Origin of the sequence: Propionispora vibrioides (genome assembly GCF_900110485.1) — a bacterium.
Lineage (GTDB): Bacteria > Bacillota > Negativicutes > Propionisporales > Propionisporaceae > Propionispora > Propionispora vibrioides.
In genome coordinates, this window is the sequence record NZ_FODY01000009.1 from 59,181 (window position 1) to 116,851 (window position 57,671).

The window sequence follows — 57,671 nt, forward strand, 5'->3', positions numbered from 1 at the left end:
GATTTGAGCAAGCTTTTCCGTTGATAGACTATCTATAAGGATTTGAAACGGCGCTAAACTGGTGGAGTTGACTGTGGATGGCAGCGTTGATAGACTACCTATAAGGATTTGAAACTCCCAAACCACTATACCTCTCCAGGCCATTTCTCGTTGATAGACTACCTATAAAGATTTGAAACAGGGTTTTGGTCAATGTTTTGTATTGAGTATTGTTGTTGATAGACTACCTATAAGGATTTGAAACATTGATCAGATAAGGAATAACCAGTTTTTGCTTGATCGTTGATAGACTATCTATAAGGATTTGAAACTTATTTCTTCGGCCGAGGCCCTATGTTTGGATACGATAGTTGATAGACTACCTATAAGGATTTGAAACCTCAAACCACTAAGGGGCGAGGAAGAAAAAGCCTCACGCGTTGATAGACTACCTATAAGGATTTGAAACCCGTCCAAAGGTCTTCCGCTTCAACATATTTGACGTTGATAGACTACCTATGAGGATTTGAAATGCCATATCAACAACAGTTTTGGCAGTCAACGGGGGTGATAGTTGATAATTTGGTCGGTCAATGGCAGCTATACAATGGTAAAGGAGAGAACCTGTTATGGAAAATCAGGAAACGGATAAAGAACTGTATGTATTATGGAAAAGCGGTGATAAAGAGACTGCGTTGAGCATGGTGTTTATGTATACGCTAAATTCCAAGATAAAGGGCTGGTGGGAAGAGGTCACTTTGATGGTTTGGGGTCCTTCGGCCAAGCTATTGGCGACCGATGAAGAACTGCAGGGCAGGGTCCGACAGATGATGGAGGCCGGTGTTCATGTGACGGCTTGTATTTCCTGTGCTCAGATGTTTGGTGTGGCAGAAGATTTGCGCAACCTGGGGATTGATGTGAAGCCGTTGGGGTTGCCGCTGTCTGAGTTGCTGCAGGCTAACAAAAAGGTACTATCTGTCTGATATGTGTACTCGCCGTTTGTTAAAAGGGCTGTTGCGGTCTATCAGAATAAAGTGTAGTGTTTAAAAAAGCAGAAAAGCCAATGTCTTTTCTGCTTTTTTGCATGCCGGAAAAGAAACGTTTTTGGAGCAGTGACGAGAATTTTAAAATATATTTGTAATAATTTTGTTTTATTCTTATAGCATATAGATAATGAAGAGAGGGATTATTGATGCGTAGAATTATGTCCGTTTTGCTGTTGCTGTTGTTTTTGCTGCTGTCCGTTTCCGGGCTGCAGATGGCTTTTTCCTTCAAGGATAAGTCGTTCTTTTCATCGCAACAACCGCCAATAAATCATGATAACACACAAGTAACCAGTATAAGGCCGAAGAACTTTTATCCCAAAGAAATGCATGAGTGGGCCGGATTCTTATTTATTGGGGCCGGGTTAGTGCATATTGGTCTAAATAGAAAATCAATATGGCTTTATTTGAAACATGGTAACAAATAATATGGGTTGAAACGCTGCACTCAGATGTCTGAGGTGGTGGAAAATGCCAATAAACAAGATTATCTTGTTTATTGGCATTTTTTAATTATTGACTTGGATAAAAATTCCTGATAAATTTAATAATAGAAATGATGATAAAAATAGTAATAATTAAATTAATCATAATAAGAGTAGGAGGAGTTATTTTGTCTGAGCGGACTAATGATTACTTAAGTTATATGAGACTTGTCCTGGGGTTATACATCCTGAAAATTCTTCGCCAGGGACCGGCCCACGGTAATAAAATAGCTGAAGAAATAAAACGGCGCACGAAAAATTATTATTCCCCAAATACCAACCTGCTTTATCCTTTACTAAGGATAATGGAGGAAAAGGACTATATAGTCGGGGTGTGGGATAACCCCGTTACTCGTGGCAGACGTATTTATACAATTACCCAAGTGGGTAGTGCTTACCTCCCGGAGCTTGAGGTGAAGCTGAAAGAGCGGCTTAAGGAGGCGGAAGCAAGAATAGAAATCTTAAAGTCAGATCTATTGGAGAGTTAGTTTTTTGGTATAAGTACATTGGTCAAACTAAAGCAAAAAGTGAGGAAAACTCCGGGGAAAATGCCAAGTCAAAGTAAATGACTTTTCCCACTATTAGTTTGTTACCTAGTAAAGAGGGTTATTATGGTTAAGAAATATTTCATTTTAGTTACCGTATGCCTTGGAACGGTACTTAGCGCTTATGTCAGCAGTTGTGTCAATATTGCTCTTCCCAATATTATGGCGGCGCTGAACTTTAATATGGACTCCATTGTCTGGGTGTCACTGGGGTATATGCTACCCTATGGTTCTACTCTTCCTATAACCGGCAAATTGGGGGATCAGCTTGGCGCAAAGCCCCTCTATATAACGGGTCTAATCGTGTTTACTGTGGCTTCCATGCTGTGTGGCATAGCCGCCAGTTCCACTACTATGGTATTCTTTCGTATCCTCCAGGGGATAGGAGGCGGCTTAATATTACCCAATGCGATGACTATTGTTGCGCAAACCTTTGAGGGCAATGAACGGGGACAGGCGCTTGGCATATGGAGCGCCATAGCTGCCGCCGGCAGTGCGATGGGGCCGATACTCGGCGGCTATTTAATTGAACATTTTGACTGGCGCACGATTTTCTTTTCGGTTGCCCCGGTTTGTATCATAAGCATTGTTTTGGCCATTGTGGTAATACCTGTGTCGAAGCGCAATCCGTCGGCGAAGATCGATTATCCCGGCGCTGCGCTCCTCATAGTCAGTGTCAGTTGCCTGCTTATCGCTCTCAATCAGGGACAAAAGGAAGGTTGGGATTCTCTTTATATTCTTTCCTTGTTTTACGCTGCGTTTGCGGCGTTTACGCTGTTTTTAGCCGTAGAGAAATGGGTAGAGCATCCAATGGTTGAATATCATTTGTTTCGAAGTATGGATTTTTCAGTAGCTAATGCCATTGGATTCGTATCTTTCCTAGTTTATTATGGCGGCAATTATTTACTCCCCTTTTTCCTCAAGTCGATTCTGGACTATAATTCCGCAACAGCAGGAATGGCCATGCTGCCTTTGACGGCCTGCATGGTGGTGGCCTCGCCGATCGGTGGACGATTGGCTGACCGTCTCGGTTCGCGGCTGCCGGCATTTGCAGGTATCATGATGATTGCCGGTTCTTTATACTGGTTCGAGACGATCAATACCGATTATTCGCTTCATAATTTTGCCGTCAGATTGGCTTTGCTGGGCGTAGGGCTTGGATTTACTATGTCGCCGCTCACCAACTGTGCCATTTCTTCACTGCCGAAGGATAAAGTCGGCGTTGGTTCGGGTATTTTTAATTTCGGGAAAAATCTTGGCGGTAGCATTGGCGTGGTATTTGCGGAGACATTGTTAACGCGCCGTGAAATCTATCATACGGCAGGACTAAAAGAATATCTGAATCCGTCGACCCATGCTCCGCAGGAAATATTTAACATGATACGCACCTTATGGGGAAATCAGGGGATGGACAGTTCGGCGCTGGCTGTAGCAACACATGGCTGGATGACGGGGCAAGGGTTATTACCACAGCAGTACGCTATGCTCAAAGCTTTCCTGGGAGCGATGATATCACGACAAGCTTCTGTCTTATCCTTTCAAGATGTTTTTCACACTCTTGCGGTGATTTGCTTTTTGGGAGGGCTGTTAGCGCTATTTATTAGTCCCAATAGCAAAAACTAGCGAAACAGAAGCAGAAGAACCATGGCGGGTTGCTGCTTCTTTTATTGCAAGGGGAATGTATAGAATTGTACCTTGACGGTGAGAGTAAGGTTTGTTACTTTGATAGTAGAAAGCTTTGGGAGGCGTCTTATGGTACTAAAGGATCGATTACAAAGAAACGCCGGCTGGTGTGCACGATGCGTTATTGTCTAACCCAACTGGCGAGGCTGGGTCTAACGCTGCAGGTACTTAAAACAGCTTTTGCGGCAGGGTTGGCCTGGCTGGTTGCCTTGCTGATTCCGGGCAGTTCTTATCCGGTTTTTGCGCCGCTGGCAGCTATTTTAACCATGCAGGTGACAATCGCCGATTCCATAGAAAAAGGAGTATACCGGGTTTTGGGCGTTATTGTGGGAGTCACGGTCGGCGGGGCGATTGGTTCTTACTTTGCCGTTAATACAGTAACTATTTTCTTTGCGATTTTACTGGGAATATCGGCTTCGACTGCTTTTCGTTTAAATCCGCAAATCACTTCCCAGGTAGGGGTCAGCACCTTGCTGGTACTGGTTTACGGTCAGACGAGCGGCTATATGCTGGGCCGGATTTGGGAAACAATGATTGGCTCTCTTGTGGCCGTATTACTGAATATAGCGATTAGCCCGCCGCAGGCCAGCGTTGTCGCCCGTCAGGCCGTGGTTGTCTCCATCCGGCAACTGATGCTGGTGCTGGAGCATATGCTTGATGCCCCGACAGATACAGAAGTTAGCTTGCTTGAGGCAAGACAGATGGTAACGCGGATTGAGAAAGAGCATATGCAGATTATCCAGACAGCGCATGGTTTTCGTTACACTCCTTTTCAACGACGGGAAAGAAAGGCTATGTTTGAACTGGTTTTATTGATAAACCGGGTAGAACATATCAGTATTCAGATTCGCGGGATAGCCCGCAGCTTAGTAGATCTACATTCTTTGCCAGGCCAGACGTACGACTTTTCCAGCGTATTGAAGGATGTACGCCTGTGTCTTTTGATCTTTGCCCGTGCGGTTGCGGCCAATGATGCTGAGGCGAAAGAAGCGGCAGTTATGGCGGTAAGGGAGATGCGGGCTAATTTCTCACAATACTATTATGCTTTGCAGCATGAGGCGGACACGGCGCCGGAAGTGGGTGCCATTTTTTCGGATCTGGGCCGCATTCTTGATGAAATTGAGGATAAGTTCCCTGCCTTAAATGCGCAAGCTGCCGGGAGCGGCCGGCTCTTTCCCGGCATTGACATTTCCGCCAATGAGTAAAGGCCACCTGTCATGCAGTTGTCATGCTGTTAGATTAGTGACCGATTCCTTGTGTGCATCTCCAGGTTTTGTTTATTGAATTTGAGGCAAGCATATGCTATATTGATGGTAATAAAACGATGGGAGTTGAAAAGATGATTATTCTTTCTTGCTAATTTTTAAAGCATAATCAAATCATGGGCGAAAAGGCCTCTTGTTTTGTTGTGCTTAGGCAAGAAAGATACAATTCTTTTCAACTCAGTCCTATATCTTTGTCATGCCCGGTGCCGGGCCTGGCTTTGCTGTGTGGTATGAGCTGCAGGAATGTTCTTTCTTGCAGCTCATACTTTTTTTGCAGGAGGATATAAGCTGATGTCATTAATTAATATTTCAAATCTAACTTTTGCTTATGAGGGAAGTTATGATCCTATTTTTGAAAATGTGAGCTTTCAGATGGACACGGACTGGAAGTTGGGTTTCATCGGCCGGAATGGCAGGGGAAAGACTACTTTTCTTAATCTGCTGCTGGGTCGCTACGAATATAGCGGGACCATTGCGGGCAGCGTGGACTTTGAGTATTTTCCCTTTGTGGTAACCCGTCCGGAAGAACTGGCGAGAGATGTGCTGGAGAGCATCTGCCCCGGCTGTCCGGATTGGCAAGTACTGCGGGAGCTTTCGCTGCTCCAGGTGGACGGCGAAGTGCTGTACCGCCCCTTTGCCACATTATCGCAGGGCGAGCAGACCAAACTGTTATTGGCAGCTTTGTTTTTGAAGGAAAATAGTTTTCTTCTGATTGACGAGCCGACCAATCATCTTGACCGGGAGGCGCGGGCCAGCGTCAGCCAATATCTTAATACGAAAAAGGGCTTTATTCTGGTGTCCCATGACCGTGCTTTTCTCGATAGTTGTATTGATCATGTGCTTTCCATCAATAAGACTAACATCGACATTCAGAAGGGTAATTTCTCGACCTGGTGGGAAAATAAGAGGCGGCAGGACCAGTTTGAACTTGCCGAGAATGAAAAACTGAAAAAGGACATTGCCCGCCTGTCCTCTGCCGCCAGGCGGACGGCTAACTGGTCGGACCAAGTGGAACAAACCAAGCTGGGCAGCAAGAACTCCGGCTTGCGGCCCGACCGGGGCTATATTGGCCATAAGTCGGCCAAGATGATGAAGCGGGCGAAGAGCATCGAGGCAAGGCAGCAAGCGGCTATTGAGGAAAAAGCCGGTCTGCTGAAAAATATCGAAAACGCCGGACGGCTGCAAATGACGCCGCTCGACTTTTATACCCAGCGGCTGGTGGAGGTGGGAAAACTCGATATCTTCTACGGAAACAGGGCCGTTTGCCGGCAGGCGGATTTTACGATTGAACAGGGTGACCGCATTGCGCTTAGCGGCAAAAACGGTTCGGGTAAATCCAGTCTGATCAAGTTGATTTGCGGCGAAGCCATTGCCTATACAGGTACGTTCCGGAAAGCCAGCCGGCTCGTTATATCCTATGTGTCGCAGGATACTTCAGGCCTTACGGGCAGTTTGCGCGATTATATCCGCGGCTATGGTATTGACGAAAGCATTTTTAAGGCGACCTTGAGAAAACTCGATTTTTCGCGGGTGCAGTTTGAAAAAGATATGGCCGATTTCAGCGGTGGCCAGAAGAAAAAGGTGCTGCTGGCCAGGAGCCTTTGTGAGAAAGCTCATTTGTATGTCTGGGACGAACCGCTTAATTTTATTGATGTAATTTCCCGGCTGCAGCTTGAAGAAGTGCTGCTGGAGTTTTCGCCGACTATTTTGTTTGTTGAGCATGACAGCCAGTTTTGCAAGAATATAGCCACCAAGGTAGTAATGCTTTAGCCTGCTTTATCTATAAGGAAAGAGCTTTAAATTAATACTGGCATACCCGCGCGACGACAAACGGGTATGCCTTTTGCTGTATGTGGGGGCAGGAATTATTTGTTTTTTGAGAAAGTATACATATATACACTAGGAGTCCGACATAAGGAGGCAGGATGTACGGGAGAATGGACTTTTTGTATACCTGGTAAAGCCGGAGCGGTTTTGCCGTAATCATATGGAGGAGGCTATCAACTATGAATCGAAACAAACTTGTTATTGTTGGCGTGGGGCATGTGGGATCGGCGGTCCTCAATTGTGCGCTTGCCTTTCAACTGGCTTCGGAGATCGTGCTGATTGATACGGACGGGGAAAAGGCGGCAGGAGAGGCGCTGGATACCAGTCATGGTACGCCGTTTGCCTATTACAGCCCGAATATTGATGTCCATGATGGCGATTACGAGGAATGCCGGGATGCCGACGTCATTATCATTGCGGCCGGGCCAAGTATTATGCCTGGTGAAAAACCAGACCGTCTGGTGCTGGCCGACCGGAATGTGAAGACCATTCGGGAGGTTATGTCATCCATTGTCCGCTATACGCAGGAAGCGGTTATCATCATCATTACCAATCCGTTGGATGTCATTTCCTACTGTGCGCAAAATTTCTTCGGCTATCCGAAGGAAAAGATCCTCGGTACCGGGACTACCCTGGAAACGGCCCGGCTCAGACGGATTCTGGCCAATCACTACAGTGTGGACCCGAAGGATGTACAGGGCTATATGCTGGGCGAGCATGGCAATTCGGCTTTTCCGGCCTGGAGTCTGGTCAGTGTGGCCGGTATCGCTTACGATAAGCTGGACGCTTATTTTCAACCGGCTAAGCCTCTGGATACGGCGGCGGTAGGACGTCAGGTCGTTCAGGTTGCTTACGATGTTTTGAGCTTCAAGGGTTGTACAAACTCGGGAATAGCGGTGGTGGCCTGCCGGATCGCCAGGGCTGTTTTATCCAATGAGGGCAGCATTTTCCCGGTTTCCACAACTCTTGAAGGCGAGTACGGTTTGAGCCGGGTGTCGCTCAGCCTGCCTTGCCAGATCGGGGCCGGCGGCGTTAAACGGCGGCTAGCGGTACCCCTGACGGCGGAGGAAACAGAAAAACTCAGGCAAAGTGCGGCCAGCATTTCCCAGGTGCTGAGAAATACCGGCTTGCTGAGTTAGGCTGCGAAAATGGAGTAAAAAATAAAGGCGCTTTACTTTTCCGGGACTGCGGGATTAGCCGTGTTTGCCGGTAAAGGTAAAGCGCCTTTTTTCAATTAGTCTACCTGATAACCCGAAAGAAAGAGAAATATTATCCGATAATTACGGATTGTTGCCACTTTTTTCTGACAATTGTTATTCTTGTTCGTCATATAGATCAATTATACAATACAAGTAGAAAAGGTCGAAGCAACCGCAGCTTCAATAAACCAGGCGGTGGCGACCTAATAAGGAGCTTTGAGTATGGTTCTTACCGCACGTCGTCAGGAACTGATAAAAATTTTAGAGGCTACCGACCACGACGCACCTCTGACGGTCAAACAGTTGGCCGGACGGTTTGGCGTCAGTGAACGGACCATTCGCTATGATTTGGATTTTGTGGAAGAAGCGCTGAGACACAAAGGCCTTGCTTTATGCAAGCAGACTAACCGGGGAGTTTGGATCGAAGCGACTGCCGGTCTGACCGAACTGCCCCGTATGGCTTTCCGGGATTATGTGCTTTCCCGGCGGGAACGTTGCCAGGCTATTGTGGTCTACCTGCTCGCCGCCGGTCAGGCGGCAGCGGCCGAAGAGCTGGCAGAGCACCTGCTGGTCAGCCGCAGCACCTTGCTGGCCGATCTGGAGAGCGTAAAGGAGTTGCTGGTTAAATACCAGGCGGAGCTTGCTTCCAAACGCGGCCTGGGTCTGTGGATCGAGGGAAAGGAAAAGAACCTGCGCAATCTGCTGGTTCAGATTTTCTGCACAGGAACCTATGATGTCAGCGCGCCGGAGCAGCAGGCGGGAGAGTATCCCTATGAAGCGGAACTCTTTCATGCCTATGCCGGAACATTGCCGGTAGCAGAGCTGGCCACCTTTATGATCCGGCTACTGCAAGAGCAGGGCCTATCCTATACGGACTTTTCCATTAATTATATGGTGATTTCCCTGACTGTTCAGCTAAAACGGCTGCAGCAGGGCCGGCGGCTGGAAGAAGCCGATAGCGGGGGATTAAGCGGTATGAGCGGCAGCTTCTTTAACGGTCTGGCCCGGCAGATGGCCGCCGAACTTTCCCGTTACGACCGCCGGATTGGTGAGGAAGGGGAAGTGAACTTTATCATCCGGCAACTGCTGGGCAGCCAGATTTCCTGCTTTTCGCGGCTGGATGAGGGCGAACGGCAAAAGGTGAATCTGCTGGCCCTCAACTTGGCTGAAAGCTTTATCAAAAGCTGTCAGCGGTGGCTGGGCGACATTTACGTCGATGATGAGGAACTGCTCTACGGGCTGGCCCTGCATTTGCAGCCGGCTATCGAACGGGCTCGCTGCAAGGTTACGCTGACCAATCCGATGCTGCCACAAATCCGGGAAAAATACGGTGAATTGTTTGCCATTGTACTCAAGGCTGTCCGGGAAATTGAACAGGAGCTAGGTGCCGGGCTTTCCGAGGATGAAATCGGCTACCTGACCATTCATTTCGGGGCGGCTATTGAACGGAAAAAAAGCCGGGCCCAAAAAAGTCTGAAGGTGGTACTGGTCTGTGGCAACGGGATCGGTACAGCCAAGCTGTTATCCATTACGCTGAAAAGCCGGATGCCCTATTTGGACATTGTCAAGGTATTGTCGCTGTACGAATGGAAGCAGCAGACGGTCAGCGGTGTTGATCTGGTGATCAGTACCGTGCCGCTAAAACGGCAGGACGCGGCAGTGCTCCATGTGTCACCCATTCTGTCGGCTCTGGAGATGCAGGTCATTGAGAACCAGATTCAGAGCGTGTATCATAAAAAATTCGCCGCCGTAGAGGCGCTTGCCTTATCCGGCTCCCTGCTGGGGCTGAAAGACGTACTGCTACCGTCCTCCATCGAACTGGATGTCCGGGCCGGTTGCTGGGAGGAGGCTATCCGGCAGGCAGGCCGGCTGCTGGTGGCCGGCGGGGCGGCCGAGGAACGGTATATTGACAGTATGATTGCCTGTGTAAAAAAAATCGGCCCCTATATTGTTATCGCACCAGGCATTGCTATGCCGCATTCGCGTCCCGAGGACGGGGTCAAACGGATTTGCCTCAGTATGGTCAGACTGGCGGAGCCGGTTTCTTTCAGCGACACCAGGTATGAACCGGTCGATTTGGTCTTTGCCTTTGGCGCCGTCGACCATGAATCCCATTTCCGGGTTCTTTCCGAGCTGTGGCAAATGCTGAAGGAACCGGCTACGGTACAGGGCTTGCGCCAGGCTGCGGATAAAGCGGCGGTGCTGGCGCTGATACCGGACTGCCAGCCGGAGTTTCAGTAATGAATTAAAAGCAGAAAGGATAACAAGCCATGTTGACGGACCTTCTTACAGCAGATGTCATCCGCTTACATGTCGGATGTGACAGTTGGCGAGAGGCGGTGAAAAGCGGCACCGACCTTTTGGTGAATAAAAACTGTGTTGAACCGCGCTACCAGCAGGCTATTGTGGCCAATCACGAAACGCTGGGACCGTATATGGTCATTGCGCCGGGCATTATGCTGGCTCATGCCCGGCCGGAAGACGGGGTGAAAACGCTGGCCATGAGTCTGATTACCCTGAAGGAGCCTGTTGCTTTTGGCAACAAAACCAACGATCCGGTTAAATTGCTGATTACGCTGGCCGCACCAAACCGGAATTCGCATCTGACGGCTTTATCGCAGCTTATGGAGCTGCTGATGAATGCCGAAGATATCAGAAGCATTATGGACGCAACGAAAAAGGAGGCGGTACTGGCAATCATCAGCCGCTATTCTTAAGAGACCGCCGGGGGCGGTCAGTGAACCGGAAAATAAGTGAAAAAAGGGGGGACCAGACGATGAAAATTCTGGTATGCTGCGGCAGCGGTCTGGGCAGCAGTTTCATGATTGAAATGAACATCAAAAAAATACTTAAAGAAAACAACGTGGCAGCTACGGTGGATCACAGTGATCTGTCCTCAGCGTCGGGGATTAAAGCCGACATCTACGTCGGTACCAGAGATATTGCCAGCCAGCTAACGGCGCTGGGTGGCAAGGTGGTGTCCTTAAACAGTATGATCGACATGAAGGAATTGAAGGAAAAATTACTGGCTGCCTTGGGGGACAGTGGAGCCATATAGTAAGAATGGAGGAGGGAAAGCATGTTAAAGTTTATTACCGATGTTCTTAGTGTTCCTGCTATTTTAGTCGGCATTATTTCGATGGTCGGTCTCTTGGTTCAAAAGAAAAGTGGTCCCGATATCTTGAAAGGGACAGTAAAAACCATTCTTGGATTTCTCATTCTTGGCGGCGGGGCCGGTATTGTTGTCGGCGCGTTGTCCAGCTTCGGTGTCATGTTCCAGCATGGCTTCGGCATCAACGGGGTGGTGCCGCACAATGAAGCGATTGTGGCTCTGGCGCTCAAGACTTATGGAACGCAGACGGCGCTGATCATGGCTTTCGGCATGGTGATGAATATCGTCATCGCCCGATTGACGCCGCTTAAGTACATCTTTCTTACCGGACATCATACCTTATATATGGCTTGTATGATTGCCGCCATCTTGACGGCCGGCGGCATGGGCGGCGCCTCATTGGTTATCGTGGGGTCGGTGGTATTAGGTTTTGTCATGGCCTTCTTTCCGGCGATTGCTCAGCCGACGATGCGTAAAATTACCGGCACCGATGATGTGGGCTTCGGTCATTTCAGCACCTTGGGCTATGTATTTTCGGCCTGGGTCGGTTCGCTGGTAGGCGACCGGGAAAAATCCACCGAGGATATTGATTTTCCTCAGGGTCTGAGCTTTTTGCGCGATTCTTCGCTGGCCGTATCGCTGGTCATGGCTGTGCTGTACTTTATCGTAGCGCTGGCTTCGGGACAGGGCTTTGTGGAAAAGGAACTGAGCGGCGGTCAGCATTTCCTGGTGTTCGCGCTTATTCAAGCCATCACTTTTGCCGGCGGCGTATACGTCATCCTGGCCGGGGTACGGCTGGTGCTGGCGGAAATTGTACCGGCTTTTACCGGTATTGCCACCCGGATTGTGCCTAACGCAAAACCGGCATTGGATTGTCCGGTCGTCTATCCCTATGCGCCTAATGCCGTGCTGATTGGCTTTTTATCCAGCTTTGCCGGCGGTGTAGTTGGCATGATGGTCTTACTGCTGCTGGATAAATCCATACCGGGTCTGCCGATCATTCTGCCTGGTGTAGTGCCCCATTTCTTCTGCGGTGCTACGGCCGGGGTATTCGGCAATGCCACAGGCGGTATCCGCGGCTCCATCTGCGGCGCTTTTGCCCAGGGGCTGTTGATTACCTTCCTGCCTGTGCTCTTGATGCCGGTATTGGGCAACCTGGGCTTTGCCAATACCACCTTCAGCGATGCTGATTTTGGTGCGGTCGGCATTATTCTGGGCAATGCTTTACGCTGGTTTGGTATGTAGAACACGGTAGAAAACACGTAGCACAGAAGGGGAAAAACAAAATAAAAATAAATATCCCTCGGTATATGTGGCGGGGGATATTTATTTTGTAAAAAAATCTAATCCGAGGTGGAAAAAGAGATGAATGAGCAAGAGCTGAAAAAATTAAAACTGTTATCAGCTAAAATCCGGGTTAATGTGATTAAGATGCTTAAAAATTTAGGACATGGACATATTGGTGGCTCATTAAGTATTGTGGAATTAATGAGTGTACTGTATGGAAAACAACTGAATTATGATCCGGAAAATCCACAAAAAGAAGATCGCGATATGGTGGTGCTAAGCAAAGGCCATGGCGGTCCCGGATGGTACAGTGCGTTGGCGGAAGCAGGCTTTTTTAACAGAAAGTTGTTATTTACCTTGAATCAAGGGGGAACAAGACTTCCCTCTCATCCTGATCGCAGGTATACACCGGGTGTTGATATGACAACCGGTTCATTAGGACAGGGAGCTTCGGTAGCAGCAGGAATGGCTACAGGCATGAAATTAAAAGATAGTGAACAATATGTTTACGTTATCATCGGCGATGGAGAATTGAATGAAGGGCAGTGCTGGGAAGCGTTCCAGTATATAGCCAATTATAAGTTGAACAATTGCATTGTCTTGATCGACGATAATAAGAAACAGCTTGACGGGACAACCCGAGAGATTATGAATCAGTTTGATATTGCTAAAAAGATGGAAGCCTTTGGATTTTATGTTCAAAAAATCAAAGGAAATGATGAAGCGGCTATAAATGAAGCGATAGAAAAAGCAAAAGAAGTTAAGGATAGTGCAGTTTGTGTCGTTTTGGACACAATTAAAGGGCAGGGGATTCCATTTTTTGAAACGTTGGCAGGAAATCATTCAGTTAAGTTCAACAATGATGAGATCAACCATGCCGCTGATGAAGCTATCAAACAACTTGAGGCATTTATTGGAGGAGGTCGGTTATGATGTTTAAGCTTACTGGTGACCGTTCGAAAAAAGGCCGTGAGTTAAGGCTGAGCATTGTGGAAACAATACAGGAATTGATGAAATATGATGATACTATTGTTGCCTTGGATGCAGACTTAGCCGAACCTAGCGGCTTTAATAAAATTAAAAAATCCAACCCTGATCGTTTCATCCAATGCGGGATTAGTGAAGCCAATATGGTCGGTGTATCGGCTGGCTTATCCGTCATGGGCTTTAAGCCTTTTCTTCATTCATTTGGGCCATTTGTAACAAGGCGTGTTTATGATCAACTTTACATATCTGGTGCCTATGCCCACACTACTTTACATATATATGGATCTGATCCCGGATTTACTGTTGCTCAAAACGGGGGAACTCATACAACCTGGGAAGATATGGCCTTAGTGCGCGCCATTCCTAATTCAGTCATCTGTGATGCAGCAGATGACATACAACTGTCGTGGATCATAAAGGAATTTGCTAAAATGGAAGGCATCCATTATGTCCGTGCTAACCGTAAGGCCGTTAGGAATGTTTATGAAGCCGGGTCAAGCTTTGAAATCGGCAAAGGAAATGTTATTAAAAAGGGTACGGATGTTTTAATTATAGTAGCCGGGCAATTAGTCAGTGATGCTTTGGATGCTGCCGATCTGTTAGATAAAAAAGGCATATCTGTTGAAGTCATTGACATGTTTACTGTCAAGCCTCTGGATCAAGAACTATTATTAAATGAAGCAGTTGGCAAACAAGCAATAGTGACTTTTGAAAACCATTCCATAACCGGAGGATTAGGAAGTGCAGTGGCGGAAACAATTGCTGAAGCCAATGTTGGTATCAAATTTAAGCGACATGGAGTTGACGAGCGGTTTGGACAGGTAGGTACTGCTGAGTTCCTGCAAAAGGAATACCGGCTTACAGCCGAAGATTTAGTTAAAACCGTGGAGGTACTTTATGAACGTTAATAAATTAATTGATCATACCTTATTGAAAGCAAATGCAACTAAAGATCAAATAACAAAATTATGTAATGAAGCAATCAAGTATGAGTTTGCCAGTGTTTGTGTTAATACTTGTTGGGTAGATTACTGCCATGGTTTACTGCAAGGCAGTGATGTTAAAGTGTGTTGTACGGTGGGCTTTCCGCTTGGTGCCAATGCCACCCCGGTGAAAGTTTTCGAAGCCGGTAATGCCATTAAAGATGGGGCACATGAAATTGATATGGTGATCAATATAGGCGAATTTTTATCAGGAAACTATGGGATGATCGAAAATGAAATTAAGGAAGTCGTAGCAGTGGCTGATGGTCATTGTGTGAAGGTAATTATAGAGACTTGCTTGTTAAACGATGAACAAATTATTAAGGCCTGTGAACTTGTCAGCAAGACGAAAGCGGCTTTTGTTAAGACCAGTACAGGCTTTAGTACTGGGGGAGCTAATCCAAGAATCGTGAAACTTATGAAGGATACTGTTGGTGATACCGTAAAAGTAAAAGCTGCAGGGGGCGTACGTAATAAAGAAGAGTTAAAATTAATGATTGAAGCCGGGGCTGACCGAATTGGTACAAGCAGCGGTGTTGCTTTAGTCAGTGATGAATAAATAATCGATAAGTACGTGCCAACTATGGACAAAAGGGCAATGGTTTTTAAACCATTGCCCTTTGTATTCTAATGGTGCTAGCGCCGGATTTTTAGTATAATCTAAGGAGGCTAACAAGGCTTGTCTATAAAAATATCCACCCCAAGGGCGATGGACAAAGAATGAACTGGATAATGCCATATGACTTTATTAGATATAAAATGATATAATATGATTTAAAATGGTTGAAACTTAAAATAATCGATTGTATAATGAAAGCAGGTGGAATTCATGTTGGCAAAAGAAAGATTGTTATTTGTGCTTAACAGACTGCACATCCAGCCATCGGTTTCGATCAAGGCTTTGTCGGAGGAATTGGGAGTTTCCATATCGACCATCCAGCGGGATTTGCGAATTCTGGAAGATCAGGGGAAGATTCAGCGGGAACGCGGCGGCGCCCTTAATAAGGAACTGACCGACACCCTATCCAACCTGACCGAGCGACCGGTGGGCGAAAAGGAATTAATTAACCTGCCGGCTAAGCAACTGGTTTGTGTCAAGGCAGCGGAGCTCATTAAGAATGGCGACTGTATTTTTATTGATTCGGGCACGACGCCGGCTCATCTGGTGCCGCTGCTGGCGAACAAGGAAATCAAAGTGGTCACCAACAGTGTGTATGCTCTCGATAAGCTGGTTAAGGAGTACCGGGGAGAAGTCTATGTGCTGGGCGGTCAGTTCAATGCCAAATACGATATGAATATGGGACCGATTACACTGGAGGAAATCAGTAAGTTCCGTTTCGATCACGCCTTCTTGGGAGTAAGCGGGATTGATCTGGACAGCGGTGAAATTTTTTCGGCCGACTTTGCCATCGGTGCTATAAAGCAGATGGTTATGAAGCGGTCGAATCATACTTACGTGCTTAGTGATGACTCGAAATACTCAATTAAAGCGCTGTGCACCTGGGCTAATTTGACCGAATTTGACCTGGTGTTTGTCAACAGTTTTCCCGCCAACAGAAAGAAACTGAAGAATATAGTGGTTTGTGAGACATAAGCGGGAGGCGAGTGAAAAATGGCAGTGGCAATAACGGAGATAAGGTTGGACGATAACGGGATATATCCCTTGCAACTGAGACCGGTGTATAAAGAGGTGATATGGGGTGGGCGGTCGTTGGAGCAGCTTTTTGCGAGAACGCTGCCCGGTCCTTGCATTGGTGAGAGCTGGGAGCTTTGCACCCATGAACATGGCACCAGTATAGTGGCAAACGGTTGCTGGGAGAACTTGAGTCTGACCGAGGTAATTGCCCGTCAGCCGGCTGCCATCCTGGGGAAAGCGTATCAGAACCAGAACCGGTTGCCTTTATTAATCAAATATATTGATGCCAATGACCACCTGTCCATTCAGGTGCATCCCGGCGAGGCCGAGGCCCTCACGGCGGAGGGGGAGGCCGGGAAGAGTGAAGCCTGGTATATCGTAAAGGCCGATGACGATGCGGAAATCGTGTTCGGTCTGGCCGAAGGAACCACACGGGAAACGTTTCAGCAGGCAACTCGGGCCGGTAGCGTGGAACGGCTCTTGCGGCGGGTAAAAGTGCGGACCGGTGATATGGTGTTTGTACCGGCCGGGACGGTTCATGCCCTGCTCAAAGGACTGGTGGTCTGTGAAATACAGCAAAATTCCGATACCACCTATCGCATTTATGATTACGACCGGGTCGACAGCCAGGGACAAAAACGGCCACTCCATTTGGAACGGGCGTTGTCGGTCATCAAGTTTGACCAACAGCCGGCCGTGGAATTTTCCCATTCCGCTCTTTACTGCCCCTACTTTTCCGTTGAAAAGTGGGACGTTAAGGGCGGCCGGGAAGACCGGCCGGGAGACCGGTTTGCCGCGTACTGTGTTTTGCAGGGGCAGGGTCGGGTCAGCGGCAATGGTGTGACCGTCGAACTCCGGGCCGGTGCTACGGTGCTCTTGCCGGCGGCCCTACCCGCTGTTCACCTGGAGGGAGACTTGACCCTGCTGCGGGTGCAGTAGGATCGGCTAAAAATGAGATAAACCGAGTGCCCCAGGACAATAAACGGCCGCTATAGAGGATTGCTTGAAGCAATTCGCCTATAGCGGCCGTGTTAGTTTTAGCTCTCACTATCCGTGTGAAATCAGTGGTTTTCCAGTGTGGCAAAAAAAGCCGATAAATCCTCCGCCGGCATGGGCGGACTGAATAAGTAGCCTTGCACGATGGGACAGGCGTATTTTTTCAGACAGTTGAATTGATCCAGTGTTTCCACGCCTTCGGCAACGGCACTAATCCGCAGGTGTCGGGCCAAATCCAGGATGGTCTGCAAAATGGCTTCGTTGTCGATATTGGTCGGGACATCCTGAATAAACGTTTTGTCAATTTTCAGTACGTCGATTGGGAAACTTCGTAAGTACATGAGCGAAGAATAGCCGATGCCGAAATCATCCAAGGCCAGGCGTACCCCCATGGCCCGCAGCGAGTTCATGATCGGCAGCACCAGATCGGCGTGAGTCAGGGCTACCGTTTCCGTGATCTCCAACTCCAGGCACTCCGGTGACAGGCCAGTCTCTTCCAATACATGGCGGACTTTGGCCAGGAACGAGGGGTGCTGCAACTGTTTAACCGATATATTGACGGAAATGCGGACCGGAATCTGGCCACCCCGCTGCCAGGTGGCGCACTGCCGGCAGGCGGCGTCCAGCACCCAGTCGCCAATGAGTACGATCAGGCCGGTTTCCTCGGCCAACGGAATGAAGGTGCCGGGATAGAGCAGGCCGCGGTTGGGATGCTGCCAGCGAACGAGTGCCTCGACCCCGATAATGTGGGCGTCACTGGTAATCTGGGGCTGATAGTGAAGCACGAATTCCTGCTGATTGATGGCCTGGTGCAGCTCGGCTTCCAGGATTAGTTTGTCCAGGCAGGCGGCATGCATTTCTTCATCAAAGAAATGGTATCTGTTTTTTCCCTTCTGCTTGGCCTCGTACATAGCCATATCGGCGGCCTTGATCAGGGAGTCGGCGTCCTGGCCGTCTTTGGGATACATGGCAATGCCTACGCTGGCTGAAACATGTAGGTCGTTGCCGTTGAAGTTCCAGGAACTGTTGATGGCTTCAATGGCTGCCTGGATGATGCCAGCGATATGATTATAGTCCTGAACCTGTGGGAGCAGCAGAATGAACTCATCACCGCCCAGCCGGTAGATCTGGCCGATGCCTTTCAGACAGCGCTGCAGCCGGAGAGAAACTTCTCTTAAAAATGCATCGCCCGTCGAGTGGCCCATGCCATCGTTGATGCGTTTGAAATCGTCAAGATCAAAAAAAGCGATGGCAAATTGTTCGCCCAGTTTGTCTTCCCGGTGTTTACGGGTATCGATATGATCAATCAACTGCAACCGGTTGGGCAGCTTGGTCAGTGTATCATGATAGGCGAGATGAAGCACGGCTTTTTCCGTTTCCTGCAGTTCATGGACCTTTTTTTCCAATATTTCGGTGCGTTCTTTGACAATCCGTTTTAGTTTGGAATTGAAGAGCATAAAGGCCAGCAAAGCGAGGGAGAGGAGGCCGATGATGACGAACAGCGGCAGGATAACAGTGCGGTATCCCGCAGAACCGCCGGTGTCATTGACATTGTATAGAAAGTTTTCTAAGGCAAAGCCCGGCTTCAACAGACCGAAGCGCTGATGAATTTCTACGATTTTGGCCCAGCGGCCGGGATTCATATGTCCCAGTTCCACGTAATCGGGCAGAATAATCTTATTCATCTCATTGGCCTCAAAACGAAGCCTTTCCGGTGAGAGGGAGGGATTGTACTTGGCCAGAATGAGGCCGATCAATTCCTCCTGGTGGTTCATGGCGTATTCCCAGCCTTTTAAACTGGCGCGGGTAAAGCGCTTTACCAGGTCCGGATCGGCCTGAATGGTATTGTCCGTAGTAAACAGACAATCGCCATAATAGTCGATTCCGTAATTGATCGGATTGATCACGTGAACAGGCAAGCCTTGCTGTTGCAAGGAAAATAACTCCGCCGTGCTGTAGCCGGTGATGGCGTCCACTTTTCCGCCGCTGAGAGCAGCCAGGTCCCAATTGTGCGAAAGTAAGGTTACCTGGTTGGAATCAATGCCTTCGTTATTAAGCATCGCCAAAATGTCGGTGCTTTGCTCAGGCACCAGCATAATCTGCTTATGTTTCAGATCATGAGGAGAAAGGATGCCTGCATCCTGGCGGCTGATTAAAACCTGGGGTGAGTGCTGAAAGATGGCGGCGATTACTTTTATCGGGGCGCCCCGATCGCGGGCAAGCAGGAGTGATGTATTATCAACGCCGAAAGCGGCGTGGCCGTCCACTACTTCCTGTACCGGATTGATGCCCGGATAGCCTTCTTTTAACAGGACCGTCAAGCCTTCTTCCCGGTAGAAGCCTTTTTCGATGGCGGCATAATATCCGGCGAATTGAAACTGATGGGTCCATTTTAATTGTAAAGTTACCGTTTCGGCATGGCTAGTGTAGGGAAGGAAGATAGTGATACATAATGTGATAAAAAATAATAGCGGCTTTAATAAGGCGGACACGGATAAAACCTCCAGGAAAGTAAAGTGGAAAAGAAAGGGATGTTGCAGAATCTTGGTTTTATTGCCAAATTGCGTCAATTGTGATATTCGCTATGATTCCTGGGCTACCCTTTTAAAAAAGCTAAAGTATTTACAGATTCTTTAGAAAAATTTATTCTCCCTATGCCTTGCGCCGGTACAGGAGCCTGATAGTATCCTTTAGGATAGTAACCTACCAATTGGTAAGTTCTTGTTAAGCGGCTTGCCAGCAGGTACTATTATAAATAGTAACCATATAAGGAGGAGCAACATGGAAACAGTAAAGCAATGGCATCAGGCGGCTGTCGGCCAACGGGTTGTGGCAGCGTTGCAGAAAAACGATTTTGACGCCCGGTATGTGTCTACCTTGGCGGAGGCGGCCGATTTCATCATGGAGCAGGTAAGTCCAGGTATGAAAGTGGGCTTTGGCGGTTCGATGACCATCAAGGACATGGGCATACAGGAAAAGGTCCAGGCTGCCGGTGGTACCGTTCTGGATCATGGGACGCCGGGACTGACACGGGAAGAAGCGGTGGCAGTGGCCAGAGAGGAATTGCTTAGCGATCTCTATCTGTGCAGCAGCAACGCGGTTACCTTAGACGGCAGGCTGGTGAATATCGACGGGATGGGAAACCGGGTGAGTGCGCTCAGCTTCGGTCCGAAAAAAGTGATTGTGGTGCTGGGCATCAATAAAGTGTGCCAGGATGAAGCGGCGGCTTTTGAACGGCTGGAAACGATTGCTTCTCCCATGAACAACAAACGGCTGGACATCCCTAATCCCTGCACCAAAACCGGGGTTTGCATGGACTGTCAGGGGCCCACTCGTATTTGCCGGGTTTATTCGGTCATCAGAAGAAAACCGGTGGCAACGGATATGACAGTGGTCATAGTGGGCGAAAACGGCGGTTATTAATTTAGGGAACACTGATTTATTCACACCGCGCAGCCAGGCGGATCTTTTTCCGCCTGGCTGCGTCAGCAAAACCTTGAAATAGGAACCGCTGTTCCTGCGCTTTTACTTCCTTGCCAGCCGAAAAAATCTCTCGCCAGGTCGGCAGGCTCATAAAAATCAGCGGTTCCCTCGGTAATAAAATCCCCTGTGAAAAACCAGCAATTTGGTTTTTCACAGGGGATTTTGCTTGCCGGATTATGACTCTGCCACCCAGGGCAAGGAAGAGGCCGGATCAAGGCATACCAATGAGGCTAACATCTTACCGGCTTGTGTGGTGTGCCGCGGGGATTACCATAATTTAAATGATAGACAGATTGGATGAATTTTGATAAAGTGTAATCAAGGACAAGTGTATTTATATGGTGAACAAGATGCAACACTTGTTCTTGAAAAAACAAGGTTGATAATAAAAATGTGGAACTAAAAGGAGGGTCAGCGTATGAATGGTTTTGATTTTGCCAGCATGATTCAAAAAGATCGCAGTGAGAGGAAGCATCAGCAGTTTAGCGGTACCTTGCTGGATTATCTGTCGATTGTCAAAGAAAACCCGAAAGTGACTATGCTGGCTCACCAGCGCATGTATGAACTGTTGTCCGGTCCTGGTGCCGAGGCCGTCAAAACGGAGGAAAACTCCAGACTGAAACGGATTCATGGCAGTACGGTTCTGAAACGGTACGCTTTCTTTGCCAATGATTTTTACGGGATTGACAAGAGTATCATGCAGTTGATGCGCTATTTCCACTCGGCGGCCCTGAAAGGGGAGGAAGCCCGCCAGGTGCTCTATCTGGTAGGTCCGGTCGGTGCAGGCAAATCGTCCTTGATGGAGGCTTTGAAAAAAGCGCTGGAAATGAGTCCGCCCATCTATGTATTGCAGGACTGCCCGATGCGGGAAGAACCGCTGCATTTAATACCCAAACACTTAAGGCCCCAGTTTGAAGAATTGCTGGGTATAAAAATAGAAGGTGATCTTTGTCCCGTTTGCCGTCACCGGTTAAAGCATGAATTTCACGGGGAATATGAGAAGTTTCCCGTGACCATGTCCGAATTCTCCATCCGTTCCCGCAAGGGCGTCGGGGTGGTGCCGCCGGTAGACCCCAACAACCAGGATACCTCAGTGCTATCCGGTTCGGTGGACATATCCAAGATGGACCTGTATGCTGAAGATGATCCGCGGGTTATGGCCCTGAACGGGGCTTTTAATGTGGGTAACCGGGGCATTGTGGAATTTATTGAAGTCTTTAAGAATGATGTGGAGTATCTGCACACCATGATCACCGCCACTCAGGAAAAATCCATTCCCTCCCCGGGCAAGGGTTCGATGATTTACTTTGACGGAATCATCCTGGCCCACTCCAATGAATCGGAATGGAACCGTTTCAAATCGGACCACACCAACGAGGCTATTCTGGACCGGATTGTCAAGGTGGAAGTACCCTATTGCCTGGAACTGGATGAAGAGGTCAAGATTTACCGCAAAATCCTGAAAAACAGTTCCTTTGCGGCCCATATCGCGCCGCATACCATCGAAGTGGCCTCCATGTTCGCCATTCTCAGCCGGCTGACGCCGTCAGCCAAAGTGGATGCCCTGACCAAGCTGAAAATTTACAATGGTGAGGAAATTGTGGAGAAAGGCTCCACCAAGAAGGTTGATGTGACTGAACTGCGGGATGAAGCTCGGCGGGAAGGCATGAGCGGTATATCCACCCGGTTTATTATGAAAGCGCTGGGGGCCGCGCTGGCCGAAGCGGAAAACGACTGCATCAATCCGATTGCCGTGCTGGATACGCTGGTCAAAGCGGTGAAGGATATGGCGGTGGCTGACGATGAAAGGAAGCGGTACCTGAGCTTCTTGCAGGATGTGCTAAAAAAAGAATACAACAAGATTCTGGAAAAAGAAGTGACCAAGGCGTTTATTCACGGCTACCAGGAGCAGGCCGAAAGTCTGTTCAACAACTACCTGGACCATGCCGAGGCGTTTGTTAATGCCACTAAGATCAAGGACCGCAACACCGGCGAGGAATTGGAACCGGATGTGAAGTTTTTGCAATCCATTGAGGAGCAGATCGGCATTGGCGGTACGGCGGCCCTTGGGTTCCGGCAGGATGTGACGGCTTATATGTTTTCCCTGCTGAGGAACGGTGCCAAGATCGACTATCGCAGTTACGAGCCGCTTAAGGAAGCTATAGAGAAGAAGCTGACCGTTTCGGTGAAAGAACTGTCGCGCGTGGTAACCAAAGCCAGAGTGCGCGACGGCGAACAGGACGGGAAGTATAACGCTATGGTGGAGGAAATGAAACGAAACGGCTATTGCGATCATTGCTGCAATGTCATTCTAAAATACGCCGCCAATAATCTTTGGAAGGATTAACGCCGGAATTGGGCTGCTGTCCGGAGAAAGGAGGAAGCAAGCATGGCTCTTTTCAAAGAAGGAAGCCTCACCTCATCTGACCGTTCGCAATGGGACCGGAAGCGGCACAGACAATTGGTGGAGGAAGCCATTAAGAAAAACATGGGCGGCATTATTGCCGAGGAAAGCATCATCGGCCAGGACGGGAATAAAAAGATCAAGATTCCGGTCAAGGGAATCAAGGAATACCAGTTTATTTACGGTAAAAATACGCCGGGAACAGGTTCGGGCAGCGGCGGCGAACAGCGGGGGCAGGTTGTCGGCAAGGACGGGGAACAGCAAGGGCCGGGACAAGGTGCTCAGGCGGGCAACGAGGCCGGTGAGGATATTTTTGAAACGGAAATTACCCTGGATGAACTGGTGCAATATCTGTTCGAGGATTTGCAATTGCCTGATATGGAACGCAAAAAATTCTCGGTGGTGGAAACCGAGCGGAAGGTTAAGCTGTCCGGCTATCAGAAGAAAGGCATTCCGCCGCGGCTGGCTAAAAAGCGGACGCTGACGGAAAAAATCAAGCGGGTCAAATCAGGCTTGCGGGCAGCAGAAGGTATATGCGAGAGTGAAGAGCGGCAGGGCTTTATCGAAGACGATCTCCGCTATCGCCGGGTGAAAAACGAAATCCACCGCAACTCCAACGGAGTGGTTATCTGCATTATGGATACGTCGGGCTCGATGGACCAGACCCGCAAATATCTGGCCCGGAGCTTTTACTTCTTGTTATATCAGTTTGTCCGGTACCGCTACGAGCAGGTCGAGGTGGTTTTCATCGCCCATACGACAGAAGCGAAAGAAGTGGACGAGCAGGAATTTTTCCACAAAGGGGAATCGGGCGGCACCTTTATCAGCAGCGGCTATGCCAAGGCACTGGAGATCATTGAGGAGCGCTACAATCCGGCAGTCTGGAATATTTACGCTTTTCACTGCTCTGACGGCGATAACTGGGAGCAGGACGACGCCAAGGCCGTTGAACTGGCTGGGAAACTATGCGAATTATGCAATCTGTTCGGTTATGGTGAAGTGGCGGCCCATCATGGCTACAGCACCATTCGCCGCAAATTTCAGGAGCAGTTGAATCAGGATAATTTCATCATGGCGCAGATGCAGACCAAAGAGGATGTATGGCCGGCCTTTAAACGGATTTTGGAGAAAGAAGGGGCGGGAGGTGAGGCTACATGACGGCGGAATATACGCTGCAGCAGCTGACCGACTGGAACGGGCGCATTGAGGAATATGTCCGGGAAAGCGGACTTGACTGCTATGAACAGCATTTTGAGATTTGCAGCTACGAAGATATGCTCTGTTATGAAGCCTATGTGGGCATGCCGTCCCACTATCCCCACTGGAGCTACGGCAAGGCATATGAACGGCAAAAGACCTTCTATCAGCACAATCTGAGCGGACTGCCCTATGAAATGGTCATTAACTCCGATCCCTGCCTGGCCTATCTCATGAAGGATAATACGTTGCTGCTGCAGATTCTGACCATGGCCCATGTGTACGGGCATAATGACTTTTTTAAGAACAACCGCCTGTTCCGTCGTGATACCCGGGCCGAACTGACGCTGGAGGTCTTTAAAGCCCATGCCGGCCGGGTACGTGCTTACATTCAGGACCCCAGCATTGGCCCTGAAGCGGTGGAGCGGGTTTTGGATGCTGCTCATGCCCTGCGGTTTCAAACCTCCCGTAACGGACCGGGCAAACTGCCTGACCGGGATACGCTGCGCCGGGAGGCGCAGGAAGCCATACCGGAGCGGCTGCAGAACGATCTGTTGGGCTTCCTGGCCGAGCGGGGGCGCTTGACCGACTGGGAACGGGACCTGGTAAGCCTGGTTCGTGAGGAAGCACTGTATTTTATTCCCCAGATCGAAACCAAGATTATGAACGAAGGCTGGGCCAGCTATTGGCACTATCAGATTTTGCAAAAGCTGGAGCTGCCTCAGGCGCTGCACCTGGAGTTCCTGCAGCGGCACAATCTGGTGATTCGGCCCCATCAAGGCCGGGTCAATCCGTATTTTATCGGCTTCAAGCTATTTGAATACCTGGATAAGACGCTGGGCCGCGAACAGATATTCCGGGTACGGGCCGAGGAACGGGATCAGTCGTTTTTGCGGCGCTACCTGACCAGAGAACTGTGCGAGGAGTTGCACCTTTTCGTTTATCAGAAACAGGGTGATGATATAGTGGTCACCGAAGTGCCCGATGAAGAAGGCTGGAAACAGGTCAGAGATGAGTTGGCCGGTTCGGTCGGGGTGGGGGGCATGCCTGCCATCACGCCGAAGAAGGTCGACCAGGGCACGCTTATTCTGGAGCACCAATATGACGGCCGGGAACTGGAACTGAATTATGCCCGGGAAACCCTGAAATACGCCGCCCGTCTTTGGGGCGGCACGGTGAAGCTGCCTACCGTTATTGACGGCAAGGCCAGACAGTTGAGCAGTGACGAGATGCCGGAGATCAAAGGAAGGTTGTAAAGCGGGTTGAGAGAACCTGACCAAGGTGGTCAGGTTCTTTTTTTGCCGATTGATTTGATCGAGGAATAAATTTTTTCTATTTGATTTATTGACGAAAAAATATTTCTTTGATATGCTTAAGTCAAGAGCTAACCGGAGCGGCGGAGCTTGGGCGGCCATAGTGGTCTGAAACCCCTAATACTATAGTGTTCTTACGAGATCTTTTCCGCCCTGCGTTGTTGTCGTCGGCTTACATATTCCCGATATGTGCGCCTCCTCCGCCTCGCAGGACGAAAAATCTCTCGCAATTCATCCTATTGCTTTAGAGTTTTCAGACCACTAGGTTTGACAACTGCGCCGGAACCGTTAGCAGAGGAATGGAGGACGGTGTGTATGGCCAAGGGAGTATCGGTTATTGACCAGATTTTTTCCTGTTATCACGAATTGTTTGAGGCGGAAAAACGGGTGGCCGACTATATTCTGGCTCAGCCGGAACAGGTCATTGATATGACTGTCTCGGAATTGGCGGAAGTCAGTGCGGCCAGCAATGCTACCATTATCCGGTTTTGCAAAAAATGCGGCTGTCAGGGGTTTCAGCATCTAAAGATCCGGATTGCCCGGGAATCGGCGGTAGTGCAGGAAAAACAGCCTTCCGGTACGATTCATATGGACGATTTGGAGCAGTCATTGCACAATATTGTGATTAATAAATGTGAAGAGATAAAACAAACGCTATATAATATCCCGCTGGAAGAACTCCGGACGATGGTCGACCGTATTAAAGAAGCCCGGTTTGTTTTATTTGCGGCGCTGGGCAACACCATTCCGGTGGCGCTGGATGGGGCCTATAAGCTCAATCAACTGGGAATCACGGCGCTGTGTTCACCTATCTGGGAAAGTCAGATGGCCATGGCTCATACGTTAACCTCAGAGGATGTGGTGATTGCCATTTCTGCCTCCGGCGAGTCCAAGAAACTGTTGACGTTAGTGGACCGGGCGCAGGAACGGGGCGCGGCTGTTCTGGCCATAACCAATTATGCCAAATCGTCTTTGGCACTACGGTGTCCTTATCATATTCATACCGTGGCCCGGGAACGGCTGTTTTTCCCCAATTTCAGCTTTGCCTTTACCAGGCTGGCGGCGATGTCGGTGATGGAGACATTTTTCTTTTTGCTGGCCAGCAGCAAGGCCGGCGCTCAGGAATGCATTGCCGTCCATGAGCAGACCATCGCCGATGATAAGACATAAAAAAATCCGGCGATTTACCAATGTGCCGGGATAGCAACATAAATTTAGATGGGAGTGAGAATATGACTAATTTGCGTTGGGGCATTCTTGGTCCGGGTAATATCGCTGCCGATTTCGCCCAAGCCCTTCAAGCGGTGAATGGCGGTGTTTATGCCGTGGGAGCCAGATCGTTGGCGAAGGCCGAAGCTTTCGCCAGACAGTATGCGGTGGAAAAAGTATATGGCAGCTACGATGAGCTACTTAAGGATGACGCTTTGGATATTGTCTATCTGGCGACGCCGCACAGTCACCATTATGAGTATATTATGCGGAGCCTGGAACAAGGCAAGCATGTATTGTGCGAAAAGGCGATTACGGTAAATGGCCGGCAACTGCAGGAAGCGGCCGCCTTGGCGAAAAAGAAGAATCTTATTCTGGCGGAAGCAATGACTCTCTACCATATGCCGCTGTACGCCAAACTGCGGCAAATCGTTCAGTCCGGACAAATCGGCCGGTTGAAAATGATTCAGGTTTCGTTCGGCAGTTGCAAGGAGTATGATGTGACCAACCGGTTTTTCAGCAAGGAACTGGCCGGTGGGGCTTTGCTCGATATCGGCACTTACGCTTTGTCCTTTGCCCGCTACTTTTTGTCGGCGCCGCCGCAGGAAATCTTAACGACCATGAAACCTTTTGAAACCGGTGTAGATGAACAATCAGGCATCATTCTGAAAAACAACAGGGATGAAATGGCGGTGGTGGCCCTGACCATGCGGGCCAAAATGCCTAAACGGGGTATTGTGGCCGGCGAGACCGGCTTTATTACCGTTGATAATTTCCCGCGGGCCGACCGGGCGGTGATTCAATATCTGGACGGCCGGACCGAAGTAGTAGCGGACGGCGATACGGCGCAGGCCCTGGCTTATGAAGTGGCGGCCATCAGCCAATGTGTCGCTCGCGGCGAAGGCGGTTATCTGGACCTGTCGCTGGACATTATGGACATTATGGATGAAGTCCGGCGGCAGTGGAATATACGGTATCCGTTTGAATAACGACCGTATGAGTATGACGCAGGAGATGAGGAACGGCTGATGCGGCAAAAAAGGAAAGAGATACATAGGAGGGAAATGAATATGAGCTATAAAGCCGTTCTATTTGATTTAGACGGAACCTTATTGAATACACTGGACGATTTAGCCAACTCAATGAATGCGGTCCTGGCCAGGCAGGGGTTTCCCGTGCATGACACCGAAAAATACAAGTGTTTTATCGGTAATGGTATGGAAAGACTGGTAAAGCGGGTATTGCCTGCCGGGCAAGAAGAAAACAAGGATATGGTAGCATGCTGCCTGCAAGGACTGCATGAGGAATACGGCCGTCGCTGGCATGAAAAGACCTGCCCTTATCCGGGAATTGAAGAACTGCTTGCGGCATTATCGGCGAAAGGACTCCGCCTGTCGGTACTGTCCAATAAGGCCGACTCTTTTACCAAAGTGATTATTGAGCATTACTTTGGCAGCACCCGCTTTGATTTTGTCTACGGTGCCAGAGACGGGGTGCCGAAGAAACCTGATCCCGGGGCAGCCCTGGAAATTGTCAAGCTGTCCGGCATCGAACCGGCAGAATATCTATATCTCGGCGATTCTGGCGTAGATATGCAAACAGCCACCGCCGCCGGTATGTATGCTGTCGGCGCCACCTGGGGTTTCCGCGAGGAACCGGAATTGCGGGAAAACGGAGCCAAAATAGTGATTTGCCAGCCGGGTGAGCTGTTAAAGCTGATATAGGAAAAACGGTTGGAGATCAAGATGAATAGAAAAGATTGCAACTTAGCTGACAATGAGGTCAGGAAGGTTGCAATCTTTTTTATGTTTTGGCATTGTCGGAGATTTCTTTTTCAGGAGTTGGTATTCTTTAGGTCAGTCATTGTTTGAGTATTTATAATCTTTCCACAAAAATGTCTGGAATTTATGGACATCAATTAGTATTTCCAAACAATATCCGTGTTGCTAAAATAACAATGAGTTAAGAATTTCAATGTAAAAATGTAAAGAGGTGGCGATGATGGAAAACTTAACAGTGCGCGAAACAAAAATCGTTACTTTTTTAGCAAAATCCGAAGGATATGTTTCGGCCAACACTTTGGCTGATTTCTTAAAGGTCTCGCCCAAAACCATTTATCGCGATATTGTATCAATAAAGAAAAAGGTCGGCAACGAAAACCTTATCAAGCAAAGTCAAGGTAAAGGTTTGCAAATGGATGTATCTTCTTTAAATGCGATTAGCCGTGACCATCTGAACCGGCAGAAAAGCGTATTGGGCATGAGTGTTGGTGAACGCAGAAAGCATTTATTGATTTTGTTATTACTTCAATCTCCACAGGAATCGTCAATAAAAAATCTATCGGAGTATTATTATGTGGGCAATGCTTCTATTGTGAATGATTTGAAGAGTATTGAACCGCAATTGGACTTATATCATTTACAGCTGATTCGTTCCCATAAGGGGACTTATATAGAAGGCAAAGAGAAAAACATCCGTAAGCTGTTAATGAATATTCTTGAATATATGCCGGTATCTTTTCAGGAAAACGCTTACTTGGATAGAGAAAACTATCATTATATATTTAAAGAATTTCCTAAGGAAGATTTTGATTTTATCGGACAGGTGTTAAAAGCTGTGGAAAATATGCTGGGTGCGACGATTAAAGATCCATATTACATTAATATTTTTACTCATCTGGTAATTTTGATTAAACGGTTACGTAACGGCAGTTTTAAAGCGAATTATGAAGTGCTCCACGAAAAGGATATGGAAATAAAAAACGAGCAGATATTTCGGGTTGCCCAATATGTCATCTCTCGGATAGACCAATATATTGAGCTGAAGGTACCGGATATTGAAGTGTTTTATATATATCAGTATTTTACCTCCTGCGGGATTGAGGCAAGAGAAAACTTCATCATTGGAGTAACCAATGAAAACTCGAAAGAAAAGGAATTAACCTGCCAGTTAATTGAGGATGCTTCTAATACGCTGCAGGTCGATTTTAGAAAAGACAGCGCGTTGCAGCAAAATTTGTTTCTGCACATGTGCTCTTTGCTAAAAAGAGTGCAATACGATATTTCGATCAGCAATCCTTTGTTGCCGGACATAAAAAAAGAGTTTCCGGTCATGTTTGAAATTGTCAAACACAGTTTCATTAAACAAAAGAAATTGCCCATTTTGCATAAAATCAGTGATGACGAGATTAGTTACATTGTAGTTTACTTTCAGGCATCGCTGGAAAAGCAATCATCGGTGAAACGGGTGTTGATTGTCTGTTCATCGGGAATAGGCACTTCGCATTTACTTAAGACCAGAGTTAAAAATGCTTTTCCCCAATGGGAGATTGTAAATACAGTGTCTGCCAATCACATTGCGCAAGTTTTGCAGGAAGAAAAAATAGATTTTATTTTAACGACTATCCATATTAATTTATCGCAGAATATCCCTATCGTTTTAGTCAGTGCGCTGTTTAATGAAATTGATATATTGAAAGTAAAGAATGCGGTGTCTGCCAATCCATAGGGACATTTATATACCAATCAAAATATAGAACCAAAAGGAGCTGAAGGAAAAGTGCAAATTGACAGCATTTTAAATGAAAATCTGATTGATCTGGACATGCATGTTACGACAAAGGATGAAGCGATCTGCCAGCTTACCCATAGACTTTATAAAGAAGGGAAAGTAAAGCAGGAGGAAGTTTTTATCAAAGATGTTTACTTGCGGGAAGCGGAAGGAAAAACAGGCATTGGCGGACACATTGCCATTCCCCATGGCAAATCTGACGCGGTGATAATCACTTCTATCGCTGTAGGCAGGACCCAAAATGATCTGAGTTGGGAAACACCCGATAATCTGCCAGTGAACTTTGTGATCTTATTTGCTGTAAGAAATGTCGATAAAACAACTGTCCACCTAAAATTACTGTCTCAGGTAGCCACTGCTTTGGCAGATGACGATATCTTGCATAAATTATTAACTACGCAGGACAAAAAGGAAGTGATTCAGTTGCTGTCACAAAATATGCAATGAGCGAAAGACCCGCGCTGGCCGGATAAGCCGGCTGGCTGGTGGCGACTAAGCAGGAACGCCGGTGTTTTTCCTGCAAATTACAATTATGAGGAGTTTACATTATGCTAATGAACATGAAAGATATGCTGGAAGTAGCCCAGAAACATCAATTCGCCGTACCTGCTTTTAATGCCGGTACCGGTCAACTGCTAACGGCTATGATGGAGAGTGCCGAAGAAAAACAAGCTCCTGTCATTATGGCCATTCATCCGGATGAGTTGCGGTTTCTACGGGACAGTTTTGTGGCCAGCGTTATTGACGAAGCCAATCATAGTAAAGTACCGCTGGTACTGCATTTGGATCATGGCGCGTCGGTAGCCGATTGTATTCATGCCATTCAATTAGGTTTTACCTCGGTCATGATTGATGGCTCGCATCTGCCGTTTGAAGAAAACATTGCGTTAACCAAACAGGTGGTAGAATTGTCCCATGCCTGCGGTGTCTCGGTAGAAGGAGAGTTGGGAACGATCGGGCAAACCGGCAATTCTATTGAAAAGGGATCGACCGAAATTATCTATACCAATCCGGAGGATGCGCAGGAGTTTGTCGAAAAGACCGGTGTCGATTCGCTGGCTGTGGCTATCGGCACGGCACATGGCATTTATCCGAAAGGGTTTGTTCCTAAATTGAGACTGGACCTGATTACTGAGATTAGAAATAAAGTGCAAATTCCGCTGGTTCTGCACGGCGGATCAAGTAATTCAGATAAGGAAATTGCTGAATCGGTAAAGCTGGGAATTGCCAAGATTAATATTTCCAGTGATATCAAATTCAGTTTTATGACGGCGCTGCAGCAGTATTTGAACGAGAAAGGTTTCGAGCGGGAACCTAACGTGATTTATCCTTCTTGCATTCGTGCTTGCCGTGACACGATAGAAGATAAAATGGCCCTATTCAATGCACTGGATAAAGTGAAGTATTATAAATAGACGGTCATGGATAAGTGATTAGAATAAAAGCAGACTTTGAAGATTGAATATTTAAAATATTCGGTTTATTAAGCGTGCCATCATAAGCAGGAGAGAGGGAATGAAATGAAAATTATTGGCGTGGCAGCGTGTGTGGCAGGTATTGCCCACACCTACATTGCAAGAGAAAAATTGATGAAGGCGGCGGCCAGGGCAGGCCATGACATCCATATGGAAACTCAGGGTACGATTGGGACAGAGCATGCCTTAACACCGGAACAAATTAAAGCGGCCGATATTGTGATTCTGGCCATTGATATCAAGATTAAGGATAAAGAACGTTTTAACGGAAAAAAGATCATCGAGGTCCCTACTGAAGTTGTCGTGCATTCGGCCAATGCGTTAATTAAAAAAATGGAAGAAATCGTGAAATAAAGGGAGGATGGAATATATGAAAGAGTTACATCTGAGAAAGCATGCTATGACCGGTATATCCTATATGATTCCTTATGTATGTGCTGCCGGTATGTTAATGGTTATCGGCAATATCTTTGGCGGCCATACCATACAGGATTACCGGGCCGGCTTTTCGATTCCCGATGCGCTGACTACCCTGGGCGGAGATGGATTAGGTATATTGCCTGTATTTATTTCCACCTTCATTGCCTATTCCATTGCCGACCGTCCTGGTATAGCTCCGGGCTTTTTGCTGGGCTTGCTTTGTAAAGCCAACGGTTTTGGTTTCTTAGGCGGACTTTTGGGCGGCTATCTGGGTGGCTGGGTGGTCAACTGGCTGAAAAAGGTGATCAAAGTTCCCAGCTTTGCCGAAGGCATTGTCCCTCAAATGATCTTGCCGTTATTGACAACTATTATTGTAGGACTATTTATGGAATATGTCGTCAGCATTCCCATTCTTGCTTTAACCAACGGTGTTACTACGCTGCTTACCAGCCTGCAGAGCGGCAGTTCCGTGCTGCTACTGGGGGCTATTTTAGGAACTCTGTCGGCGATTGATTATGGCGGACCGATCAACAAAGTAGTCTTTGTCTTTGTGCTGGCGCTTATGACTCAGGGCATCGGTGCTCCTATTTCTACCTTGATATCGGCCTCCATGATTGCACCATTTGGTTTGACGCTTGGTTATTTCTTAAGCAAGGCGCTCAAACTGGACTTATATTCCCAACAGGAAGTTGACGCTCTAAAATCGGCCTTTTTGATGGGGTGCTGTCAGATTACAGAAGGGTCTTATCCGATTATACTTAACGATCTGTTGCGCATTACTATCTGCACGGGTGTGGGTGCTGCCGTCGATGGCGCACTGACCATGTACTGGAATTGTGCTTCTATTGTACCGGCCGGTGGATTCTTTGCCCTGCCGGGGATCAGCAATCCCGGGTTATGGCTGTTAAGCCTGTTTATTGGTTCTGCCGTGTTTGCCGTACTGCTGCAGTTCCTGAAGAGAAAACCGGTGGAAGAATCGGAGGAGGACGAGGAAGTGGAAAAAGAGTTGGATTTGTCCAGCATCAAAATTTCAGGATAATAGTCTAAAATTAAAAACACCGGTGCACAGGCTGGAAGTACAAGAAACTTGCCTGTGCATCGCAGTCTTGTGGGAGAATGGAGGAGACCAGGATGAAAAGGTCGGAAATTAATACGGTCATTCAGTATACGATGAAAGCGGTAGAAACATTTAAAATTCCCTTGCCGCCGTTCGCTTACTATACACCGGCAGATTGGAAAAGCCTGCAAGAGGACCAGCGAGAACTGGTTGACAACATGTTGGGCTGGGATGTTACTGATTTTGGAAAGAATAATTTTTTACATACTGGTTTAACCATTTTTACCTTTCGTAACGGTAATTTTAATCAAGCAGACAGGTATCCTAAGCCTTATTGTGAAAAATTGCTGTTTGTTCGTGACGGTCAATTTTTACCGTATCATTTCCACTGGAAGAAGACGGAAGATATTATTAATCGCGGTGGCGGCACACTGCGCGTTACCTTATATAATTCCGGTGAAAATGGGGGATTTGCCAACAGCGATGTAAAGGTGGCAATCGACGGAAAGGTCAGTATCATAAAGGCCGGCCAGGATGTTTTCCTCCGGCCGGGACAAAGCATCACCTTAACTCCCGGGCAGTATCATCAGTGGCAAGGTGTTCCCGGCACAGGCGATATTGCGTTATTTGAAGTTTCCACCACGAATGATGACCGGACCGACAACCGTTTTTACGAAGCCAAATCACGCCTGCCCGATATTGAGGAAGATGAGGCTCCCTGCTATCTAATTTTCAATGATTATGGGGAATATGTGTCCTTTAAGCCGGTTTAATTAGGAGGAGAATGAGGTGAGCTTTCTAGGAATTGATTTGGGAACATCCTCGGCAAAACTGTTGCTGTTGGATAAAGAACAGGGAATACTGCAGACGGTATCCAAAGAATATCCAGTTTTTTATCCCCGGCCGGGCTGGGCTGAACAAAAGCCGGAAGATTGGTGGAACGCCGTTAGGGACGGAATCCGGGAATTGTTGAATAAACCGGGAATCTCGGCCGGTCAGGTGGCGGCAGTAGGTTTTAGTGGCCAGATGCATGGGCTGGTTTTACTGGATGGTCAGCAGCAGGTGCTTGCACCTGCTCTGCTATGGTGCGATCAACGGACGCAGGCGGAATGTGACGAACTGGCGGAAAAGTTGGGCAGCCGTCTGGTGGAATACACTGGCAATCAGGCTTTGACCGGTTTCACGGCACCGAAGGTGCTGTGGATGAAGAAACATCGTCCAGACATCTTTCGGGCTATACGACATGTGCTGTTGCCCAAAGATTATATTCGCTGGCAGTTGACCGGCGACTTTGCCACCGATGTTTCCGATGCGTCAGGTACGTTGTTTTTTGATGTGGCAAAACGGCAATGGTCTGCCGAAATGCTGGCGTTCTTAGGTCTGCCGGCGGCAGTTGTTCCTGCTTGCTATGAGTCCTGTACGGTGACCGGGTATATCACCAGACAGGCGGCTGACGAAACCGGGTTGCCGGCCGGCATTCCGGTTGTCGGTGGCGGCGGTGACCAGGCCAGCGGCGCAATTGGCACCGGTATTGTAAGAACGGGCGGCATCTCGGTGGCACTCGGAACATCCGGTGTGGTATTTGCCTGCCAGGAGACGTATTCGGTGGATAAAGAAAACCGGCTGCACGCGTTTTGCCATGCCAATGGCAAATGGCATGTGATGGGGGTGATGCTAGCGGCGGCAGCTTGCCTAAAATGGTGGGTTAATGAGGCATGCAAGCTGGAGGAGGCGGGCTTTGACCTTCTCTTGCGAGAGGCACAGCAGATCCCGGCCGGTAGTGAGGGACTGATTTTTCTGCCCTATTTGCTTGGTGAACGGAGTCCCTACAGTGATCCTAACGCTAGGGGGGCATTTATCGGACTGACAGTAAAACACGGGCGGGGGCATATGACCAGGGCCGTCCTGGAGGGTGTGGCCATGGGGCTGCGGGACCTGCTGGAAATTGCCAAAGAACAGCAGCTTCCTATTCAGGAAATAAGGGTAAGCGGCGGCGGGGCCAAAAGCGCTTTATGGCGCCAAATTCTGGCTGATGTACTGGGACATCCGGTCTGTATGGTCAATTCGGTGGAAGGTCCGGCCCTGGGGGCGGCCATCATGGCCGCCGTGGGAAATGGTGCCTATGCCAGTTTGGAAGCTGCTTGTGATGCTATCGTGAAAGTGGTGGAAACGAAGGTGCCTGTTCCGGTCAATATGGATACATACAATGATCTATATACGGTTTATCACCAGTTGTACCACCGGTTGCGTGAAACGTTTGACGGATTGAGTCATGTTTAAATCTGCGCAAAAGGAGGGGTGCCGAGATGCCTGTCATTCATGGTATTCATTATTCTAAAGCAAAACTTTTAGAACGATGCGGCAATATAAGTCAGGTGGCCGGTTATAAGCGGTATGTGATCAGTGAGGGGCGGGGCAAAGGAGTTGAGGCTGTTGAAATTTATAATGGCAACGGTCTGCAGTTTACCGTATTGCTGGATAAAACGCTGGATATCGCCGACTGCAGTTACCAGGGAGTGAACCTAGCCTATATGACCGGCAACGGGATTGTGGCGCCGCAGTTTTATGACAGTCACGGCAATGGCTGGTTAAGAAGCTTTAATGGTGGACTGCTGTCAACCTGCGGTATTACCTATTGCGGTGCCGCCAGTGAAGATGAAGGCGAGCTGCTGGGGCTGCACGGACGGATCAGTCATTGTCCGGCTGATAATATTTGCTGCGAGGCCGTCTGGGAAAAAGAAGACTATGTGATTACCGTCCGGGGACGAAGTTATGAGACGCGTTTGCACGGTGAATTTCTTGAGTTAAGAAGGGAAATAAAAATACGGGCCGGCGACAATACCATTTACCTTCATGATGAGATAGAAAATCAAGGATACCGGCCGGTTCCCCTGATGATGATTTATCATTGCAATTTCGGTTTTCCGCTGTATGATGCCGGCAGTGAGATTTATATTGATTCGGTGGAGTGTGCGCCCAATGACGAAGTATCGTCAAAGTCGCTGGATGATAGAAATCTTGTACCTGAGCCCAGGCCGCTTGTGCCGGAAAGCGTATATTTTCACCGGATGAATGTCTCCCGTGGTTATGGCCTGGCAGCGTTAATCAACCGGAAGATCGGCCGGAAGGGATTGGGCGTGTTTCTCAAATATGATCTTAAGGAGCTTCCTTATCTGAACCAATGGAAGATGATTGCCGCCGGACATTATGTTCTGGGGCTGGAACCATCCAACTGCCGGACGCTGGGACGGGCCAGTGAAAAGGCTGAGGGGCGGCTTCGCTATATTGAGCCGGGGGAAACCAGACACTTTAACTTGGCTATCATTATCAGTGAAGAGATAGATAACCAAATAGGTCAATAGCCAGAGCCTTCTCCGTTTTGTTAAAAACGGGGAAGGCTGTTTTTTTATGTTGAAAATCCTTGCCTTTATATAGTTTCAGGGCCGGAGCTTTTTGTCTTTCTATAAGCAGTAAAAAGAGGAGGTTACTAGGTGGACTGAAGAGGAACCCGACGGTGTTAACAATAATGTATACAGAGTATCAGTACTAGTACTTTGTCCGCTTAATCCGGTGAATACTGGCGGCCTATTTTCCGCAACGCTTCATTATCGTCAGGCAGCATACTAATGGTATGCCTTCTTCCTTCGCCCTGCGCTGCGGAAATAGCTTCGCCGTTCTCCTTCTGTTTTAAGACTGACAGGGTACTAGCTGCTTTTATGAAAGGCACCGGTATACTAAAATAGCAGCATTATTGTGGTAATGTTTTGTTATTTCTGAATTTATTAGACAATGCTACAATGGGCTTGTAAGAAAAACGGGAGGAAATCAGATGAAAGAATTACAACAACGGCAAAAGCAAATTTTAAAATATTTGCTGTCGATGGATGATTTTATGCCTGTTAAAAAAATCGCCGCCTTATGCCGCTGCTCGACTAAAACGGTACGCAATGATTTGCTGGTGTTAGAAGAAAGCGGCGTTAAGCTGGAAAAAATGTCCGGTAAGGGAATCCGTGTTTTTCCGGAAAAGCAAATGCGCGACTATGATTTACCGCAAGATTCCTGCCACGATTTATCTGTTGAATACAGAAGAACGAAGATTATGTTTGAACTGCTGGAGGGCACTAAGGATAAGCTGTCCATTCAGTCACTGTCGGAGAAATATTATGTCAGTAAAACTTCCATTGCCAATGATTTAAAAGTGGTGGAAGAAAAATTAAGCAAGTATCATTTGCGTCTCAAAAAGGACACACAGGGGACGCAGTTGGTTGGTTCGGAAATGGACATCCGGAAAGCCATGGTCGATATCTTAAATGCGCTGATTGGTTCAAAAAATGTATTTCAGGAAGAACCGGCGCGAATTGACCGGGAAACTATTCTGGAGCTGGAGGAGCATTTTGGGACATATCCTGTCAGTCAGGTGGAAGCGGTTATTGAGAAAGCAGAAAAACTGCTGCAATTCCGGATTGCGGAACCTTATTACATCAATCTGGTGACCCATATATTAATTCTCATTCACCGGACGAAAAACGGTAAGACGATCTACGACGGACTGCAGGCGGAAGCCAATCATTATGATTCATCCTTTTATAGTGTATCGCAAAAAATAGCCTGCTGGCTGGAAGACATATTTTCCATTCAGGTCAACCAGGAAGAGGTATTTTACATTTATCGGTATTTGACCTCTTCCGGCGGTATTACTGTTCAGCCGGATAATAAACCCGATGAAGTGGATCAGCGGTTAGAGGAAATAGCAAGAGAAATGATTAGGTTGAGCGCCCGGATTTGTCCGATTCCTTTTTCCTTTAGCCCGTCTTTATATCAGGCGTTGCTGCTCCATTTGAGGCCCATGATGAACCGGATTATTTACAATATAGAAATTAAAAACCCCTTGCTGGATCAAATCAAAGAAGAATTTCCCGAAGTCATGCTGTTATTAAAACTGGTCATTTGGAAGATAAGACTGCAGTACAAGCTGCCTTATATTAATGAAGCGGAGATCAGTTATATAGTTGTGTATTTTCAGTCTGCCATTGAAGAAGCGATCAGTAAGAAAAAGGTGATGATCGTCTGTTCCACAGGGGTGGGAACCTCGCACCTATTAGAAAAACGGATCAAAAATCATTTTCCCGAATGGAATATTACCAATATTGTTTCGGCTAAAGATTTGGAAAAAGATATAAAGCTGGAAACGGTTGATTTGATCATTTCCACCGTGAAACTGGATATTTCACTGGATAAACCGGTAGCGTATGTAAGCGCTTTGTTTAATAAAGCCGATGAGAAAAGGATAAGAGATTCTTTTGTCACCGGGCAACGTGGACTCATGACGGAAGCGACGGAAGTAATCGAAGATGATCAGCCGAGCAGTCGAAACGAGACAAGCAAAGAATTTTCCCAGGCCACGCTGGTAGACTGCCTGGCCATCCATGAAGCTTTGGAACTATGTCTGTATCGGAGAGGCTGTACCGCGGCTCAGCAGAGTGCCCGGATCATTAGACGGAGCGATAATAAGAACAAAACAAAATTACTCGTGTTAATGGAAGAGAATGAAGCTGTGCCAGACACAGTGATTGGTACGTTGTACAGCATGTTGCAAAAGGACTACACGGGAGGGACAATAAATGGATCTATCCACAGTAATCGATGAAAACAGAATTAACCTGGAACTGGATGTTGCCAGCAAAGAAGAAGCGATTGATGCGCTGGTGGATATGCTGATGCAATCAGGTGTTCTATCTTCTAAGGAGGACTTTATAAACGATGTTTATGTGAGGGAAACTGCGGGACAAACCGGAATAGGAGGTGGGATTGCCATTCCTCACGGCAAATCCAAAAGCGTATTAAAAACTTCACTGGCGATTGGCCGGACCATGAGACCGATCGAGTGGGAGTCGTTGGATGATGAACCTGTCCGCTGCATCATTTTATTCGCTGTAAGAGAAGCCGACAGCACGACCGTTCATGTACGCTTATTGGGCCAATTCGCGGGGAAGCTGGCTGATGAAGACATTGTGGCTGCGCTGCTTAACGGCAACGATGCTAAAGAAATCATCACCATTCTTAGTGCGGAAAATTAAGGAAAAACGGAGGGATACCATGAAAATTGTTGGCATTGCAGCCTGTACATCGGGGATTGCCCACACCTATATTGCCAAAGAAAAACTGGTCAAGGCTGCTCAAGCTCTTAATCACACCATCCATATCGAAACCCAGGGAACGATTGGCACCGAAAATGAACTGTCGGCCAGGGATATTGCGGCAGCCGATGTGGTCATCATTGCTGCGGATATTAAAGTGGGTGGCAAGGAGCGGTTTCAGGGAAAACGGATTGTGGAAGTGCCTACCCATATTGTAATTAAATCTCCCAAAGCTTTACTAAACAAGATTCAGGCCGATCTGGGACTATAAAAAATGAGTGGAGGTCAAGGCTGTGTTGAAAAATTTGGAGTTGAAAAAGCATGCAATGACGGGAATATCCTACATGATCCCTCTGGTGGTGGCTTCAGGGCTGTTGATTGCCATCGGGAATATAGCCGGCGGCAATCCCAGTTTGATTGGTGACTATAAGAAAGCTTACGGCTTGTGGGAAGCGGCAGTCACTTTGGGCGTATACGGTATGGGCCTCATTCCGGCCGTCATGGCGGCGGCCATTGCTTACTCAATTGCCGATCGGCCGGGGATTGCGCCGGGGTTATTGATGGGGATGATCGCCAATGCCATGGGAGCCGGCTTTCTGGGCGGCATGCTGGGCGGTTATCTGGCCGGCTGGTGCGTCAATTTCCTGAAACGTCGTATTAAGGTTCCGATCTGGGCTCAGGGGCTTATGCCGATGATGATTGTCCCGTTGCTGGCGTCGCTGATTGTAGGCTTTATTATGTTCTTTGTGATTGGCAGACCGATTGCCTCAGCTTCTTTCGCTTTAAGAGAAATGCTGGATAGTATGCAGGGCGGTTCCAAAGCAGTATTCGGCGCTATTATGGGGGCCATGGCTGCCTTTGACTTTGGCGGTCCGGTAAATAAAGTGGCTTCTTTGTTTGCCGACGGACTATTAATTGACAAAATCTATGGACCGGAAGCAATAAAAATTTGTGCATCTATGATCCCGCCGTTTGGCGTGACGTTATCCTGGCTGATTAAGAAATCAAGATATAGCAAAAGTGAAGCCGACAATATCAAAATAGCTTTTCCCATGGGAATTTGCATGATTACGGAAGGCGTTATTCCCATCGCCGCCGTCGATCCTATCCGCGTTATTTTCTCCTGCTCCTTTGGCGCGGCTATCGGTGGTATTTTGATTATGCTGCTGGACGTAGGTTCACCGGTTCCTTCCGGTGGGATGTTCATTGTTCCGGCTATGCATAATCCGCTGGGCTTCCTGATTGCTTTAGCAGTTGGCAGCCTGGTTACGGCGTTGCTGTTGGTCGCTTTGAAAAAAGATGCTCCTCAGGAACAGGAAATAGGCTTGGCAGAGGATTTGGAGGAAGAAGTGGATTTGTCGGGGATTACCGTAAAATAAACTACAGGGAGTGTAAGCCATGTATGTTTCCATGAAGGATATGCTGCAGAAGGCGCATGACGGGGCGTATGCGGTTATGGCGATTAACTGCTTTAATCTGGAGACCGCCAGAACGGTTATTCGGGCGGCTGAAAGTGAAAATGCGCCAATCATTATTAATCTATATCAGGATCATCTGATACAGCATTGTGACAGTGAACTGATTACGCCGATTGTGAAGGTGTTGGCCAATCGATCCAAAGTTAAGATTGCGCTGAATTTTGATCATGGTCAGGAGGTTTTGCTGTTAAAAAAGGCAATTGACGACGGGTTTTCTTCCGTCATGGTCGACGGTTCGCGGTTTGGTCTGGAAGGAAATATTGCGATGACCAGGGAGATTGTTAATTTTGCCCACCCCAAAGGGGTGAGTGTGGAAGGCGAAATTGGCTGCATTGGTGCTACGGAAGGAGCAGAGTTTACCGAGCATTCCATGTATACCGATCCGGATGAGGCCGTGCGGTTTGCCAGGGAAACGAGTATTGATGCGCTGGCTGTGTCTATCGGTTCTTCTCACGGCAATTATCCGGCCGATATGATTCCATCGTTTGATTTTGAACGGCTGCGGCAGATTAAAGCGATGACCGGGCTGCCGCTGGTACTGCATGGCGGCTCCGGTTCCGGCGAAAAGAATATCTGCCAGGCGGTCAAGGATGGAATCAATAAGATTAATGTAGGCTGCGATTTTATGAATGCCAATGTGGCTGCGGTAAAAAACAGACTGCAAGAAAATCCTGACATTAACTATTATGATCTGGTCGAGCGGGTGGAAACGGACAGCATGGAGATTGTCCGGCACTATATACGGTTGTCGGGATCATATAATAAAAACTAAAGGAGATAACAGGGATTATGCTAATGAATATGAAGGAATTATTGTCGGTGGCGCAAAAACACCAGTTTGCCGTACCTGCTTTTAATGTCAGCAGCAGTATGCTGCTAAGAGGCGTCATGGAGGGTTGCCGGGAGAAACAGGCTCCGGTAATTATCGCCATTCATCCCGATGAATTATCGTTTGTGGAAGACAGCTTTATTGCCAGTGTGCGGGAAGAAATTATCCATAGCCGCATACCGGCCGTAATTCATCTGGATCATGGCGGAAGCTTTGAGCAGATTGTCCGGGCTATTCGCTGTGGCTTTACTTCCGTTATGATTGATGCTTCGCTGCTATCGTTTGAAGAAAATGTGGCTATTACCAGAAAGGTGATCGAAGTGGCGCAGGCTGCTCATGTTTCCGTGGAAGCCGAACTGGGGACGATCGGAACGACCGGTAACGGTGGTGAAGGCGGTACGGAGCAAATTATTTATACCGATCCGGCCACTGTCAAGGAATTTGTTGCCAGAACCGGTGTGGATACGCTGGCGATTGCCATCGGCACATCGCACGGCATTTATCCGAAAAATATGCAACCCAAATTGCGAATGGATTTGCTGCAGGAAATCAGAGCGATTGTGGATATACCCTTGGTTCTGCACGGCGGCTCGGCTAATGCCGATAGTGAAATCGCCGAGGCGGTAAGACTGGGGATATCGAAAATCAATATATCCAGCGATATCAAAGACGCTTTTTATAAGAAATGCCGGGAAGTGCTGCAGGACCCGGTTATCCGTGAACCGAATGCCATTTATCCACCTTGTATTAAAGCTATGAAACAGGTGGTTTACCAAAAAATCGATTTGTTTAATGATGCCGGTAAAGCAAGATATTATCAGGAAAATTAAGCGAAGATTATACGGTATGCTAACATAGCAGTATGATGTAAAAGGTCTTCCCTATCGGAATACGGGATGTGGGGGGCCTTTTGCCGTTACAAGGAGGGACTCCGTGTATCCTTTAACCTTTGAGCCGGTTTATAAAGAGACGATCTGGGGTGGGCAGGCTTTAGCGACCTTGTTTGGCCGCGAGCTGCCTTCGGCCCGGATCGGGGAAAGCTGGGAGATCTGCGCTCATCCCCAGGGAATGAGCCGGATCCGTAACGGAAGCTGGCAGGGAAAAACGCTGCAGGAAGTGATGTCAACGCAGCCGGCCCTGATCTTGGGGGAAGGCCGTACAGCAGAAACACAATTTCCGCTGCTTATCAAATATATTGATGCCGGTGATGATTTGTCCATTCAGGTGCATCCCGATGATGAATATGCCGGAAGGGTGGAAAGGCAGCCAGGCAAGACCGAGGCTTGGTATGTGCTGCAGGCCGGGCCGGGAGCGGAAATTATTTACGGTCTGAACGAGGCGGTCAGCCGGGAAGCTTTTATACAGGCTGTGCGGGAGGGAACTGTGGAGGCGGCAGTTCGCCGAGTGGCTGTTCAGGCGGGCGATATGATTCTGGTTCCGGCCGGTACGGTCCATTCGCTGCTAAAAGGCGTGGCCGTTTGTGAAATCCAGCAGAATTCTGATCTGACTTACCGTCTCTACGATTTTAACCGTACCGGCCCTGATGGCAAACCGCGAATGCTGCACTTGGAAAAGGGCCTGGCCGTGACTGCTTTTGGGCAGCAGCCAGCTTTGGACTTTAGGCAGGATAGCATTACCTGTCCGTATTTTTCTGTGCAGAGGCAGCAAGTTGCTGGTCAGGTACAGGATCTTCCGGCAGGACGGTTTCTGATTTACTGTATTTTACAGGGGAAAGGGCAGATTGCCGCGAATGGAATAGAAGTTCCGGTCCAGGCCGGTGATACGGTATTGATACCGGCTTGTCTGACGGCGGTGACACTGACCGGTCAGTGCCAACTGCTGCGTATTCGGTAATCCTTTCTATTAACAGCAAAGTCCTCAGCAGCTACGAGTTGGCCGGTGAGGACTTTGCCATTTTAAAGGGGTATTTTGGCGCTAACCGGCCGATCAATGAGTCTGTGCCTGCTTATTCCCCTGCTTGCCGTTTAAGCCGGAAATGAGCGGTAAAACGGCTGGAACTGAGTTTTTCATATCCGGTAGCCTTTGTTATAATTTTACTGAAAAGGTATCTAGGTAACCGCTGATTAATTCACACTGCGCGTCCTGAAGGATCTTTTTTCGCCTGGTTAACAGGTTCATTTAATCAGTGGTTACCTAGCAGTCCACCGGATTGGCGGACTATGATCCGACTTGGGGGCTTGGTTATGGAACTTACCCTTGGCCATGTTATCGGCCTGACCTTGACAATTTTGCTGGTAATCGGCAGCGGTCTGTATTCGGCACGGACGGTGACTTCGGCCGAAGGCTACAGCCTGGGCGGACGCTCTGCCGGTACGGCTCTGGTGGCAGGCAGCATAGCCGGCACGGTAATTGGCGGCGGCGCTACGGTAGGAACGGCGCAAATGGCCTATTCGCTGGGACTTTCTGCCTGGTGGTTTACCTTAGGTTCCGGCATTGGTTTCATTATTATGGGGCTGTTTTATGCCCGGCCGTTGCGCCGAACCGGTCTGGAGACTATTCCGCAGTATCTGGTGGCAAATTACGGCCGACTGGCCGGTCCTTTGGTCAGTGTGATTTCTTCTCTGGGCATCTTGCTTAGCGCTGTGGCAAGCTGCCTGCCGGGAATTCAACTGATTGCAGCCATGTTTCACCTCGGGCCCTGGCCGGCGGCCTTGCTGCTTATGCTGCTGGTGGCCGCCTATGTTTTTTTCGGCGGCATAAAAAGTGCCGGCGTGGCCGGCATGTTGAAAATGGTGATTATCTGGCTTACCTTGCTGGCCGCCGGCAGCACGGCCTGGCTGGCCTTAAGGGAAATGCCTGTTTTTGCGCTGCACTTTCCGGACTTTCCCTGGTTTAGCCTGTGGGGACATGGTTTTTGGGCGGGGCTGGGCAATCTTTTTTCTCTGATTGTCGGTATTATGTGCACTCAAACTTATATTCAGTCCATTTTTTCCGCCGCCGATTCGCGGACGGCGGCAGCGGGAGCGTTTGTTGCGGCGTTGATTGTCATCCCGGTGGGGTTGCCGTCCATTGCCATCGGCATGTTTATGCATGCCGCCCATCCTGCTATGCTGCCGATTCTGGTGCTGCCGGGTTATTTACTGCAATATCAGCCGGCCTGGCTGGGCGGTATCGGGCTTGCCGGTATTTTACTATCGCTCATCGGATCGATTGCCGGGCTGACGCTGGGCATTGGCACCATGCTTTCGCGGGATATCTGCGCCGAGCTGTTTCAGGTCAAAAGTAGTCAAACTTTATTGTGGATAAACCGGGGGATCATTTTACTGGTCATGGGTCTGGCCTGCCTGATTGCCGTGGCTCATCTGCAGTCGCAGGTACTGCTTTGGAATTACCTCTCTATGGCGTTGCGGGGCGGCGGAGTATTTTTACCGCTTACGCTGGCGATTTTTGCTCCCGGCAGGCTGCCGGGAAGTTGGGCTCTTGCTTCGATGGCAATCAGTACGCTGACTGCTATCCTGGCGGCTACGGTGCTTACCGTGCCGGTTGACCCGCTGTTTATCGGGCTTGCGGTGAGTGCCGGTATCATTCTGGCCGGACTGATTAGCAAGCGGTGGCAAGCCGGACACAGGCCTGCCGGTAAGGCGCACTGTAGTTCGTAAGCGAAAAATCCGTACCTGCCATTTGGCGGTACGGATTTTTTTATTGTAGCAGGGCTTTCCAGTTGACTCCCAGCGATTCCAGCAGATGAATGACGTGTGTATCGTTAGCCTGCACGAAACCACGAACCTTGGCGTAAACCATACTTTGCCGTCCGTCTTTAAAAATGGTCAATTGATCTAACAGCGGGTTGTAGTTGACCTCGCTGCCGTCGGGCATTTTTTTGGAGACCGGATCGATAACCGGCTGGGTGGCGGGGGAGGCCGGAGTGGACTGAAGCTCCTTTAAGCGGAGGCGCAGGGTGGCGATGTCATCCGTTGTGACCAGACCGGTGATCTCGGCGGTAAAGGACAAGGCCCCGTCGCTCGTTAAGGTGCGCTGCACTTTGGATGAAGTGACCTGCAGCAGTCCGGCGGACAAGGTTGTGACTTCGTCTTTGGTGAGCTGGAGATTCTCCGTCTGGCTGAAGCTTTCAATATAGATGCCGGCCTGTTCGATGGCCGACCGTTTGGCGTTGAGCAGGGCTTTGTCCTGGGCGGCAGCCGGCGTTTCCCCATCGCCCATGAGGTAGGTGCCGGTAGCGGTAATGTAATGGGGTTCGGCAAAACAAAACAGCGGGATACATAATAAAACCACTAAAGCAGTTATGAGCTTCATAACATCACTCCGTTGTTAATGATAATGGATACCTAAATTTTCGCTGTTTGTTTTCCAGACTCCTGCCATTTTGATTTCGATAACGGTAGGATAGAGTGAAATCTTTGAAAACACGGGAGAGGCTTGAGTTCGGGCTTTCTGCAGCAATAGCCGGTCGGTGTGGCTGGCTATTGCTGCAGGACTTTGTTTTAGGGAGAAGGTTGTCTTGTTTGTTGATTGTATACAGTTGCCGCTAAGGAAGGCATACTAAATAAAAAGTAAAACTCTGGAGAAAGAAGGATGTTTGTGGATAAAAGCTATATATTTATGCTGTTTACCCTTATTGTAGGAGCTGTGTTTTTTCTGCTGGTACCCAAGACGCAATATAAGCGTTATCTTTTATATGGCATCGTGCTTGGCGGTTTTGTCCATGGCTTTATCGCCTCCGCTTCAAGCTATATGAATTTATTGAAATATACCAATATGGGACCGTTCAGTGTTATGGGTGTTATACCGGCCTGGACACCGATTGCCTGGTCATTTTCGTTTGCTGTCTTTTTCTATTTAATGCCCCGGCGCAGAGCTTTTTTGATTCCTTATGTGCTGGCTTTTACCGGCCTGGATTATATTGTGGGACTGGTACTGGAAGCCTATGGTTTGTTTATGTATATCGGCAGTTACCGTTATTTTGCTCTATTGACCTTTTTAGTATGGTATTCTGTGGCAGCCTGGATTTTTTACCGGGACCCGCAAGCAAATGTTTTACAGCCGGTTGCCGCGAAAGCGCTGCCGGAAGAAAAGCGGGATGAGGAAAAATAACCGTTTATTTGTGAAGTGATTGTAACAAAACTGTAACATTGGCATGGTACTATTTGGTTGTAGGAACCAATAGGAGGGATTGTAGATGAGAAACATGGTAAAGAAGACGATTATTTATTCGTTGGTTGGGATTATGCAGCTTGGCTTTGGCTTAACGGTAACCGAGGCATCGCCGTTGCATACTGGTAACTGGCAGCCGCAGACCATCCGGATGGACCGGCCTCATGACGGTGATTCGGACCGGCAGCGTGAGCATGACCGGAGAGAACGGGAAGAAAATGAACGCCATGAAAGAGAAATGAAGCGGCGCCCCCATGAAAGCGACAGGGAATGGCATGAACGGCAGGAACGGGAAAAACAGCGTCATGATCAGGCATTGCACGAAATCGCAGCCTTTCTGATAGGCGTTGTAGTCGGTCAGTCTAATTAAGCAAAAAAATAATCCGGAACTGGGAGAGAGGCTCTTTGGGTTTCTCCTTCCAGCCGGTTTGATTTCCCTATTCGAAAGAATAGGGTTCTTTATTTTTACCCGGCAATGCCGGAAACTTTCCGTCCTTAGTTTCCTTGTTGCGGAACAGAACCATTAAAAACCCGAGGTAGTGAGAGATTTGGCTTATTTACCGGAAAAGGGACTGATTTTTGTTGTTTTCCCAGATGGTGTTTATTGCTAAAAAACTTGAATTCTGCTACGCTGATGATGAGCAAGATGCTGCATTGACGAAACAAAGGAGAGAGGATTACGATTATGCTACGATTTGAATGCGATTATACCGAAGGCGCTCATCCCAGGATTTTGCAGCGACTGCTGGAAACCAATGAAGAGCAGACGCCGGGCTATGGTTTGGATCAGCACTGCGAAGCAGCCCGGAATTATATAAAAAAAGCTTGTCAGGCGATGGACGCCGAGGTTCATTTTTTGGTTGGCGGCACACAGACTAATGCCACCATCATTGCTTCTATTCTACGCCCCTATCAGGGCGCGGTGACAGCCGAAAGCGGTCATATTGCCGTCCATGAGACCGGCGCCATTGAAGCGGCCGGTCACAAGGTGCTTACGCTGCCCAGCCGGGACGGGAAAATCCGGGCCGAGCAGGTAAAAGAGTTATACCGGGCTCACTGGGCCGATGCTTCCCATGAGCATATGGTACAGCCCGGCATGGTATATATATCCCATCCAACTGAGAACGGAACCACGTATCGCAAGGATGAACTGGAGGCGTTAAGCGCTGTTTGCCGGGAATGCGGCCTGTCACTGATGCTGGACGGCGCTCGTCTGGGGTACGGCCTGGCGGCTCCGGACAATGATTTGTCCTTAGCCGATATTGCCCGTCTCTGCGATGTTTTTTATATCGGGGGAACGAAAGTCGGAGCTCTAATGGGCGAAGCTGTCGTGATTACTCAGGAGACCTTGAAGCGAGATTTCCGTTACATGATTAAACAGCATGGCGGGATGTTGGCCAAGGGACGGCTGCTGGGCATTCAGTTTGAAACGCTGTTTGAGGACGGTCTGTACTTTGAAATTGCCAGGCATGCCGTAGCCATGGCGATGCGTATCCGGGAAGCTTTCGCGGCCAAAGGATTTTCTTCCCGCTATGCTTCTACTACCAATCAGCAATTTCCCGTTTTACCTGATGAAGTGTTAAAAAAACTGAGTGAAACCTACTCCTATTCTTTTTGGGAAAAGGCGGACGCCACTCACAGTGTAGTGCGGTTCTGTACCAGTTGGGCTACCAAACAGGAGTATGTGGACAGGCTTGTTGAGGATATAAAAAAATTATAAACAGTTAACAGGAAGGTTGCAGATCTGCAACTTTGTTGAGCCGCTGCCGGAAGTGCTCCGGCAGGAAGCGCGGAGGGTTAGCCGGAATTACGGACAATTAATACGGGGCAGGGGGCGTAGTGCAGAACATAGTTGCTGATGCTGCCAATTAGTAATTTGGCTACATCGCTCATTCCACGCCGTCCCATAACGATTAAGGAATAATTATTTTCTTTTGCAATTTCGGTAATTTTTATCCCTGGATGGCCATATACAATACGGGTTGTTACGTGACCGTCGAATGGCTGAAAAATGGCTAAAGCGTGCTCTAAAATTTGCGTGCCTTTTTCATCCAGGCTTTGGCTCAATGCCTGCGGCAGGGACTGGGAATCGGCCATCAGATAGGCAGCGTGTTGAATAACATGGATCAACGCCACAGAACTATTAAATTTCTCGGCTAAGCTTAGCGCATAGCTGGCCGCCGCTAAGGCAGCTTCCGAGCCATCTAAGGGGACTAAAATTCTTCCAAACACATTCTCACCTGTTTTCTAGTAGTTATCGGACTATTTTTTTGCTTCGGCATGGACTAGGCTGGTTTCTTGTTTGCTTATGGCGAGCAGACCAAGATAGCTTGCTAAAAAAAGGCCCATAATAGCGGTTGAACACCAATATATAGATGCATAGCCCCATTTTCCGGCAAGTATTCCCAGGGCGATCGAACCGGCGCCGTTGCCAATATCAACCATGTTGTAGAAAGTGGCGCTGGCCGCACTGCGTTTGGATGGCGGGACAAGGTTGAACATCCAGGTTTGCATAGCTGGAAAGAGAGTCCCATAGCCAAAGCCGTAAAGTGCCGAGGCGGCCAGGAATACCGGCATGGTTTTGCTTTGAGCCAGGACCGCAAAGCCGAGCAGGAATAATACAGAGCCGGGCAGTAAAACCCAGGCCGGTCCTTTTCTGTCAAAAATTCTTCCTGTGACTAAACGGGAAAGAAAAATACACAATGTACATACCAGAAAAAAATAACCGGCGTTAGCAATATGTACTTCTTTGGCTAACAGGGCGATGAAATTTAAAACCCCGCCAATGCATATACCAAAAAGTATCGTAAGAAAGGCTTGAAATAGCAAACGCTTTTCAATAAGTTTATCAAGCAGTGAAACATCTTCTTGTATAATTGAACTGTCTGTGCGGACATTCGGGAAAGAACAAAAACTCATGCACACAAGCGCGACTATCTGACTTATTGTTGCTACAATAAATAGAGTTTGAAATGAAATGTTGTCGACAATCCATACGCCGAGGCCCGGAGCAACAGCCATGGCCAGTGTAGTTCCCAAGCCGAAATACCCCATTCCTTCACCACGTCTGGAGGCGGGCAGGATATCGGCAACGATAGTGGCATATAGGGTAGTAGCTATGCCAAAACCCAGGCCGTGCAGCACCCGTAAAGAAAGCAATTTTGGCACCGAAGTGGCCAGCGTATAACTTAAAGCAGCAATGAAACAGAGAATGCAGCCGATATAGAGGTAATATTTTTTCCCCCATCTTTTAATTCCATAGTCTGTAAAAAGACGAATTAAAATAGCACAAAATACAAAAATCGCGGATAAGAGCCCGATATCAGTACTGGTGCCGCCTTGTTTTAACACATAAAGAGGGAGTGTGGGCAAAAAGATATGAAAGCCGCTAAAGAGGAACGTGTTGGAGATAGTGAATAAAATGAAATCTTTTGTCCATAGTTTTTCATTATTCATTGATTAAAGTATCCTTTCTAAAAGCCAATAAACAATATTAACTTTGATATTTTTGTGAATTAGAATACATGGATTGTAGCATAGCAAACAGCTGATTTTGTTTTTCTTCCGGTAAGTCGGCTAAAACCGCCTGCCGGTGTTTTTGAATGGCTTCCTCCCATTGGTTATACTGGGCTAGTGCCCTATCAGTCAAAAAAACATTTTTTTCCCGCCGGTCGTTGCCAGGTTTTCTTTCGATTAGCTGCTTTTCTTCCAGCTTTATTACACTTTTGGATATAGCCGCCGGTTCGACATTCAAATAATTAGCTAAAGAAATTTGTGACGTAGGGCCGAGTTCCTTTAGACTCATGAGGATAGACCATTCAGAGCTATATAACCCATAGTCTGCCAGGCAATAGTTGATACCCTGGGAAATAGCCCGTGTCGTTTGATAAAGTTGATGCATCAGCCGATTAGAGTCCATGATATAGGTGGTCACCTCTTTGTGGATAAATTAATATACTAGTATATTATTAACTAGTATATTAATTTGTTGTTTTTCTGTCAAGCTGTTACTAACGGTGAAAGTTTGTAAAAACTTTTACATTGAACTGATTATGTAAATTTGATAGACTGGTATAGAGTCCAATTCTACATAGAAAAGAGAGGCTTTACGTAAGATGGTAAGCAAGTCGAAAAACCGGGTGGATGTGTTGGGGTTTATTGTTATCATAGTTATTTTGGCGCTTATGGGCAGACTGGCTTACCTTCAGATCATAAAAGGTGATTACTTTCACACCTTGGCTGAGCAAAATCGCATCCGCTTGATTACCGTGACGGCGCCGCGGGGAACTTTCTATGACCGCAACGGAGCGCCGCTGGTGAACAACCGCCCCGGTTTTTCCGTGTCCCTGATGCCGATTGACGGACCGGTTTCACAGGAGGTTATTGCTAAACTGGCGGATATTCTCAAGGTTAAGCCGGAGGAGATTTTAAACAAAGTCAAAAAAGAGGAAAACCCGCTAAATCCGGTTATCGTGAAAAACGATGTGGGACAGGACATTGTGGCCAAGATCGAAGAACGGAAAAGCGATCTGCCTGGCGTGGTACTGGCGATTCAGGCGGTGCGCAGTTATATATACAATGATCTTGGCGCCCATATGTTCGGCTATGTGGGGGAAATCAACGACAGCGAACTGGAAAAAGGGAAAGCCGACGGCTATAAAAGTGGTGACATTCTTGGCAAGTCCGGTCTGGAACAGGTCTATGATAAAACACTGCGCGGTGTGGACGGCGGTGAGCAGGTTGAAGTGGATGTGACCGGACGGCCGATCCAACGGCTGGGCCGGAAGGAACCGGTTCCCGGTAATGACCTGTGGCTTACTATTGATTATCGCGTACAGAAAGCTACGGAAGAGGCGATGGACCGGCAGCTTACCTACTTGCAGAATAAACTGGGCAACAGTAAAGCAAAAGCCGGCGCTGCCGTCGCGATCAATCCTAAAACCGGTGAGGTGCTGGCGATGGTCAGCCGGCCGGCCTTTAATCCCAACCTGTTTAATGGCGGCATCTCGGAAAAAGACTGGAAGGTAATCAATGATAATCCGTTCAATCCCATGCAGAACCGGGTGATTGCCGGTGAATATCCGCCGGGCTCGACGTTTAAAATTGTGACGGGCACAGCAGCGCTGGAGCTGGGAAAGGTGACGCCGGAAGAAAAGATTCTCGATACAGGCAAGCATTGGATTATTCCCAAGGGAAACGCGCAGAATGAAGCGCTGGGCTTGATTGATTTCCGCGAGGCGTTGTCCAAATCGGATAATGTGTATTTTTATGAAATGGGAAACCGGCTGGGTATCGACAATCTGGAAAAGTATGCGAGAATGTTCGGCCTTGGTGAGTACACCGGTATTAAACTGCCGGGTGAATCAAACGGTCTGGTAGCGAATAAAAAATATAAAATGAAAGTGTATGAAGAAGACTGGTATCTGTCGGAAACCTTTGACGCCGCCATAGGGCAGGGATTCCAACTGGCGACGCCGCTGCAGGTGGCCAATGTCATGGCCCAGATAGCCAATGGAGGGCATCGTTACCGTCCCTATCTTGTCAGCAAAATTGCCAGCCCTGACGGCAAGACCATGCAAGTCTTCCAGCCGGAGGAAGTGGGAACGATCAACATATCGGCTAAAACGCTTAACCTCATACGGAGCGCTCTCCGCGATGTCGCCTTGCCGGGCGGTACGGCGGCGACTACCTTCGCCGGCTTTCCCATCCCGATTGCCGGCAAAACGGGTACGGCGGAAAATCCTCATGGTGACGATCATGGCTGGTTTGTGGCCTATGCGCCGTTTGATGATCCGCAGATCGTGGTGGCTGTTCTGATTGAGCAGGGCGGTTTTGGTGCCGACTCGGCCGTGCCGATTGCCCGCAAAATGCTGGAGGCTTATTTCGATGTCCCTTCCCAGAAAAATCCGGCAGATTTATATGCCGAGGAGCAGGCGGCGAAAGCCGGTGTTAAGCAGCCATAAGAGGGTACTTCTTATATTTACGGAAGTGGGCCTGTATGATATAATAAATAAAACCACATATTCTTCGGGGAGCTTGTGTAGCAGGCTGAGAGGAAGTAATCAAACTTTGACCCATATACCTGATTTGGATAATGCCAACGTAGGAATGTGAATTGTGTTGCTATGATGTATAGGTAGAGCAGGGATATGCCGGCAGGTATATCCTTTTTTATTGTTCGTAGGGTTCATCCGGTAAGGTTTTAGTTTTTGCCGGAGGAAGTGGTGGAGGAGGAGCGTCCTGCACCGGTGACAAACGACAACTAACATAGCGAGGGAGCTCGTGTTTCGGGATGAGAGGAGGCTTTGGAGCCTCGACCGGCCTGATGGCTATGCCATGGGGGAACTGCTATGTGATTTTATATGCCTTTCTGTAGTATCCCTGTATGACATGGCCTGTCAGCAGGGATTAAGCATATGTACATGCTTGCCATAGATTATTACAGATGAGGTGTTTTTTGATGAATCGAAATGCGGGACTCTTAAAGATGGTGATGTTATCCATGCTGGTGGCCATTGGCGTGGTGATTTCCCCTATCCTGCGGATTGAAGGGATGTGCCCGATGGCCCATGTGATCAACATTGTATGTTCTGTTTTATTGGGACCCTGGTATTCTTTGCTGTGCGCCACACTGATTGGCATCATCCGGATGATGCTAATGGGCATCCCGCCGCTGGCGTTGACCGGTGCGGTGTTTGGCGCCCTGCTGTCAGGTCTGTTGTACCGGTATTTTAAGGGACGGCTGATCTGGGCTGTTATAGGCGAGGTGCTTGGCACAGGCGTGATCGGTGCTCTTGTTTCTTATCCGGTGATGACCTTTCTGTGGGGCAAGGCCGGGCTGACCTGGACTTTTTATCTGCCGCTCTTTATCGCGGCCACCTTGATCGGCGGTTCGATTGCCTATGTGTTTTTGACAGCTTTGAAAAAGACGGGCATGCTGGCAGTATGTCAGAGTCGGTTAGGAGCGGTGGTCTATGACAAAGGCTGATGTTTCGCTTGCCGGGCTGCTGGCTGTCCGGCGGGAGGTGCAGGAACGCAGGCCGCTCATTCACTGCATTACCAATCCCATTTCAATCAATGACTGCGCCAATGCCGTTCTGGCCGCCGGGGCCAAGCCGATCATGGCGGAGCATCCGGCCGAAGTGGCCGGCGTTACGGCGACGGCGGCTGCCTTGGCGGTCAATTTAGGCAATATAACTGACAGCCGCATGGCGGCCATGCGTGTATCCGGCAAAGTGGCCAGTGAACGGAAGCTGCCTTCGGTGCTTGATCTGGTCGGTGTGGGCTGCAGCCGCCTGCGTCTTGACTTTGCCAGGGAGTTTATTGCCGAATGCCGCCCTGCCGTGATCAAAGGCAACATGTCGGAAATCAAGACGCTTAGCAAAGGAGAAAGTCATGCCCAGGGAATTGATGCCGGCGAACAGGACAGCCTGACCGGAGATAATATGGCCGATACCCTGCGTTGGCTGCGGGAGCTCTCGCTGGCTACCGGCGCAGTTATCACCGTAACCGGCCGGGTGGATGTGATTACCGATGGCCGGATCGTTTTCCTGCTGGAAAATGGCTGTGACATGCTGGCGAGGATCACGGGAACCGGCTGTATGCTCAATGTGTTGGTCGCCAGCTTTATTTCAACCGGTCGTATTTTGGCAGGCGCGGTGTTGGCGACGGCGTTCCTAGGCATTTGTGGCGAACTTTCCTTGCCGGTAAAGGGAACCGGCATGTTCCGGGCCAATTTGCTGGATACTATATACAGTCTGACTGACGAGGAATTTAGCAAAGCTATCAGGTGGACAGTCGTATAAACGGTGAGAATATCGCGCCATCATCATATTGTCTAAAGGAGCTTAGGTCATGCGACATGTAACGGCTGCTGTTTTATTAAAGGACGGCAAGTGCCTAATCGCTAAACGGCGAACAGGCGACGCGCTGGAGCATCTGTGGGAATTTCCCGGTGGCAAGGTCGAAGAGGGGGAGACACCGCAGAAATGTCTGCAACGGGAAATCCGGGAGGAACTTCAAATCGAAGTCGCAGTGGGAGACTTTTTAACCGAAAGCATCTACGACTACGGTCGGGGCGTTATCCGGTTAATGGCCTATATCGTCACCTGGCAAAGCGGCAGCCTGAGGCCGACCGTTCATGACGGACTTGCCTGGGTTGACGGGAACACAATCACCGGTTATCCATTTGCCCCGGCCGATATTCCGATAGCGGAGAAGGTGAGAGAATTATTGTCCGCTGGGAAGAGTTGACGGATATTGGGCGATTGCATAGTATAGTGAAAAAGAAAGGGAGTAGGCGAATTGGATTATTTATGGCTGGTATTTTCTTTGCTATCGGCTGTAACGGCAGCGCTGGTGGCTATTTTTGGCAAGATTGGCCTGCAGACAGTGGACGCCAACACGGCTACAGCCGTCCGGTCGATTGTCATGGCCATTTTTTTAATGGGAGTAGTGGTATTGCAGGGGAGTGTTAAGCAGATACCAGTTATTTTGGCCGATAAAAGGACGTTGTTATTTATTGTGCTTAGCGGGATAGCCGGGGCCCTGTCCTGGTTGTTTTATTTCCTGGCCCTTAAGTACGGTAAGGTATCACAGGTAGCGCCCATTGACAAGCTGAGTGTTGTGATGGCCACGATCCTGGCTGTCATGCTGCTGGGCGAAAACATCAGCCTGTTAAATGGCATCGGTGTCGCACTTATCGCCGCCGGAGCCATTGTGGTGGCTCTTTCCTAGAGAACCGCTGATTTAATGAGCCTGCCAGCCTGGCGAAAGTATCAGTCTGCAGCTTGTCAGGCAAAAATCAGCAACCTGTCATACGCCAGCCATGGTTCCCTGTTAAGCAAACTATTATAATGGACGTATAGAAGAAAAACAGGGGTGAAGCTATGAAAAAGAGTACGATTATGACAGGGCTGATTCTTTTGTTAAGTATGCTTGTGGGGATTGTGGCAGCGGTATCGGCACGGCAGCAGGAGCCTAAGGTGATTCCCTTGGATGTAACTGCCATCAAGGTGGACGAATTTTTCCCCCGCCAGGAAGGAACATTCATTTTAAAAGATATGCAAACCGGCAAGATGTTTGTCTACAATCCGGCCAGAGCGAATGTCCGGCAGTCGCCTTGCTCTACCTTTAAGATCATGAACTCGCTGATTGGGTTGCAGACCAAAGTGGTGCAGGACGAGTACGATGTGAAGCGCTGGGATGGCACCGACCGTGGGTTGGCGGTGTGGAACCGGGATCATACGCTGGGGTCGGCCATGCGCTATTCCGTAGTCTGGTATTATCAGGCTATGGCCCGTGATATTGGCGCCGAGCGGATGCAGTACTGGCTGGACCAATGCTCTTACGGCAACCGGGACATCAGCGGCGGCATTGACCAGTTCTGGCTAAACAGCTCGCTGACCATTTCACCGTTGGAACAGGTTGAGTTTCTGGAGCAATTGTATGCCGGAACCCTGCCTTTCGATAAAGATGTGATGAAGACGGTTAAACGGATGATGCTTTTAGAAGAGGGAGATACATATGCGCTGTACGGGAAAACCGGAAGCTCCAAAGACAATCTGGGCTGGTTTGTTGGGTTCGTCAATGTAAAGGGAAGGACCTATCTCTATGCTACTCAGCTTGACAGTCCGCAAGGAAATAAAACCGGCGGCGCTTTTGCCAAGAAGGTAACCCTGGATATTTTAAAAAAGTACGGCTTGATTGATAAATGAATCGGAACTTATAATAAATAGAGGAGCCGGGCCGCTGCATGAAAGCTGCGGGAAGGCCCCTCTCTAAATAATCTGTAGGAGACTTCCGATGCAAAAACAGGTGTGGCTTGTTATCGAAAGGGGAGAACCGTTTGAAATAGGGACCCGCTTAAAATTGGAACCAGGCGAATTTTGTCTGGGCCGTTCCAGCGAGAAGCAGCAGGTCGATATCAGCTTTTCCAATTTCCTTATATCCCGCTGTCATTGTTGCATTTACCATCATAAGGATGGTCTGGAGGTTTGTGATACCGGCAGCAAGCACGGGACTTTTCTTAATGAGAAGCGCTTGCTCAGTCATAAGAAATATCCCATTCTTAGCGGTGATCGAATTTCTTTGTCGATGGGAGTGGCCGTGTTTCGGATTGTTCAGTCGGCGTTGGATGAAGTAACCATCGACTTGACACAGCCGGTGACAGTAAGCTCTGACGGAGCTGGTGTTATACTGGATGACAGGAAACGGGAATGCCGGATTGAAGGACAGCCCATTCCGCTGACCGAAAAAGAGTGGCTCTTTCTAAAGCTGCTTTATGACCATGCCAACACGGCGGTGTCTTATGACCGGATTAAACAGGCCGTCTGGCCGGAGCGGATGAACCTAGAGCAGAATAATGCGGTAGAAGTGGGGACAGACGAAATAAATACCCTGGTGTACCGAATGCGCCGGAAGCTGGGAATGAAGGATTCCTGTTTAAAATCAGTCCGTGCTTATGGCTATATGCTGGAAATAAAATGATTTACTTAGCCCTGATGGATATTACGCGGTATTTGCATAGATGTAAGTAGAGAGAATGGTAATCTATGGGGGATTTCCGGTTAGGATAAAAATAATAGGGAATGCTTTAAAAAAGCAAAATCAGATAGTTAGAATGATCTTAAATAGCAGGTAGACCAAAATAAAATCCGCCGTTTCCATAATCATCGGAATCGCGGCGGATTTTTTGCTTTTCTTTATGACGTCGGTAATCATTTTTCCGGTCAACCCAGACGGGAGCCAGTTTTACTTCCGGTGTCATGGCCCGGTTTGGCTTGCCGGGAACTTTAAGGGTATTGGGATTGATTGTACCACAGGGTATAGGCTGTTTTCGTTTAGACATGATCAGCACCTCCATGAGCTTATTATACTGCGGGGCACCTTACCCTTACAACTATGGATATTTAAAGCACCGCTGACTTATTCGCACTGC

General features: G+C 48.4%; 55 protein-coding genes, 1 CRISPR repeat array and 1 riboswitch. Of the genes, 49 read left to right on the plus strand and 6 right to left on the minus strand.

The window, feature by feature from the left end:
- Positions 1–19 precede the first annotated feature (19 nt).
- Positions 20–513: a CRISPR direct-repeat array (repeat unit 31 nt; unit sequence GTTGATAGACTACCTATAAGGATTTGAAACC).
- A 95-nt stretch (positions 514–608) separates the two neighbouring features.
- The 16 genes from BMW43_RS09275 to BMW43_RS09350 all read left to right on the plus strand — a co-directional run bounded on the left by BMW43_RS09275 (position 609) and on the right by BMW43_RS09350 (position 16,970).
- Positions 609–962 carry a DsrE family protein gene (locus BMW43_RS09275; protein WP_091746161.1) on the plus strand — a complete coding sequence of 118 codons (354 nt, stop codon included), beginning with the start codon at positions 609–611 and terminating at the stop codon, positions 960–962.
- 221 nt (positions 963–1,183) lie between these two features.
- A complete protein-coding gene (locus BMW43_RS21860; RefSeq protein ID WP_369324069.1) occupies positions 1,184–1,450 on the plus strand; it encodes a DUF4405 domain-containing protein in 267 nt (88 codons plus the stop codon).
- Between the two features lie 185 nt (positions 1,451–1,635).
- Complete coding sequence (locus tag BMW43_RS09285) at positions 1,636–1,995, plus strand: PadR family transcriptional regulator (protein ID WP_091746167.1); 360 nt, start codon at positions 1,636–1,638, stop codon at positions 1,993–1,995.
- Between the two features lie 123 nt (positions 1,996–2,118).
- A complete protein-coding gene (locus BMW43_RS09290) occupies positions 2,119–3,675 on the plus strand; it encodes a DHA2 family efflux MFS transporter permease subunit (RefSeq protein ID WP_091746169.1) in 1,557 nt (518 codons plus the stop codon).
- A gap of 176 nt (positions 3,676–3,851) precedes the next feature.
- Complete coding sequence (locus BMW43_RS09295) at positions 3,852–4,940, plus strand: FUSC family protein (protein ID WP_091746171.1); 1,089 nt, start codon at positions 3,852–3,854, stop codon at positions 4,938–4,940.
- Between the two features lie 351 nt (positions 4,941–5,291).
- Complete coding sequence (gene abc-f, locus BMW43_RS09300; RefSeq protein WP_091746173.1) at positions 5,292–6,770, plus strand: ribosomal protection-like ABC-F family protein; 1,479 nt, start codon at positions 5,292–5,294, stop codon at positions 6,768–6,770.
- A gap of 236 nt (positions 6,771–7,006) precedes the next feature.
- Complete coding sequence (locus BMW43_RS09305; RefSeq protein ID WP_091746175.1) at positions 7,007–7,966, plus strand: L-lactate dehydrogenase; 960 nt, start codon at positions 7,007–7,009, stop codon at positions 7,964–7,966.
- A 282-nt stretch (positions 7,967–8,248) separates the two neighbouring features.
- Complete coding sequence (locus BMW43_RS09310) at positions 8,249–10,267, plus strand: BglG family transcription antiterminator (protein WP_091746177.1); 2,019 nt, start codon at positions 8,249–8,251, stop codon at positions 10,265–10,267.
- Between the two features lie 29 nt (positions 10,268–10,296).
- On the plus strand, positions 10,297–10,743 hold the full coding sequence (locus BMW43_RS09315; RefSeq protein ID WP_091746179.1) for a PTS sugar transporter subunit IIA: 447 nt from the start codon (positions 10,297–10,299) through the stop codon (positions 10,741–10,743).
- Positions 10,744–10,802: 59 nt separating this feature from the next.
- The gene (locus BMW43_RS09320; RefSeq protein WP_091746181.1) at positions 10,803–11,084 is read left to right on the plus strand and encodes a PTS sugar transporter subunit IIB; all 282 of its coding nucleotides are present in this window, start codon (positions 10,803–10,805) and stop codon (positions 11,082–11,084) included.
- 21 nt (positions 11,085–11,105) lie between these two features.
- Positions 11,106–12,383 carry a PTS ascorbate transporter subunit IIC gene (ulaA, locus tag BMW43_RS09325; RefSeq protein ID WP_091746183.1) on the plus strand — a complete coding sequence of 426 codons (1,278 nt, stop codon included), beginning with the start codon at positions 11,106–11,108 and terminating at the stop codon, positions 12,381–12,383.
- Positions 12,384–12,503: 120 nt separating this feature from the next.
- Positions 12,504–13,358: a transketolase gene (locus BMW43_RS09330; RefSeq protein ID WP_091746185.1), complete on the plus strand. Its 855-nt coding sequence runs from the start codon at positions 12,504–12,506 to the stop codon at positions 13,356–13,358.
- Positions 13,355–14,320, plus strand: a complete 966-nt coding sequence (locus BMW43_RS09335) for a transketolase family protein (protein WP_218140642.1) — start codon at positions 13,355–13,357, stop codon at positions 14,318–14,320. The genes BMW43_RS09330 and BMW43_RS09335 overlap by 4 nt, the downstream gene beginning before the upstream one ends.
- Positions 14,310–14,954, plus strand: coding sequence for a deoxyribose-phosphate aldolase (gene deoC, locus BMW43_RS09340; protein WP_091746187.1), 645 nt, complete (start codon positions 14,310–14,312; stop codon positions 14,952–14,954). The genes BMW43_RS09335 and deoC overlap by 11 nt, the downstream gene beginning before the upstream one ends.
- 270 nt (positions 14,955–15,224) lie before the next feature.
- Positions 15,225–15,989, plus strand: coding sequence for a DeoR/GlpR family DNA-binding transcription regulator (locus BMW43_RS09345; RefSeq protein WP_091746189.1), 765 nt, complete (start codon positions 15,225–15,227; stop codon positions 15,987–15,989).
- Between the two features lie 18 nt (positions 15,990–16,007).
- The gene (locus tag BMW43_RS09350) at positions 16,008–16,970 is read left to right on the plus strand and encodes a type I phosphomannose isomerase catalytic subunit (protein ID WP_091746191.1); all 963 of its coding nucleotides are present in this window, start codon (positions 16,008–16,010) and stop codon (positions 16,968–16,970) included.
- Positions 16,971–17,092: 122 nt separating this feature from the next.
- Here BMW43_RS09350 and BMW43_RS09355 read toward each other — a convergent pair whose 3' ends face one another.
- On the minus strand, positions 17,093–19,519 hold the full coding sequence (locus BMW43_RS09355; protein WP_143050600.1) for an EAL domain-containing protein: 2,427 nt from the start codon (positions 19,517–19,519) through the stop codon (positions 17,093–17,095).
- Positions 19,520–19,808: 289 nt separating this feature from the next.
- On the opposite strand from BMW43_RS09355, the gene BMW43_RS09360 reads away from it, so the two are divergent.
- The 23 genes from BMW43_RS09360 to BMW43_RS09475 all read left to right on the plus strand — a co-directional run bounded on the left by BMW43_RS09360 (position 19,809) and on the right by BMW43_RS09475 (position 45,219).
- Complete coding sequence (locus BMW43_RS09360) at positions 19,809–20,450, plus strand: lactate utilization protein (protein WP_091746195.1); 642 nt, start codon at positions 19,809–19,811, stop codon at positions 20,448–20,450.
- 478 nt (positions 20,451–20,928) lie between these two features.
- A complete protein-coding gene (locus tag BMW43_RS09370; RefSeq protein ID WP_091746200.1) occupies positions 20,929–22,857 on the plus strand; it encodes a PrkA family serine protein kinase in 1,929 nt (642 codons plus the stop codon).
- Positions 22,858–22,899: 42 nt separating this feature from the next.
- Positions 22,900–24,072, plus strand: a complete 1,173-nt coding sequence (gene yhbH, locus BMW43_RS09375) for a sporulation protein YhbH (protein ID WP_091746203.1) — start codon at positions 22,900–22,902, stop codon at positions 24,070–24,072.
- Complete coding sequence (locus tag BMW43_RS09380) at positions 24,069–25,367, plus strand: SpoVR family protein (protein WP_091746206.1); 1,299 nt, start codon at positions 24,069–24,071, stop codon at positions 25,365–25,367. The genes yhbH and BMW43_RS09380 overlap by 4 nt, the downstream gene beginning before the upstream one ends.
- 372 nt (positions 25,368–25,739) lie before the next feature.
- Positions 25,740–26,594 carry a MurR/RpiR family transcriptional regulator gene (locus BMW43_RS09385; protein ID WP_091746208.1) on the plus strand — a complete coding sequence of 285 codons (855 nt, stop codon included), beginning with the start codon at positions 25,740–25,742 and terminating at the stop codon, positions 26,592–26,594.
- Between the two features lie 62 nt (positions 26,595–26,656).
- A complete protein-coding gene (locus tag BMW43_RS09390) occupies positions 26,657–27,622 on the plus strand; it encodes a Gfo/Idh/MocA family protein (protein WP_091746210.1) in 966 nt (321 codons plus the stop codon).
- A gap of 81 nt (positions 27,623–27,703) precedes the next feature.
- Complete coding sequence (locus tag BMW43_RS09395) at positions 27,704–28,357, plus strand: HAD family hydrolase (RefSeq protein ID WP_091746213.1); 654 nt, start codon at positions 27,704–27,706, stop codon at positions 28,355–28,357.
- 274 nt (positions 28,358–28,631) lie between these two features.
- Complete coding sequence (locus BMW43_RS09400) at positions 28,632–30,140, plus strand: BglG family transcription antiterminator (protein ID WP_091746219.1); 1,509 nt, start codon at positions 28,632–28,634, stop codon at positions 30,138–30,140.
- A gap of 51 nt (positions 30,141–30,191) precedes the next feature.
- A complete protein-coding gene (locus BMW43_RS09405; RefSeq protein ID WP_091746222.1) occupies positions 30,192–30,650 on the plus strand; it encodes a PTS sugar transporter subunit IIA in 459 nt (152 codons plus the stop codon).
- 101 nt (positions 30,651–30,751) lie between these two features.
- The gene (locus BMW43_RS09410; protein WP_091746225.1) at positions 30,752–31,618 is read left to right on the plus strand and encodes a ketose-bisphosphate aldolase; all 867 of its coding nucleotides are present in this window, start codon (positions 30,752–30,754) and stop codon (positions 31,616–31,618) included.
- A 105-nt stretch (positions 31,619–31,723) separates the two neighbouring features.
- On the plus strand, positions 31,724–32,032 hold the full coding sequence (locus tag BMW43_RS09415) for a PTS fructose transporter subunit IIB (RefSeq protein ID WP_091746228.1): 309 nt from the start codon (positions 31,724–31,726) through the stop codon (positions 32,030–32,032).
- Between the two features lie 16 nt (positions 32,033–32,048).
- Positions 32,049–33,137, plus strand: coding sequence for a PTS fructose transporter subunit IIC (locus BMW43_RS09420; RefSeq protein WP_091746231.1), 1,089 nt, complete (start codon positions 32,049–32,051; stop codon positions 33,135–33,137).
- A 92-nt stretch (positions 33,138–33,229) separates the two neighbouring features.
- On the plus strand, positions 33,230–33,928 hold the full coding sequence (locus BMW43_RS09425) for a D-lyxose/D-mannose family sugar isomerase (protein WP_091746234.1): 699 nt from the start codon (positions 33,230–33,232) through the stop codon (positions 33,926–33,928).
- 16 nt (positions 33,929–33,944) lie between these two features.
- Positions 33,945–35,435, plus strand: coding sequence for a xylulokinase (gene xylB, locus BMW43_RS09430; protein ID WP_091746237.1), 1,491 nt, complete (start codon positions 33,945–33,947; stop codon positions 35,433–35,435).
- A gap of 26 nt (positions 35,436–35,461) precedes the next feature.
- Positions 35,462–36,517: an aldose 1-epimerase family protein gene (locus BMW43_RS09435; RefSeq protein WP_091746241.1), complete on the plus strand. Its 1,056-nt coding sequence runs from the start codon at positions 35,462–35,464 to the stop codon at positions 36,515–36,517.
- A gap of 467 nt (positions 36,518–36,984) precedes the next feature.
- Positions 36,985–38,802, plus strand: a complete 1,818-nt coding sequence (locus BMW43_RS09440; RefSeq protein ID WP_091746246.1) for a BglG family transcription antiterminator — start codon at positions 36,985–36,987, stop codon at positions 38,800–38,802.
- Positions 38,777–39,232 carry a PTS sugar transporter subunit IIA gene (locus tag BMW43_RS09445; protein WP_091746249.1) on the plus strand — a complete coding sequence of 152 codons (456 nt, stop codon included), beginning with the start codon at positions 38,777–38,779 and terminating at the stop codon, positions 39,230–39,232. Before BMW43_RS09440 ends, BMW43_RS09445 begins: the two co-directional genes overlap by 26 nt.
- A gap of 19 nt (positions 39,233–39,251) precedes the next feature.
- The gene (locus BMW43_RS09450) at positions 39,252–39,563 is read left to right on the plus strand and encodes a PTS fructose transporter subunit IIB (protein WP_091746250.1); all 312 of its coding nucleotides are present in this window, start codon (positions 39,252–39,254) and stop codon (positions 39,561–39,563) included.
- Positions 39,564–39,585: 22 nt separating this feature from the next.
- Positions 39,586–40,671, plus strand: coding sequence for a PTS fructose transporter subunit IIC (locus tag BMW43_RS09455; RefSeq protein ID WP_091746254.1), 1,086 nt, complete (start codon positions 39,586–39,588; stop codon positions 40,669–40,671).
- A 19-nt stretch (positions 40,672–40,690) separates the two neighbouring features.
- Positions 40,691–41,542 carry a class II fructose-bisphosphate aldolase gene (locus BMW43_RS09460; RefSeq protein ID WP_091746257.1) on the plus strand — a complete coding sequence of 284 codons (852 nt, stop codon included), beginning with the start codon at positions 40,691–40,693 and terminating at the stop codon, positions 41,540–41,542.
- Positions 41,543–41,559: 17 nt separating this feature from the next.
- Entirely contained in the window at positions 41,560–42,429 is an 870-nt protein-coding gene (locus BMW43_RS09465; protein ID WP_091746260.1) for a ketose-bisphosphate aldolase, read from the plus strand.
- 103 nt (positions 42,430–42,532) lie between these two features.
- Complete coding sequence (locus tag BMW43_RS09470) at positions 42,533–43,453, plus strand: type I phosphomannose isomerase catalytic subunit (RefSeq protein WP_091746263.1); 921 nt, start codon at positions 42,533–42,535, stop codon at positions 43,451–43,453.
- A 350-nt stretch (positions 43,454–43,803) separates the two neighbouring features.
- The gene (locus tag BMW43_RS09475; protein WP_091746265.1) at positions 43,804–45,219 is read left to right on the plus strand and encodes a sodium:solute symporter family protein; all 1,416 of its coding nucleotides are present in this window, start codon (positions 43,804–43,806) and stop codon (positions 45,217–45,219) included.
- Positions 45,220–45,259: 40 nt separating this feature from the next.
- Here BMW43_RS09475 and BMW43_RS09480 read toward each other — a convergent pair whose 3' ends face one another.
- Positions 45,260–45,874 (minus strand): hypothetical protein, encoded by a 615-nt coding sequence (locus BMW43_RS09480; protein WP_091746268.1) that lies wholly within the window; start codon positions 45,872–45,874, stop codon positions 45,260–45,262.
- A gap of 279 nt (positions 45,875–46,153) precedes the next feature.
- Here BMW43_RS09480 and BMW43_RS09485 point away from each other — a divergent pair, with 279 nt between their 5' ends.
- The 3 genes from BMW43_RS09485 (at position 46,154) to BMW43_RS09495 (ending at position 48,452) form a co-directional block, all read left to right on the plus strand.
- A complete protein-coding gene (locus BMW43_RS09485) occupies positions 46,154–46,672 on the plus strand; it encodes a hypothetical protein (RefSeq protein ID WP_091746271.1) in 519 nt (172 codons plus the stop codon).
- 85 nt (positions 46,673–46,757) lie between these two features.
- On the plus strand, positions 46,758–47,102 hold the full coding sequence (locus tag BMW43_RS09490; RefSeq protein WP_091746273.1) for a hypothetical protein: 345 nt from the start codon (positions 46,758–46,760) through the stop codon (positions 47,100–47,102).
- Between the two features lie 315 nt (positions 47,103–47,417).
- Positions 47,418–48,452: a threonine aldolase family protein gene (locus tag BMW43_RS09495; protein ID WP_091746276.1), complete on the plus strand. Its 1,035-nt coding sequence runs from the start codon at positions 47,418–47,420 to the stop codon at positions 48,450–48,452.
- A 77-nt stretch (positions 48,453–48,529) separates the two neighbouring features.
- Here BMW43_RS09495 and BMW43_RS09500 read toward each other — a convergent pair whose 3' ends face one another.
- The 3 genes from BMW43_RS09500 to BMW43_RS09510 are packed head-to-tail and all read right to left on the minus strand — an operon-like array spanning position 48,530 to position 50,651.
- Positions 48,530–48,964 (minus strand): universal stress protein, encoded by a 435-nt coding sequence (locus tag BMW43_RS09500; protein WP_091746279.1) that lies wholly within the window; start codon positions 48,962–48,964, stop codon positions 48,530–48,532.
- A gap of 30 nt (positions 48,965–48,994) precedes the next feature.
- Entirely contained in the window at positions 48,995–50,188 is a 1,194-nt protein-coding gene (locus BMW43_RS09505; RefSeq protein ID WP_091746283.1) for an MFS transporter, read from the minus strand.
- Positions 50,189–50,225: 37 nt separating this feature from the next.
- Entirely contained in the window at positions 50,226–50,651 is a 426-nt protein-coding gene (locus tag BMW43_RS09510; protein WP_091746286.1) for a MarR family winged helix-turn-helix transcriptional regulator, read from the minus strand.
- Positions 50,652–50,847: 196 nt separating this feature from the next.
- Here BMW43_RS09510 and mrdA point away from each other — a divergent pair, with 196 nt between their 5' ends.
- The 7 genes from mrdA (at position 50,848) to BMW43_RS09545 (ending at position 57,220) form a co-directional block, all read left to right on the plus strand.
- Positions 50,848–52,695 carry a penicillin-binding protein 2 gene (gene mrdA / locus BMW43_RS09515; protein WP_091746289.1) on the plus strand — a complete coding sequence of 616 codons (1,848 nt, stop codon included), beginning with the start codon at positions 50,848–50,850 and terminating at the stop codon, positions 52,693–52,695.
- Between the two features lie 55 nt (positions 52,696–52,750).
- A riboswitch (TPP riboswitch) is annotated at positions 52,751–52,859 on the plus strand.
- Between the two features lie 333 nt (positions 52,860–53,192).
- Positions 53,193–53,720, plus strand: coding sequence for an energy coupling factor transporter S component ThiW (thiW, locus tag BMW43_RS09520; RefSeq protein WP_091746292.1), 528 nt, complete (start codon positions 53,193–53,195; stop codon positions 53,718–53,720).
- Positions 53,707–54,537 (plus strand): hydroxyethylthiazole kinase, encoded by an 831-nt coding sequence (gene thiM / locus BMW43_RS09525; protein ID WP_091746295.1) that lies wholly within the window; start codon positions 53,707–53,709, stop codon positions 54,535–54,537. Before thiW ends, thiM begins: the two co-directional genes overlap by 14 nt.
- Positions 54,538–54,586: 49 nt before the next feature.
- Positions 54,587–54,985 carry a (deoxy)nucleoside triphosphate pyrophosphohydrolase gene (locus BMW43_RS09530; RefSeq protein ID WP_091746297.1) on the plus strand — a complete coding sequence of 133 codons (399 nt, stop codon included), beginning with the start codon at positions 54,587–54,589 and terminating at the stop codon, positions 54,983–54,985.
- Positions 54,986–55,036: 51 nt separating this feature from the next.
- Complete coding sequence (locus BMW43_RS09535; RefSeq protein ID WP_091746300.1) at positions 55,037–55,468, plus strand: EamA family transporter; 432 nt, start codon at positions 55,037–55,039, stop codon at positions 55,466–55,468.
- A gap of 152 nt (positions 55,469–55,620) precedes the next feature.
- On the plus strand, positions 55,621–56,448 hold the full coding sequence (gene blaOXA / locus BMW43_RS09540) for a class D beta-lactamase (protein ID WP_091746303.1): 828 nt from the start codon (positions 55,621–55,623) through the stop codon (positions 56,446–56,448).
- An 88-nt stretch (positions 56,449–56,536) separates the two neighbouring features.
- Positions 56,537–57,220, plus strand: coding sequence for an FHA domain-containing protein (locus tag BMW43_RS09545; RefSeq protein WP_091746306.1), 684 nt, complete (start codon positions 56,537–56,539; stop codon positions 57,218–57,220).
- Between the two features lie 139 nt (positions 57,221–57,359).
- Here BMW43_RS09545 and BMW43_RS09550 read toward each other — a convergent pair whose 3' ends face one another.
- Complete coding sequence (locus BMW43_RS09550) at positions 57,360–57,581, minus strand: hypothetical protein (RefSeq protein ID WP_091746308.1); 222 nt, start codon at positions 57,579–57,581, stop codon at positions 57,360–57,362.
- Positions 57,582–57,671: the final 90 nt, after the last annotated feature.

Excerpts from the sequence above, each read along its gene's own strand:
- BMW43_RS09275 (WP_091746161.1), top strand. The coding sequence starts at position 609 with ATGGAAAATCAGGAAACGGATAAAGAACTGTATGTATTATGGAAAAGC.
- BMW43_RS21860 (WP_369324069.1), top strand. The coding sequence starts at position 1,184 with ATGTCCGTTTTGCTGTTGCTGTTGTTTTTGCTGCTGTCCGTTTCCGGG.
- BMW43_RS09290 (WP_091746169.1), top strand. The coding sequence starts at position 2,119 with ATGGTTAAGAAATATTTCATTTTAGTTACCGTATGCCTTGGAACGGTA.
- BMW43_RS09295 (WP_091746171.1), top strand. The coding sequence starts at position 3,852 with ATGCGTTATTGTCTAACCCAACTGGCGAGGCTGGGTCTAACGCTGCAG.
- abc-f (WP_091746173.1), top strand. The coding sequence starts at position 5,292 with ATGTCATTAATTAATATTTCAAATCTAACTTTTGCTTATGAGGGAAGT.
- BMW43_RS09305 (WP_091746175.1), top strand. The coding sequence starts at position 7,007 with ATGAATCGAAACAAACTTGTTATTGTTGGCGTGGGGCATGTGGGATCG.
- BMW43_RS09310 (WP_091746177.1), top strand. The coding sequence starts at position 8,249 with ATGGTTCTTACCGCACGTCGTCAGGAACTGATAAAAATTTTAGAGGCT.
- BMW43_RS09315 (WP_091746179.1), top strand. The coding sequence starts at position 10,297 with ATGTTGACGGACCTTCTTACAGCAGATGTCATCCGCTTACATGTCGGA.
- BMW43_RS09320 (WP_091746181.1), top strand. The coding sequence starts at position 10,803 with ATGAAAATTCTGGTATGCTGCGGCAGCGGTCTGGGCAGCAGTTTCATG.
- ulaA (WP_091746183.1), top strand. The coding sequence starts at position 11,106 with ATGTTAAAGTTTATTACCGATGTTCTTAGTGTTCCTGCTATTTTAGTC.
- BMW43_RS09330 (WP_091746185.1), top strand. The coding sequence starts at position 12,504 with ATGAATGAGCAAGAGCTGAAAAAATTAAAACTGTTATCAGCTAAAATC.
- BMW43_RS09335 (WP_218140642.1), top strand. The coding sequence starts at position 13,355 with ATGATGTTTAAGCTTACTGGTGACCGTTCGAAAAAAGGCCGTGAGTTA.
- deoC (WP_091746187.1), top strand. The coding sequence starts at position 14,310 with ATGAACGTTAATAAATTAATTGATCATACCTTATTGAAAGCAAATGCA.
- BMW43_RS09345 (WP_091746189.1), top strand. The coding sequence starts at position 15,225 with ATGTTGGCAAAAGAAAGATTGTTATTTGTGCTTAACAGACTGCACATC.
- BMW43_RS09350 (WP_091746191.1), top strand. The coding sequence starts at position 16,008 with ATGGCAGTGGCAATAACGGAGATAAGGTTGGACGATAACGGGATATAT.
- BMW43_RS09360 (WP_091746195.1), top strand. The coding sequence starts at position 19,809 with ATGGAAACAGTAAAGCAATGGCATCAGGCGGCTGTCGGCCAACGGGTT.
- BMW43_RS09370 (WP_091746200.1), top strand. The coding sequence starts at position 20,929 with ATGAATGGTTTTGATTTTGCCAGCATGATTCAAAAAGATCGCAGTGAG.
- yhbH (WP_091746203.1), top strand. The coding sequence starts at position 22,900 with ATGGCTCTTTTCAAAGAAGGAAGCCTCACCTCATCTGACCGTTCGCAA.
- BMW43_RS09380 (WP_091746206.1), top strand. The coding sequence starts at position 24,069 with ATGACGGCGGAATATACGCTGCAGCAGCTGACCGACTGGAACGGGCGC.
- BMW43_RS09385 (WP_091746208.1), top strand. The coding sequence starts at position 25,740 with ATGGCCAAGGGAGTATCGGTTATTGACCAGATTTTTTCCTGTTATCAC.
- BMW43_RS09390 (WP_091746210.1), top strand. The coding sequence starts at position 26,657 with ATGACTAATTTGCGTTGGGGCATTCTTGGTCCGGGTAATATCGCTGCC.
- BMW43_RS09395 (WP_091746213.1), top strand. The coding sequence starts at position 27,704 with ATGAGCTATAAAGCCGTTCTATTTGATTTAGACGGAACCTTATTGAAT.
- BMW43_RS09400 (WP_091746219.1), top strand. The coding sequence starts at position 28,632 with ATGATGGAAAACTTAACAGTGCGCGAAACAAAAATCGTTACTTTTTTA.
- BMW43_RS09410 (WP_091746225.1), top strand. The coding sequence starts at position 30,752 with ATGCTAATGAACATGAAAGATATGCTGGAAGTAGCCCAGAAACATCAA.
- BMW43_RS09415 (WP_091746228.1), top strand. The coding sequence starts at position 31,724 with ATGAAAATTATTGGCGTGGCAGCGTGTGTGGCAGGTATTGCCCACACC.
- BMW43_RS09420 (WP_091746231.1), top strand. The coding sequence starts at position 32,049 with ATGAAAGAGTTACATCTGAGAAAGCATGCTATGACCGGTATATCCTAT.
- BMW43_RS09425 (WP_091746234.1), top strand. The coding sequence starts at position 33,230 with ATGAAAAGGTCGGAAATTAATACGGTCATTCAGTATACGATGAAAGCG.
- BMW43_RS09435 (WP_091746241.1), top strand. The coding sequence starts at position 35,462 with ATGCCTGTCATTCATGGTATTCATTATTCTAAAGCAAAACTTTTAGAA.
- BMW43_RS09440 (WP_091746246.1), top strand. The coding sequence starts at position 36,985 with ATGAAAGAATTACAACAACGGCAAAAGCAAATTTTAAAATATTTGCTG.
- BMW43_RS09445 (WP_091746249.1), top strand. The coding sequence starts at position 38,777 with ATGGATCTATCCACAGTAATCGATGAAAACAGAATTAACCTGGAACTG.
- BMW43_RS09450 (WP_091746250.1), top strand. The coding sequence starts at position 39,252 with ATGAAAATTGTTGGCATTGCAGCCTGTACATCGGGGATTGCCCACACC.
- BMW43_RS09460 (WP_091746257.1), top strand. The coding sequence starts at position 40,691 with ATGTATGTTTCCATGAAGGATATGCTGCAGAAGGCGCATGACGGGGCG.
- BMW43_RS09465 (WP_091746260.1), top strand. The coding sequence starts at position 41,560 with ATGCTAATGAATATGAAGGAATTATTGTCGGTGGCGCAAAAACACCAG.
- BMW43_RS09475 (WP_091746265.1), top strand. The coding sequence starts at position 43,804 with ATGGAACTTACCCTTGGCCATGTTATCGGCCTGACCTTGACAATTTTG.
- BMW43_RS09480 (WP_091746268.1), bottom strand. The coding sequence starts at position 45,874 with ATGAAGCTCATAACTGCTTTAGTGGTTTTATTATGTATCCCGCTGTTT.
- BMW43_RS09485 (WP_091746271.1), top strand. The coding sequence starts at position 46,154 with ATGTTTGTGGATAAAAGCTATATATTTATGCTGTTTACCCTTATTGTA.
- BMW43_RS09490 (WP_091746273.1), top strand. The coding sequence starts at position 46,758 with ATGAGAAACATGGTAAAGAAGACGATTATTTATTCGTTGGTTGGGATT.
- BMW43_RS09495 (WP_091746276.1), top strand. The coding sequence starts at position 47,418 with ATGCTACGATTTGAATGCGATTATACCGAAGGCGCTCATCCCAGGATT.
- BMW43_RS09505 (WP_091746283.1), bottom strand. The coding sequence starts at position 50,188 with ATGAATAATGAAAAACTATGGACAAAAGATTTCATTTTATTCACTATC.
- BMW43_RS09510 (WP_091746286.1), bottom strand. The coding sequence starts at position 50,651 with ATGGACTCTAATCGGCTGATGCATCAACTTTATCAAACGACACGGGCT.
- mrdA (WP_091746289.1), top strand. The coding sequence starts at position 50,848 with ATGGTAAGCAAGTCGAAAAACCGGGTGGATGTGTTGGGGTTTATTGTT.
- thiW (WP_091746292.1), top strand. The coding sequence starts at position 53,193 with ATGAATCGAAATGCGGGACTCTTAAAGATGGTGATGTTATCCATGCTG.
- thiM (WP_091746295.1), top strand. The coding sequence starts at position 53,707 with ATGACAAAGGCTGATGTTTCGCTTGCCGGGCTGCTGGCTGTCCGGCGG.
- BMW43_RS09530 (WP_091746297.1), top strand. The coding sequence starts at position 54,587 with ATGCGACATGTAACGGCTGCTGTTTTATTAAAGGACGGCAAGTGCCTA.
- blaOXA (WP_091746303.1), top strand. The coding sequence starts at position 55,621 with ATGAAAAAGAGTACGATTATGACAGGGCTGATTCTTTTGTTAAGTATG.
- BMW43_RS09545 (WP_091746306.1), top strand. The coding sequence starts at position 56,537 with ATGCAAAAACAGGTGTGGCTTGTTATCGAAAGGGGAGAACCGTTTGAA.
- BMW43_RS09550 (WP_091746308.1), bottom strand. The coding sequence starts at position 57,581 with ATGTCTAAACGAAAACAGCCTATACCCTGTGGTACAATCAATCCCAAT.